The following is a 54,873-nucleotide window of genomic DNA, read 5'->3' on the forward strand; positions in this document are numbered from 1 at the left end:
AGTTCGAAGGGCGCGGTCTTGTGACTCGCGCTGACGCACAGCAGCACATCTTCGATCCTACTCGCCGTTCACGGACGCCTTCCGGAACGGCCGGAGATGCCTCGACGTCGAGACACTCACCCTCCCGGCCGCCCCCGCGCCAGCCCGACCAATTCTCGGCGGGTGGGGCGATGGGACAATGGTGCAATGGCCTCCCCCGACTCGCCCCTGCTGCGCGCGCTGCGCGGCGACCGCCCCGAGCGCCCGCCCGTATGGTTCATGCGCCAGGCCGGACGCTCGCTCCCGGAGTACCGGGAGCTGCGGGTGGGCACACGGATGCTGGACGCCTGCCTCACTCCGGAGCTCGCCGCCGAGATCACGCTGCAGCCGATCCGACGCCACGGGGTCGACGCGGGCATCTTCTTCAGCGACATCGTCGTACCGCTGCGCCTCGCCGGGATCGCCGTCGAGATCGAACCCGGCCGCGGGCCGGTGTTCGCCGACCCGGTGCGCACCGCCGATGACGTCGCCCGGGTGACCGCGATCGACCCCGCCGACGTGGCCGCTGCGGCCACGCCCATTCGCGAGGCCGTGGGTCTTGTCACCGCCGAGCTCGGCGACACCCCGCTCATCGGGTTCGCCGGCGCCCCCTTCACGCTCGCCGCCTACCTCGTCGAGGGCGGCCCGTCGAAGGAGCATCTGCGCGCCCGGGGCATGATGCACGCCGACCCCGAGTCGTGGCACCGCCTCGCCGGCTGGCTCGCCCTCGTCTCGCGCGCGTTCCTCGACGCGCAGATCGCCGGCGGCGCGTCGGCCGTGCAGCTGTTCGACTCCTGGGCGGGTTCGCTGTCGATCGCGGATTACCGCGCGTTCGTCGCCCCGCACTCGGCCCAGGCGCTCGGAGGCATCATCGTGCCCCGCATCCACTTCGGCGTCGGAACGGGCGCCCTGCTGCCGGACATGCGCCTCGGCGGCATCGCCGACGCCGTCGGCGTCGACTGGCGCACGCCGCTCGATGAGGCGGCGTCCGCCCTCGGACCCGACACCACCGTGCAGGGCAACATCGACCCCGCCCTCCTCGGGGCGCCCTGGCCGGTGCTGGCCGCTCACGTCGACGACGTCATCGCGCGCGGTCGCGCAGCGCGCGCGCACATCCTCAACCTGGGTCACGGGGTTCCCCCCGACACCGACCCGGCCGTCCTCACCCGCATCGTCGCCCGCGCCCACGGGGACGTGGAATGACCGAAGACCTCGGCCTGCTCGCCGCCCGCGCCCGCCAGCGCCATGTGGTCGTGGTGGGTGGGGGCGTCAGCGGCCTCGTCGCCGCCCTCGAATTCGCCAAGGTCGGGGTGCAGGTCACCGTGCTCGAAGCGTCCGACCGCCTGGGTGGGGTCATCCGCTCGGCCGAGGTCGCCGGCCTCACTCTCGACGTCGGCGCGGAGAGTTACGCCACCCGGGGGGGAACGGTACGCGCCCTCGTCGACGAACTCGGCCTCGCCGACGCGGTCACCACCCCGAATCCCGCGGGGGCGTGGGTGGCCGGCCTCCCGGGGGGCGGCGCGGCGCCGTTGCCCAGCGGCAGCATCCTCGGCATCCCCGCGAATCCCTGGGCGCCCGACGTCCGTCGCGTCATCGGCTGGAGCGGCGTCTGGCGTGCTTACGTCGACCGCCTGCGGCCCCCGCTCACGATCGGCCACCAGCACAGCCTCGGCGCGCTGGTGCGCTCGCGGATGGGGGCGAAGGTGCTCGACCGCCTCGTCGCACCGGTCACCACCGGCGTGTACTCCGCACGGCCCGACGACATCGACGTGGATCTCGCCGCTCCCGGGCTGAACGCCGCCCTCACGCGCACCGGCTCGCTCTCGGGCGCCGTCACCGACCTCCGTGGCGCCCGCACCGCCGCCCCCGGCAGCGCCGTCGAGGGCATCGCCGGCGGGATGGGCCGGCTCGTCGACGCGCTCGCCGCCCGGCTGCGCGAGCGCGGTGTCGAGGTGCGTACCGGCGCCGAGGTCACCGCACTGCTGCCGAACGCCTCACCCGACGCCCCCGCGTGGACCGTCGTCCTCCCCGACGGCGAGCAGCTGCCGGCCGACGCCGTGCTCGTCGCCCTCCCCGAGGCGCCCGCCCGCGCACTGCTCTCGCCCGTCGCCGACGGGCTGTCCCCCGATGCCGAGCCCGGCCCGGTCGTCGAGGTGATCACGCTGGTGGTCGGCGGCGCCGCCGCCCTCGACGCCCACCCCCGTGGCACCGGTGTGCTGACGGTGCCGGGGAGCGGCGCCGCGAAAGCCCTGACCCACTCCACCGCGAAGTGGCGCTGGCTCGCCGATGCCGGTGAGCCCGGGGTGCACGTCCTCCGAGTCTCCTTCGGGGCGCAGGGGGAGGAACCCGCGACGGCGGGGATGAACGACGCGGATGCTGCGCGCCTCGCCCTCTCGGAGGCATCCGCCCTGCTCGGCGTGCCCCTCGTCTCGACCCAACTGCGCGGAGCGCGGCGGGAGCGGTACGCGCAGGCGCAGCCGGGGACGGCGATCGGGCGGGCGGCGAGCACCGCCACCGCCCGGGCCGCGGTGCGTGCCGTACCCGGACTCGGCGTCAGCGGAGCGTGGGTGGCCGGCACCGGTCTCGCCCAGGTCGTGCCCGACGCTCGTGCCGAGGCCGATCGCCTGCGCAGCGCCGTGTTGTGGACCGATACCCACCCCGCGTGAGGTCGTTTCCGTGCCCTGCATTCTGCGGGATGTCAAGGGCGGATGCCCCGAGCGGAATATCTGACTAGCCTGGGACCACAGACCAGGCTCCATCGAGCGTGAGGAGGCCCGAATGAAGGGCAAAGCAGGACTTCTGATCGGGCTCGCAGCAGGCTACGTCCTCGGCACCCGTGCCGGGCGTGAGCGCTACGAGCAGATCAAGACCGAGGCCGCCAAGGTCTGGGAACTCGACCCCGTGCAGGCGCAGGTCGCCAAGGTGCAGGCTTTCGGCGCGAGCGCCGCGAAGGCCCTCCCGGGTGCGCTGTGGACCGGAGCCAAGCGTGTCACCCACGCCGCCGCCGAGACCGGTACGCCGAAGGAGCGCGCGCAGCGCGCCGGTGCCGCCGCGAAGTCGTCGGCGAAGACCGTCGCCGACGTCGTCGAGGAATCGGTCGACGACGCCAAGAAGGCGACCCCGGCAGATGTCGCCGCCTCGGACGCCAAGCCGTCGTCGAACGGCTCGGCAGCGTCCGGGAGCTGATGTGACCACCCCCCGCGGATTCCGCGATCGCGCGGACGACAGCCTGTTCACCCTGCTCGGCGACATCCCCGAGCTGGTGCGCAACCTCGTCGTCGCCGAGATCAATGCGGGCAAGGCGTGGCTCGCCAAGACCGCCAAGGACGCCGGAATCGGCGCCGGCTGGTTCGTCGGCGCCCTCTTCGTGCTGTTCTGGTCGCTGCCGGTGTTCTTCGCGTTCGTCATCGCCGGGCTCAGCTCGTGGTGGCCGGTGTGGTTGTCGGCGCTCGTCGTGTTCGGCGTGATGCTCGTCATCGTCGCGATCCTCGCGTTGCTGGGGTTGCGCCGTTTCCGCAAGCTGAGCAACCGCGAGAACCCCGGCCAGGCCGTGGCCCAGGACATCCGGATCGTCAAGGAGGCCGGCGATGACCGCTGAGCGCAACCTGCCCGTCCCGCGCACCGGGGTCGCCCTCGGTATCGCCGACCCCGTGCAGTCGGCCCGCGCCGAGCTGAAGGCCGCGCTCGCCGCGATCGAGATCAAGGCCAACTTCCCGAGGCGCATCGAGCACACCACCGACCGGGTCATCGCGCAGGCGCGCGACTTCCGGCGCCAGAACCCGGTGGGTGCGGCAGCCGCCGTTGTGGGCCTCGCCGTCACCGTCGGCGGACTGGTCTGGCTCGGCGTGCGCGCCTACGCCCGCTGACCGCACCTCGCACGTACACCCGCTGAACCCCCTCCGTACGGCGGTGTCTCGAGACTGACCGTTCCGAGGCGCCGCCGTTTGGTCGTGGTGGCCGACGGAGAGAGACTGGAACCATGTCCCCGGACCCCACAGCATCCGCGTTCGCCCTGTGGGCGGTGCTGCGCCGCGACCCCGAGAACCCGGTCGGCGAACCGGACGCCACCGAGCTCGCCGACATCGTGTCCCACATCGAGGACGGCGGCGTCACCGTGCGCGGCTTCTACGACGTCAGCGGCCTGCGCGCCGACGCCGACCTCATGATCTGGCTGCACGGACCCGACGCCCAGGCGCTGCAACGCGACCTTCGGCGCCTGCGCCGTACCGAGTTGCTGCGCCCGCTGCTGCCGACGTGGAACGCGATGGGCGTGCACCGTGACGCCGAGTTCAACCGCTCGCACGTGCCGGGATTCCTGCGCGGCGAGCGGGCTCGCGACTGGCTGTGCGTCTACCCCTTCGTGCGCAGCTACGAGTGGTACCTGCTCGCCGAGGAAGAGCGTCGCGCCATGCTCATCGACCACGGCCGCAAGGGCGCTGCGTTCACCGGGGTCATCGCGAACACCGTCGCCTCGTTCGCCCTGGGCGACTACGAGTGGCTGCTGCCGATGGAGGCCGACGAGCTGACCGACCTCGTCGACATGATGCGTGAGCTCCGCTACACCGAGGCCCGCCGACACGTGCGCGAGGAGGTGCCGTTCTTCACCGGACGCCGCATCGACGTCGCCGAGATCCCCGAGATCCTGCAATGAGCCGCACCCGATGACCGCGGCGCTCCGCCTCGGCACCCGTCGGAGCGCCTTGGCGCTGGCGCAGTCGCAGCAGGTCGCCGACGCGCTCGCCGTGGCCGCGGGGCGCGAGGTGCAGCTGGTGCCGATCGTGTCGGAGGGAGACGTCAACCGCGCTTCGCTCTCGCAGCTGGGCGGGCGCGGCGTCTTCGCGAACGGGCTGCGCGAGGCCCTGTTGGCCGGGGAGTGCGACCTGCTCGTACATTCGCTCAAAGACCTCCCCACCGCCGAGCCGGACGGACTGATCATCGCCGCCACGCCGCCGCGCGCCGATGCCCGCGACGTGGTCATCACGCGGGACGGCACGCCGCTGTCGGACCTGCCGGCCGGCGCCCTGGTCGGTACCGGCTCCCCCCGCCGCGTCGCTCAGGTGCTGCGGCGCAACAGCCGGGTCGAGATGCGCGACCTCCGCGGAAACGTGGATTCACGCCTCCGCCGCGTCCGCGAGGGCGACCTCGACGCCGTCATCCTGGCCGCCGCGGGCCTCGAACGCCTCGGCGGCGACCTCGGGGGCCTCTACGCCGAGGCGCTGGGGCTGGCCGAGTGGCCGACCGCGCCGGGTCAGGGATCCTTGGCCATCGAGACGCGGGTGGATGCAGCATCCGATCTGCTGGACGCCGTCGCCCTGCTCGACGACGAGTCGACCCGCATCGAGATCACCGCCGAGCGGTCGGTGCTTTCGACCTTGGATGCTGGCTGCCACGCCCCGGTCGGCACGCACGCCGAGCTGCTCGACGACGATCTGCGGATCACCGCGGTGGTCTACGCGCTCGACGGCAGCCGACGCATCGGAACGGACCGGACAGTTCGCGTGTCGCGGGGGTATGCTCGGAAGGCAGGCAGCGGCGATGGTGCGGGTGCTGCCGATAGCGCGGACCCGATCGCGCGAGCTGCGCGCACCGGGGAAGATGTCGCACGTCGGCTGCTCGAACGTGGGGCGGCCGATCTTGTCCCACGAGAGTCGACCCCATGAATTCCAGTCACCGGCATACGCCGACGCCCGAGCGGCCCCTCGCGGGCTGGCGGGTCCTCGTGCCGCGAGGCGGCCCGTGGGGCGACGGCGTGGCCGCGAACCTGCGCAGCCAGGGTGCCACCCCCGTGATCGCGCCCCTCATCAACTTCGCGCCGACGAACGATCAGGCCACGCTCGACGAAGCGCTCGCCGACCTCGCCGCCGGCGCCTTCGACTGGCTCACCGTCACCAGCGCGACCACGGTCGACGTGCTCTACGCGTATCGGGCCCTCATCCCGGCAGCGACCAAGGTCGCCGCCGTCGGTGAGACCACCGCGGCGGCGCTGCAGGCGGTGGGGTACCGGGTCGACCTGGTACCCGAACGCGACAACTCCGCGGCCGGCATGGCGGAGCAGATGATCGCGCTCGAACCCGAGCCGCGCCGTGTTCTGGCTCTCCGCAGCGAGATCGCCAAGCCGGTGCTGACGCGGATGCTGATCGAGGCGGGCCACCACGTGCGCAGCGTCGTGGCGTACCGAACGGTCGGTGTGCCCGTGACGGAGAAGATCGCTCTCGACGTGCAGTCCGGTCGCATCAACGCGATCCTCGTGACCAGCGGTTCCGTCGCCGAGCAGGTGCAGGCGCAGTTCCCCGTGATCCCCGAGTCCACCGTCATCGCCGCCATCGGCCCCCGCACCGCCCGCGACGCGCGCCGCGCGGGGCTGTCGGTCGACGTCATCGCCGAACAGCAGACCGTCGACGCGCTGATCGAGGCGGTCGCCCGCTTCCCGCTGCCGCACGCCGCCGACGAGTTGCAGCCGTGAGCTTCCCGCAACACCGCCCGCGCCGTCTTCGTCAGTCGCCCGCCGTACGCCGCCTCGTACGGGAGACCTTCGTGGCCCCGTCGCAGCTCGTGCTGCCGATGTTCGTGCGCGAGGGGCTCACCGAGCCCTCGCCGATCTCGTCGATGCCCGGTGTCGTGCAGCACAGCCTCGATTCGCTGCGCGAAGCGGCGGCGGAGGCTGCAGCCGCCGGCGTCGGAGGAGTGATGCTCTTCGGTGTGCCCGCGGTGCGAGACGCCCGGGGCTCCGGAGCCGATGACCCCCGAGGCATCCTGAACGTGGCCACCGAGGCGCTCGTCGCCGAGGTGGGTGACGCGCTCGTCGTGCAGACCGATCTGTGCCTCGACGAATTCACCGACCACGGCCACTGCGGCGTGCTCGACGCGCGCGGCCGTGTCGACAACGACGCGACGCTCGAGCGCTACGCCGCAATGGGTCTCGCCCAGGCGCAGGCAGGCTCGATGATGCTCGGGCTGTCGGGCATGATGGACGGCCAGACCGCGTACGTGCGCGCTGCACTCGACGCCGAGGGCTTCAGCGACACGATGCTGCTCGCGTACTCGGCGAAGTACGCCGGGGCCTTCTACGGTCCGTTCCGCGAGGCCGTGGATTCGCAGCTCGTCGGCGACCGGCGCACGTACCAACTCGATCCCGCCAACGGCCGCGAAGGCGTGCGCGAAGCGCTGCTCGACGTCGAAGAGGGCGCCGACGTCGTCATGGTCAAGCCCGCGATGCCCTACCTCGACGTGCTCGCCGAGGTGCGCGCTTCGGTCGACGTACCGGTCTGGGCGTACCAGGTCTCGGGCGAGTACGCGATGATCGAGGCCGCGGCCGCGCACGGCTGGATCGACCGCCGTCGCGCGATCGAGGAGAGCCTGGTCGGCATCCGCCGGGCCGGCGCCGACGCGATCCTCACCTACTGGGCCGTCGAGGCCGCCGGCTGGCTCCGCTGACCTGCGCTGTGCTGACCCCCGCGCTGTGCTGACCCGCCCCCGCGGGAGAACGGAAGGGCGAACCCATGACGGATCGCAACGATGAACTGTTCGAGCGGGCGCAGAGCGTCATCCCGGGCGGTGTGAATTCGCCCGTGCGCGCGTACGGGTCGGTGGGGGGAACCCCGCGGTTCCTCGCCTCGGCGCGTGGGGCGACGGTGACGGATGCTTCGGGGCAGGAGTTCGTCGACCTCGTCGCCTCGTGGGGACCGGCCCTGCTGGGCCACGCTCAGCCCGAGGTCGTCGCCGCCGTGCAGGAAGCCGCTACCCGGGGGCTGTCGTTCGGCGCCCCGACCGGGGGCGAGGTCGAACTCGCCGCGCTGATCGCGGACCGGGTGTCCTTCGCCGCCACGCGCCCGATCGAGAAGGTGCGCCTCGTTTCGACCGGCACCGAAGCCACGATGACTGCGATCCGCCTCGCCCGGGGATACACGGGCCGCGACCTGCTCATCAAGTTCGCCGGGCACTACCACGGTCACTCCGACGGCCTGCTGGCCGCGGCGGGTTCGGGCGTCGCGACGCTGGCGCTGCCCGGCTCAGCGGGGGTGCCCGCCCCGATCGCCGCGCAGACCCTCGTACTGCCCTACAACGACCTCGACGCGGTGCGCGAGGCGTTCGCCCTGCATCGCGACCGCATCGCCGCCGTCATCGTCGAAGCCGCGGCAGCGAACATGGGGGTCGTCGCGCCCCTCCCCGGCTACAACGCCGCCCTCGCCGATCTCGTGCACGACAACGGCGCGCTGCTGATCTTCGACGAGGTGCTGACCGGCTTCCGCGTGCACCCCGCGGGGTTCTGGGGGCTGCAGGCCGCCGGCGGCGAACACTACCTCCCCGACCTCTTCACCTTCGGCAAGGTCGTCGGGGGAGGGATGCCGCTCGCCGCCCTCGGTGGGCGTGCCGAGGTGATGGACTACCTCGCCCCCGTCGGGCCGGTGTACCAGGCGGGAACCCTCTCCGGGAACCCGCTGTCGGTCGCGGCCGGGATCGCCACCCTGAGCCTTGCGACGCCCGAGGTGTACGCGCGCGTCGACGCGGCAGCATCCGTCGTCGCCGACGCGCTCGATACCGCGCTCACCGAGGCCGGAGTCGTGCACGCGGTTCCCCGTGCGGGTTCGCTGTTCGGTGTCGCTTTCCTGCCCGAAGCCCCCCGCGATTACGCGACGGCGCTGACGCAGGAGGCGTGGCGCTACGCGCCGTTCTTCCACTCGATGCTCGACGCCGGCGTCTCGCTGCCGCCGAGCGTGTACGAGGCGTGGTTCCTCACCGCCGCGCACGACGAAGACGCGCTCGGGCGCATCGTCGACGCACTCCCGGCCGCTGCCCGCGCGGCAGCATCCGCCCCGATGCCCCCGCTCGGCTCGTGACCCGGGTCGTCGTGCTCGCCGGCGGCGTCGGCGGGTCGAAGTTCACGCTCGGGGTGCGCGAAGCGCTCGCCCGCCGCGGTGATCCCGAGGCCACCGTCGTCGCCAACACGGGCGATGACCTGTGGCTCTCGGGCGTGCGCCTGCAGCCCGACGTCGACTCCCTGCTCTACGCCCTCGGCGGGGTGAATGACACCGAACGCGGCTGGGGGCGGGCCGGCGACACCGAGCGCGTCAACGCAGAACTGCAGGCGTGGGGCGCCGGCTGGCCGTGGTTCACCCTCGGCGACCTCGACCTCGGCACGCATCTGGCCCGCACCGGGTGGCTCCGCGAAGGACGGACCCCGACCGAGGTGCTCGGCCGGTTGTCCGAGCGGTGGCCGCTCGGGGTACGGATGCTGCCGATGACCGACGCCGAGGTCGACACGCACGTGCTCGTCGAGGGCGGCGAGCGGCTGCACTTCCAGGAGTGGTGGACGCGGCATCGCGCCGCGCTCGTGCCGACCCGGTTCGAGAATCCCGGCATCGAGGACGCGCGCCCCGCGCCCGGCGTGGAGCAGGCGATCGCCGACGCCGATGTGGTGCTGATCGCGCCCTCCAACCCGGTGGTCTCGATCGGCCCGATCCTCGCCGTGCCGGGTGTGCGCGAAGCGCTGTCGGCGACGAGTGCGCGCGTCGTGGGCGTCTCGCCGATCATCGGCGGTCGGGTCGTCCGCGGCATGGCCGACGTCTGCCTCACCGCGATCGGGGTCGAGACCTCCGCCGCGGCCGTCGCCGCCCACTACGGAGCGCGCTCGGCCGGCGGGGTGCTGGACGCCTGGCTGGTGGCGGAAGAAGACGCGGCTGCTGCAGCATCCGTCGACCTCCTCGGCATGCGCGCGGTCGTGGCCCCCCTGTGGATGCGCGACACCGCGGCGTCCGCCGCGATCGTCGAGGCCGCGCTCAGCGCCTGACCCCTCTCGCGCCGCCCGGTTTCGCCGAATACGCACGTTCTCGTCGAGCCCGCACGTTACCGTTGCGCGGCAACGCCCGGTTTCGCCGAGTACGTACGTTCTGGGCGACTGCCGCGGGGGCATGCGGGGTGCGGGGGTGGCGCTGCGCGCGGGTGCGGGGTGCGGGCGCGCGGGTGGCGCGGGGCGGTGGCTCGGGGCGCGCGGGTCGCGCGGGGCGGTGGCGCGGGTGGGTGGGCGGCGCGTTGCGGCGGACACAACTCCTCCACTGGGCGGGGCGGTGGCCCCGTCGTCGGCGGAACGACGGCTGCTACCCCGGGTCGCGCGCGGAAATGGAGGAGCTGTGTCCGCCCGGCGGGGGTAACGGGCGGCCCGTCAGCCCGGGGTGATCCCGTCGCCAAGCCGTGCGGTGGCGGGCACCCCGTGCACTCAGCGCGGGGTGGTTCCGCAACGGCGCGACAGCCGGGTTCGCCGAATACGTGCGTTCTCGTCGAACCCGCCCGCCATCGCGCACAACAACGCCCGGGTTCGCCGAGTACGTACGTTCTGGGCGACGGTGGCAGCGCGGCCGGGGGTCAGGCGGCCGCGGAGGCGAGGACGGCGGCGGTGCGCTCGCCGAGTCCGAGAGCGGATGCTTCGTTCAGCTGCTCGCTCGTGTCGACATCGCGGCGAAGGGTCGAATCGACCGGCACGTCGAGCACCGTGCAGCCGAGCAGCTGGTGTCGCGAGAACGAATCGTCGCCGAACGCCGAGATCCAGGTCGCTCCGGCGCGGGCGGTCACGAGGGTCGAGCCGACGCCCTCGGTGTCGGCGACGACACCGCGTTCGACGGTCGAGGCCGCCTCGAGGGCCGCGTCGAGGTCGGCGGGGCGTAGCGACGGCAGGTCGCCGAGCAGGGCCGCGCGCGGTGCATCGGGGCCGGCGACGGCGGCGCCGGTCGCGATCGCGGCGTCCAGACCGCGCGCGTCTCCTTCGCGCACCGCTTCGACGCCGGGCATCCGCTTGATCGCCGAGGCGAGGTCGCTGTCGTCCGTCACCACGATCACGCGTTCGACCTCGAGCGCGGCCGAGGCTGCGGCGATCGTGTCGAGAGCGATCGCGCGGGCAAGCACCGTGCGGTCGGCGACAGCATCCGTCAGCCGTGACTTGCCGAGGCTCGCGGGTTTGACGGGCACGATGACCACCCACCCGCGCGCAGCGGGAGTATCCGAGGGGGAGACCCGAGGGTCGGAGCGCATCACAACAACAATTCTCCTCGAACCGGCGACATCGTCCGACCGGAAACGCCCGATCCCGTTATTCGGCGAAGCGGGCGCGCAGCCGCGGCAGGATCTCCGCCCCGTACATGCGGAGGAACTCCTCCTGGTCATGTCCGGGGTCGTGGAACACGAGGTGGCGGAACCCGAGTTCGATGTACTGCGCGATGCGCTCGACGTGCTCGTCGGGGTCGGTCGACACGATGAACCGCGACGCGACCCGCTCGATGGGCAGCTCCGCGGCACGACGCTGCATCTCGAGCGGATCGTGCAGGTCGCGCTTCTCCTCGGGAGACAGCGCGAGCGGGGCCCAGAAGCGCGTCTTCTCGAGCGCGACATCGCGGTCGGGGTGATAGGAGACCTTGACCTCCATCAGCGTGTCGATCGAGTCCTCCGTGCGTCCGGCCTTCTCCAGGCCTTCCCGTAGAGCCGGCAACAGGGTGTCGGTGTACAGCGCCGGATCCTTGCCGCTCGTCGTGATGTAGCCGTCGGCGATGCGCCCGGCCAGGCGCGTGGCAGCCGGACCCGAGGCGCCGATGTAGATCGGCACCTTCTGATCGACCGGCGGCCGGTCGTAGATCGTCGCGTCCTTCACCGAGTAGTAGGTGCCGTCGTAGGTGACGCGCTCGTCGTCCCACAGCTTCTCGATGAGCGTGATCGCCTCTTTCATCCGCTGGAAGCGCTCGGGCGGTTCGGGCCATTCGAGACCGAGGGTGACCTCGTTCAGCGCCTCGCCGGTGCCGACCCCGAGGATGATCCGCCCGGGGAACATCACGCCCAGCGTCGCGAACGCCTGCGCGACGACACCCGGGTGGTAGCGGAACGTCGGGGTCAGCACCGAGGTTCCCATCACGATCCTCGACGTGCGCGCACCGAGCGCGCCGAGCCACGGCAGCGCGGCGGGAGCATGCCCGCCGTCGTGCATCCACGGCTGCAGGTGGTCGGAGATGAAAACGGAGTCGAAGCCCATCTCCTCGGCGAGCACGGCGAAGTCCAGCAGCTGGGTGGGCCCGAACTGCTCGCTCGACGCCTTGTAACCGAAACGCAGGGGTGGGACAGTCATTTCTCTCCTCTCGAGGGCTCGCGCCGCTCGGGCGCGGGCACGGGTTCGAACTCGGATCCGTCGGCCGCGGCCAGCCGGTCGCGGAAGGCCTGTGCGGTGCCGGGCCACAACAGCGTCAACCGGCCCGAGCGCTCGTCGACGTACCAGTTGCGGCAGCCGCCGGTGAGCCAGGGGCTGGATGCTGCGGCCGCCGCGATCTCGTCGGTGTACGCGCGCTCGGCGGCCGCACGCAGGCGCAGCACGCCGTCGGCTCGACGGCGCTGCTCGGCGAGGGCGCGCACGACATAGGCGGCCTGCTCCTCGGCCATGAGGACGGCGGAGTTGTGACCGAGGCTCGCGTTCGGCCCGTTCAGCACGAAGAAGTTGGGGAATCCGGTGACCACGGTCGAGGCGAACGAGGTCATCCCCTCCGACCAGTGCTCGGCGAGGGTGATGCCGTCCTCGCCTCGGACGAGGTCGGCGTAGGGCTGTTCGGAGGCGGCGAAACCGGTGGCCAGCACCAGCACGTCGGCGTCGTAGGTGCGACCGCTCGCGGCGACGAGCGTCGAGCCGTCGACGGCCGCGAGAGCGGATGCTTCGAGGGTGACGCCTTCGGAGGAGACCGCTGGATAGAAGGTGTCCGAGAGCAGCACGCGTTTGCAGCCGAAGTCGTAGTCGGGGGTGAGGGCTTCTCGCAGAGCGGGATCCGGCACCTGGGCGGCCAGGTGATCGAGGGCCGACTGCCGAGCGGTCGCCGAGGCGGCAGCATCCCCGGATCTCGAGGCGAAACGCGCCTCGCCCTCGGCGTACAGTTCGGCCCGGAGGCGCGCGAGCTCGCCGGGGTGCTCGCTGAAACGGTGTTGCTCGGCGTCGGTGAAGGCGCGTCCGCCCCGCGGCACGATCCACGCCGGCGTTCGCTGGAACAGCGTGACCGTGGCTCCCCGCTGGGCGAGCTCGGGCACGAGCTGCACGGCGCTGGCCCCCGTTCCGACGACCGCGATGCGGGCGCCCGCGAGGTCGACGTCGTGGTCCCACCGAGCGGAGTGGAAGAGCGGACCGGGGAAGGTCTCGAGTCCGTCGATGGCGGGCACGTGGGGTTCGCTCAGGCGACCGCAGGCCAGCACGAGGTCGGCGGCTTCGAACTGCTCGCGGCCGGTGTCGATGCGCCAGAGTTCGGCGTCGGCGTCCCACCGGGCGCCCAGCAGCGGAGTGCGCAGGCGCAGGCGGTCGCCGAGGTTCTCGCGGCTCGCGACGTCTTCGAGGTAGGAGTGGATCTCGCCGCCGGTGGCGAAGGTCTGCGACCACGTCGGGTTCGGCCGCGCCGCGAAACCGTAGAGATGCGAGGGCACGTCGCACGCGACCCCGGGGTAGGTGTTGTCGCGCCAGGTGCCGCCGACGGATGCTGCCCGCTCGAGCACGACGAAGTCGTCGCGTCCCGCGCGGCGCAGCGCCATCGCCATGCCGAGCCCGGCGAAGCCGGCGCCGACGATGACGACCCCGGTGCGTGTCATGCGGTGATTCCCGGTGCCTGCGTGAGGGTGCGGTAGTCGGTGGAGCGCTGCCGGAACGGCCGGAACAACCGGGCGCTCAGCCGCGCCGCCTGCTCGAGCGGCAGTTCCCTACCCTGCTCGACGCCGGCGTCCGGGAGGACGCGGCCGTCCAGCAGCGCGCCGCCGAGGTCGTCGCCGCCCGAGCGCAGCAGCTCCGCGGCGCTGTCGAGACCGACGCGCGTCCACGGGATCTGGATGTGCGGGATGCTGCCGGACAGCAGCAACCGTGACACGGCCACCATGGCGCGGTCCTCGTCGAGCGGGCTTCGGCCGGGCACGAGGGCAGCACGGTGGCCGGGAAGCGGGATGGGCACGAACTCCGTGAAACCCGCGCCGGTCGATGCCGACTGCAGCTGCCGCAGCATCCGCAGGTGTTCGATGCGTTCGACCGCGGTCTCGACGTGCCCGTAGAACAGCACCGAGGTCGAGGAGAGCCCGGCGCGGTGCGCGGCCGTGATGCCCTCGATCCAGCGGTCGATCTCGACGTCGCCGGGCGCGACGAGCGCGCGCACCCGTTCGCTCAGCACCTTCACGCCGGTGCCGGGAACCGTGTCGACGCCCGCGTCGCGGAGGGCCTCGAGCGCGCCCGGGAGTCCGAGCCCGCCGCGGTCGGCCAGGTCCCAGACGTCCTGCGGACGGTAGGCGTGCAGGTGGATGTCGGGCGCCCCGGCCTTCACCGCGCGGGCGATCGCGAGGAAGGCGGCCGGGTCTTCGTCGGCGGGCAGAAGGCCCTGCACGCACAGTTCGGTCGCCCCGAGCGCGGCCGCGTCGGCGGCGATGGCCGAGACGTCGTCGAGTGCGAACGTGCCGGGCTCGCCACGCCCCGCGGCGCGGAAGCCGCTCGAGGTGAGGTTGCGGTTGACGACCAGGCTCACGGTTTCGCCCACGGTGTAGCGGCGGACGGCGTCGGCCGCCGCGGCGAGGGCGTCGAGGTCGGGGCCTGCGGCCTCCAGCAGCCGCACCCACTCGGCGTCGTCCAGTGCGGCGGGGTCGGACGCCGCCCGCTCCGCGAGCCGCCCCACCCCCGCGCGGCCGGTTGCGCCACCCGTCTGTACCGAACGCAGGACCGACGACGCGGGGTCGGTCTCCGTGCCCGGGGAAGACGGGGCGGATGCTGCGCCCCCCGCCGGTTCTCCTGAGTTCGGTACGGCGGGCGACGGCGAGGAGGGCGGGGCGGGGGAGGCGAGCACGGCGGCGGCAAGACCCGTAGCCGGGTCGGCGAGGGCGGCGACCGGGGCGTGCAGGGCGGGGTCGATCCACCGCTCGGCGTCGAGCACGAACTCCGGCTGGGCGGTGAGGCGCTCGCGCAGCTCGAAACCGAGGTCGGCGGTGGCGCGCGCGAGGTCGTCGAGGTGCGGCCACGGGCGCTCGGGGTTCACGTGATCGGCCGTCAGGGGCGAGACGCCGCCCCAGTCATCGGCGCCCGCCTTCACCAGGAGGGCGAACTCGCCGGGGTCCGAGAGGTTCGGCGGTACCTGGATGCGCATCCGCGGCCCGAACACCAGTCGCGCGACGGCGACCGCCGCCACGTACTCGACCAGGTCGGCGTCGGGCGCGTCCTGCATCGCGGTCTTCGGCTTCGCCCGGAAGTTCTGCACGATGATCTCCTGCACATGCCCGTACTGCTCGTGCAGCCCGCGCAGCGCGACGAGCGACTCGGCGCGGTCGCGCAGCGTCTCGCCGATGCCGACCAGGATGCCCGTCGTGAACGGGATGCCGACGCGGCCGGCGTCTTCGATCACCTGCAGCCGAACGGCCGGGTCCTTGTCGGGGGAGCCGTAATGCACCTGACCGGGCTGCTCGAAGAGCGGGCGCGACGTGGTCTCCAGCATCATGCCCATCGACGGTGCGGTGGGGCGCATCATCCGAAGTTCGTCCTCGGTCATCACCCCGGGGTTCGCGTGCGCGAGCAGTCCCGTCTCCGCGGTCACGATGCGCGCGATCTCGGCGACGTACTCGAGCGTGGAGCCGTAGCCGTGCCCGTCGAGCCACGCACGCGCTTCGGGCCAGCGATCCTCCGGCCGGTCGCCGAGGGTGAGGAGCACTTCTTTGCACCCCAGGGCCTGACCCTGGCGGACGACCGAGAGAACCTGCTCCGGCGACATGTACGCCGGCATCCGCTTCTTCAGCAGCTGGCCCGGGGTGTCCACGAACACGCAGTAGTGGCAGCGGTCGCGGCACAGGGTGGTCAGCGGTACGAACACCTTGCGCGAATAGGTGAGGATGCCCGCGCGTCCGGCATGGCGCAGGCCGTCGTCGCGCCACTCGGCGGCGAGGTGCAGCACCGCGTCGAGATCGTCACCGGTGGCCGCGAGCAGGGTTTCGGCGTCGAGAGCCTCCAGCCGTTCTCCGGCCGCGAGAGCGGCGAGGATGTCGGCGACAGGGTGCGCTCCGACCGGGTGTGCGGCCCGGTCGAAAGAGGCGTCGACCTGCGGCGCGGCGCTGCCGAGACTCATGCGTTCAGGCTATCCCGCCTCCCGCTGAGGCGGGCCGGGCAGCCCGCGCGGATTGTTGCCGAGCTGTGAACATCTCGGCCCTCGAGCGCCCCGGGGGCGCTGGCAGACTAGAGACATGGTGACCTTGCTGCTCGACTCCACGCAGCTCGAGGTCGTGCTCTCGGGGGTGGAGCGGAAGCTTTCATTCCGCCGACGGAATGTGCGGGTACCGCGGGAGACGATCGTGCGGGCGCAGCTGACGGACGACGCCTGGACGTGGCTGCGAGGCGTACCGAACCCCGGGATCAACCTCCCGGTCGCCGTCGCGATGGGCACCTGGAAGTCCGCGGGTGGCAACGACTTCGTGCTGATCCGGCGACGTCACCCGAGTGTGGTGATCGACCTCGACGGGCACGACGAATTCGAGCGGCTCATCCTCACCACCCGTCACGGCATCGAACTCGTGCAGGCCCTGCGCCTCGACGTCGACGACGAGCCCGAAGACGTCGCGGTGCTGGCCCAGAAGGCCCCGCGGGCGAGGCGCCCGATCAGTTGACGTCGCGGCGCCAGCTCGTCAGCATCCCCAGCACCAGGAAGACCAGCGCGTAAGCGGCCAGCACGAGGCCTCCCGCCCACCAGGTGAGGGGATCGGCCGCGGCAGGTGTACCGATCGACAACGCGCTCGCGCCGACGAGGGCGTCACCGGCGGAGCCGGGAAGCACGCGCACGATCGGCTCGAGGCCGTCGACGAACGCACCGGCGATCCGGGCGATCGGTTCGACGAACTGCGTGAACGCCAGCACGAGCACCAGGGCGACGACCTGGTTGCGCACCACGGTTCCGACGCCGAGGCCCAGCAGGGTCCACAGCACGAAGGCCAGCAGCATCCGCCCGAGCAGTGCCCAGGTGTCGCTGTCACCGAGGGTGGTGTCGAGACCGGATGCTGCGAGCACGATCGCCGCGGGAACCACCGACGCGATGATCCCGACCACGCCGAAGATCACGCCCATCACGATGCTGGCGGTGACCTTCGCCCCGAGCACCACGCCGCGGCGCGGGGTGGCGAGGAACGTCGGGGTGAGGGTCTGGTGGCGGAACTCGCTCGTCACCATCAGGGTGCCCACCAGCAGCGGAAACACGTAGCCGAACGAGGTCGCCACGCTGTAGAGCACCGGGGCGAGGGTCGCGTCGGGAAGCGGCAGACCGCCGCCGTCGGAGATGGCGCCGGTCGCGAGTGCGGCCAGGACGAGCCCGAGGCCCGCCGAGACGATCGCGATGTAGACGAGCAGCACGAGGGCGAGGATCCACCAGGCGGCGGTGGTGAACTGCTTGGTCAGTTCGGAGCGGGTGGCGGCGGTGAGGCTCATCGGTGCTCACCTTCTTCGATGGCGTCCTCATCGACCTCGGCGGGGGTCACCGTCACGATGTCGATGATCCCGGTGCCGGCCACGGCGAACGACGCGGTCGACGTGGGTGGTTCGTGGGGCGGCTCGGGCTCGGGCTCCGGATCGCGAGCCGGTTGCAGCGCGGGCTCCGGCTCGCGGGCCGGTTCCGGCTCGGGCTCGGGTGCTGATTCCGACGCGTGCTCGGCTTCTGGCGCCGCGTCCGGCTCCGGCGTCTCCGCGGCGGTCGCGGCGGCCGGCGCAGCCGGCGAAGCGCCCGGGTCGGCGCTCGGGTGCACGAGCGAGCCGTCGACGAGGCCGAGGAAGATCTCCTCCAGGCCCGCCCCGCGGCGCGCGAGGGTCGAGAGGGCGATGTCCGCCCCGGCGGCGATGGCACCGACCTCCACCGGCTCGACGCTGCGCACCGTCAGTCCGTTGCGCAACACCGTGAAGTCGAGCCCCGCGGCCTCGAGGGCAGCGCTCAAGCCGGCACGATCGGGCGCGTCCACGACCGTGGCGAAATCGCCGAACTCCGCGAGGTCTTCGACACCGCCCTGGAAGACGAGCCGGCCGTGGGCGATGACGAGGAGGGCGTCGACGGTCTGCTGCACCTCGGCCAGGAGGTGGGAGGAGATGAGCACGGTGCGCCCCTCGTCGGCGAGGGTACGCAGCATCCCCCGCATCCATTTGATGCCCTCGGGATCGAGGCCGTTGGCGGGCTCGTCGAGCACGAGAACGCCCGGGTCGCCGAGCAGGGCGGTCGCCAATCCCAGGCGCTGGCGCATCCCGAGGGAGAAGCCGCCGACCTTGCGGCCGGCGACATCGGCGAGGCCGACCAGACCGAGCACCTCGTCGACGCGAGCAGATCCGATGCCAGCGGCGCGGGCGTAGACGCGCAGGTGGTTGGCCGCGGTGCGACCGGGGTGGAAGCTGGCGGCCTCGAGCGCGGCGCCCACGGTCTGCAGGGGGTGGCGCAACTTCGCGTAGGCGACTCCGCCGATCGTCGCGGTGCCACCGCTCGCGCGGATCAGACCGAGCAGAATGCGCAGCGACGTGGTCTTACCGGCACCGTTGGGGCCGAGGAAACCGGTGACCACGCCGGGTTCGATGCGAGCGCTCAGACCGTTCACCGCGGCCACGGCGCCGAAGTGCTTGGTGACTCCGGAGAACTCCAGCAGCTGTCCGTCGGGCATGCCGCAACCTCTCGTTCATCGATCCGTTGCCCCCATCTTCGCGGAAACCCGCCCCGATCCCGGCATTTCCGCCTCGAGCACGAGTCTGCGGTGGGGCGGTAGCGTGACGAGAGTGGACACGGATGCTGCAGAACCCCGCGTGCTCGCACGCTCCGAGCATCGGCTCGGACACCTCACCCTGAACCGACCGCGAGCGATCAACGCGCTGGATCTCGGCATGGTGCACGACCTCGACGCGGCGTTGGTCGCGTGGGCCGACGCCCCCGACATCGACCTCGTGCTGCTGGACGGTGCGGGCGAACGCGGTTTCTGCGCCGGCGGCGATGTGAGGGGGCTGGCGGAGCAGATCCGCGCGGGTCAGGCGGAGGCGGCGTCCATCTTCTTCCGCGCGGAGTACGCGCTCAACGCGCGCATCGCCGAATACCCCCTTCCCCTCGTCGCCATCGCCGACGGCGTCACGATGGGCGGAGGGATCGGTCTGGCCGGTCACGCCGCGATCCGCGTCGTCACGGAGCGCTCTCGACTCGCCATGCCCGAGACCCGCATCGGGTTCACCCCCGACGTGGGCGGCACCTGGTTGCTCGCTCGAGCGCCGGGGCGCGTGGGCGAGTACCTCGCACTCACCGGTGCCTCGATGACGGCGGCGGACGCGATCTACGCGGGCTTCGCCGACCACCTCGTGCCGAGCGAACGGATCCCGGCGCTCCGCGACGCCCTCGAGACCCGGGCCGATCCCTCCAGCCCGACCGACCTCGTGCTGTTGTTCGACGAGACGGCCGACGCCTCCGCGCTGGAGGCTGCCCGCCCCTGGATCGACGAGGCCTTCTCGGCCGACACGGTGGGGGAGATCATCGCGCGCCTGCGCGAGCGGGCCGAGCCCGCAGCATCCCTCGCCGCCGACACGCTGACCGAAGTGTCGCCGACGGCGCTCGCCGTGACCCTCGAGGCCGTCCGGCGCGCCCGGTCCCTACCGAACCTCCGCGCCGCACTCGCGCAGGAGTACGGACTCGTGCTGTGGTTCGCAGCCACCCAGCCCGACCTGCTCGAAGGCATCCGCGCGCAGCTCGTCGACAAGGATCACTCGCCGACGTGGAACCCCGCGACCCTCGACGCCCTCGGCGCCGACACGGTCGCCCAGGCCTTCGCCTTCGCTCCCGCGACCCCCCTCTGGGACGAGCCGTGACCGCCGCCCGGCGCACGCGGCGGTACTCGCTCGGCGCTTTCGCCGACTGGTTCTTCTTCGTCTTCGCCGGGCTCGCCGCGATCTGGCTCGCCTACCTGAGCTTCACCGAGACCTTCACGATGGGGTGGTGGGGCATCCTCGGGGCGATCGTCTTCTGGGTGCTGCTGGCCTACCTGGTGCTGCCGAGACTGCACCGCATCCTCACCACCATCTACGTGCCCGATTACTTCATCGGGCGCGCCCGCACGAGCGACGGCCTGCTCGGCGACCCGGTGAATCTCGCCTTCAACGGCAGTCGCGAACAGATCGAGGCCGCGCTCGTCGCCGCCGATTGGCAGCCGGCCGACCCCGTCACCCTCCGCTCGTCCTGGCGCATCATCACCTCGACGATCGCTCGGCGAAGCTACGACGAAGCGCCGGTCAGCCCCCTTTTCCTGTTCGGCCGACAACAGGATTTCGCCTACCAGCAGCAGTACGCGGGCAACCCCTCGCAGCGGCATCACGTGCGGTTCTGGCGGTGCCCCGACGGGTGGTTGCTGCCGGGCGGGTACCGCGTCGACTGGGTGGCCGCAGGAACCTTCGACACGTCCGTGGGGCTGTCGCTGTTCACGCTCCAGGTCACGCACCGCATCGACGCCGACACCGACGTGGAACGCGACCACATCGTCGGGTCCCTGACCGCGGCGGAGCCCGCCGTGCGGGTGGACGTGATCCGCGACTTCTCCACCGGCTATCACTCCCGCAATGGCGGGGGCGACAGCATCCGCACCGACGGTGACCTGCCCATCGTCGACGTGAGCAGCGTCGCAACGGGGGTCGCGGCATGACCGCCCCCGAGAAGCGCCCGGCGTTCGAACCGCCCGGCGAGCTGGTCGCCCCGCTCGCCGGCGATGCGTCGATGCAGCGCCCGATCTCGACCGTGGCGGGCGCGGCGCTCGTGCTGCTGCGTGTGGCCGCCGGCGTCGTCTGGATGCTCAGCGTCGCCTTCGGCTGGGGCGATGAGGTCAGCCGATGGGCGGCCCAGATGGCGAACGCCTCGGACGACCCGACCACCGCCGACGCCTCTTTCACCGGAGTCGCGCTGATCGTCTTCCTCACCGTCATGTCGTTCGTCCTGCTGGTGGAGGCTGTCTTCGGCGTGCTGATCCTGCGCGGGCGCAACTTCCCCCGCACCGTCGTCATGGTCTTCTCGGTGCTGTCGATCTCGACGGCGTTCGTGGGGTGGTGGGTGCAGGGGCAGGACATCCGCATCTCGACGACCCTGGTGACCCTGGCGCTCGACATCCTCGTGCTCCTGGCGCTGTCGAGCCGCAGCGCCTCGGCGTACGCACGGCGGCGCCAGCGGCGCTGACAGCGCCCGCACATGCCGGAGGAGTTAGCCTGTCGGATGCTGCCGGAACGCGCGTTTCCGTGCGGCGACCCGGGGAGGGTGCGGTGTTCGACAGTCCGGTGTCCGCGTCGGCGTACGAGGTGCTCGGGGTGAGCGTCGACGTCGATGACGAGTCGCTGCGCCGCGCCTATCGACTGCGGCTGCGCGAGTCGCACCCCGACACCGGCGGCGACGCCGCGCTGTTCGTGCGGGTGCAGCGCGCGTGGGAGCTCATCGGCACCCCCGAAGCGCGGGCCGCGTACGACCGCGGCCGCGGTGTCGAGGCGCCCGAGTGGGCGGGCCCGCCCGCGCACAGCGCCCCCCGCTCCGACACGCGCCCCCGCGCGCGCACCTACGGTCAGCCGGGCGGATGGCGCCGCGAACGCTACCTGACCCTCATCCGCGAGTGGGCGGGTCGCGGCGTGCCGCTCGACGACCCCTACGACGCGGCCCTGGTGCGCTCCGCCCCGCACGAGCTGCGCCGCATGCTCGCCGACGCGCTCGCCGAGGAGGCGAGCGCGCGGATCGTCGCCGAACTCGGCATGGGGTACACGGTGTGGCACGACGTCGACGCTTCGCGCGACGGCGACCCGGAAGACAAGATCGACCACGTCGTGCTCGGCCCCAGCGGGCTGTACGCCGTGCTCTCGGAGGACTTCGGCGGCCCGGTGGGGTTCCGCCGCGGCGAGATCGTCGGCGCCAACGTGGCCGGGGCTCCGGTCACCGAGCTCGTCTCGCGGGCGCGGGTGCTCGCCAAGGCCGCGGGGGTGCGCTTCAGCGGTGCGATCGTCGTGCTCCCCGACGGCGACATGCTCGACGCGATCACCGAGCTCGGCAAAGTGCGCGGCACCGCGGTCGCGGTGGTGTCCCGCTCGGCCCTGTCGACGGTCCTCCGCCAGGGCCTGAGTGGCGCCCGCGACATCGGTGGAACCGAGCTGTTCGACATCCGCACCCGGTTGCAGCAGCGCGTCCGGCACGTCTAAGCGGTCGGTGCGCTCAGCTCGCGAGCCCGAACAGCTCCAGGGGATGCGTGAGCCGCCACCAGGCGTCGGGTGGCTCGATGTCGCCGGTGAGCTGAGCGTCGATCGTCACAGCATCCACCGGGCCGGTGACGGTGAGGCTGCCGACGGTGGAGCCGGCGAGTTCCGCGTCGCCGAGGGAGAAGTCGGTGGATGCTTCCGCCACCCCGTTGTTCCAGAGCACCACGTCGGCGTCGGCGGTCGTGGTGATGTCGATCGGCTCGGCCCAGAGGGTGATGACCTGGCCGACGAGGGTGCCGGCGGCCACGGACGGATGCGGTTGCAGCTCCTGCTCGGCCTCCGCGAAGAGCGCGCGCATCGCGGCGGCCCGGGTATCGCGGTCGGGTTGACCGAGCACAGAACCGAAGAGGCGCACCGTCGTGCCGTCGACGGTGACGTCTTTCGCCGCGAGCAGGTTGTACGAATCCAGCGTTCCCGTCTTGAGCCCGACCACACCGGGCTCCCCGAGCAGCGGGTTGGTGTTCTCCACGCGGCCGGCGCCCGGCAGGTCGACCGTGGGCTTCGCGACGATCTCGGCGATCACGGGGTTCGCGAGCGCCTTCTCGGCGAGGGGGATGAGCGCCTCGGCCGTCGCGGCGTTGCCGGGGAGGATGCCCGAAGGATCAGCGATCGTGATGCCCTCCAGGCCGTGCATCTGCAACCACGAACGGGCGGCGTCGGCGAACACGGCGTCGGAGGGGTAGAACTGCCCCGCCAAGCGGTCGGCGTAGTTGTTGGCCGAGCCGATCAACAGGCCCTCGAGCATCTGGTACTGCGACAGTGAACCGCCGACCGGCACGTCCAGCGCCGACTCGCCCGCCGCCAGATCCTGGCGATAGCGCGCGCGATCGGCCGCGGTGAACGCGAAATCCGGGCCCGCTTCGCCGACGGCGAGCGGCATCCGATCGAGCACCATCAGGGCGGTGACGAGCTTCGTGATGCTCGCGATGGGGATGCTCTCCTCCGACGACGTGACCACCCCGCCGACCCCCGAAACCGACAGGGCGGCGCTCCCCTCAGCGGGCCACGCGGGCGCGGCGGCCGGCGCTGCGACGGGCTGCACCGCGACCGCTTCGACCTGGGGGGCCACGGCGTACAGCGGCCAGAGCAGGGTGGTGGCGACGTAGACGGCGACCACGAAGAAGATCATCAGGACCGGCAGCACGACCCCCGGCCGCAGGATCCGGCGTCGGGGGGCGGTGGCCAGCAGGTCGGCGCCCGCGTCGGGGCGCTCGCCCGCGACCGTGAGGGCGGCGGGTGCGTCGGGGGAGGTCAGCGTGGCGCCGTCGATCCAGACGAGGGCGACGGGGGCGGAGCGCGCCGGGGCTTGCGTCGCTACGGCGGCAGTGGTCGTGGGCTGCGGCGTGCTGGCGGGCTGCGCGCCGGTCGCTGTTTCTTCCGCGCTGGTCGCTGTTTCTTCCGCGTTCGGCGGGACTTCTTCCGCGTTCGGCGGGACGATGATCGGCTGGGAGGCGGTGGCGCGTTCACGCAGCTCGCGCCGTGACGGCGGAGCGGTCGCCTCTGATCCCATCCGCCTAAAGTAGCGCGTCGGTGAGGCTATACTCGCTTCGAAACCACGGGAGTCCGGTGAGCCGGGCTGAGAGGAAGCGAACCACGCTTCGACCGTCGAACCTGATCTGGGTAATGCCAGCGCAGGGAGGAGCATCCATGAATCTTTCTGTTTCCGACCGCGGATCCGTCACGACCGCGTCGCCGCGCAGCACCCGCTGGCGGATCGTCGACATCGTGGTCGCCAGCGTGCTGGGCGTCGCCGCGGGGTTGATCTTCCTGCTCTGGAACCTCGGATCGATCGCGCCGTCCGAGTTCCTGCAGCCGTTGCTCCCGGGCCTCCAGGGTCTGTTGGACGGCCCGTGGCTCTTCGCCGGGGTGCTGGGCGGCCTCATCATCCGCAAGCCCGGCGCGGCGCTCTACACCGAGACACTCGCCGCCGTCGTCTCGGCGCTGGTGGGAAACCAGTGGGGCGGGTTCCTCACGATCGAGGCCGGTCTCGTGCAGGGCCTCGGGGCCGAGCTGATCTTCCTGCTCTTCTTCTACCGCCGCTGGAATCTCGGCGTCGCGATCCTCGCGGGCATCGGCGCGGCGCTCGCAGGCGGCATCAACAACCTCGTGCTCTGGTACGCGGGCTCCGACGCGGCCTTCACGATCATCTACCTCATCAGCACGTCGCTGTCGGGCGCGCTGATCGCCGGAGCCCTGTCGTGGGTGCTGGCGCGCGGTATCGCTGCCACCGGGGCGCTCGACCGGTTCGCCTCCGGCCGCTCGGCCCGCACCCGGGTGTGAACCCGCCCGACGTCCGCCCCGCCGCCGTCGACGCGCGCGGGTGGGGCTGGCGGCACGGCGGACGCCGGGCATGGGCGTTGCGCGACCTCACGCTGCGCATCGAACCGGGCGAGCGGGTGTTGCTGCTCGGTGCGTCCGGTTCGGGAAAATCGACGCTGCTGGCAGCGCTCGCCGGCGTGCTCGGCGGTGACGAGGAGGGCGAATCGGTGGGCGAGTTGCTCATCGACGGCGTCCCCGCCGCGCAGGCGCGCGGTCGGGCGGGTCTCGTGCTGCAGGATCCCGACGCGCAGGTGATCCTGGCGCGCGTCGGCGACGACGTCGCGTTCGGGTGCGAGAACCTCGGCGTGCCCCGCGACCAGATCTGGCCGCGCGTCGGCGCTGCGCTCGAAGACGTCGGACTCGCCCTCCCGCTCGATCACTCCACCAAGGCGCTGTCCGGGGGCCAGAAGCAGCGCCTCGCGCTCGCCGGTGCGATCGCGATGCGTCCGGGCCTGCTGCTCCTCGACGAACCGACGGCGAACCTCGATCCTGCCGGGGTCGCCGAGGTGCGCGAGAGCGTGGCGCGCACGGTGGCGGCCCACGGCTCCACCCTCGTGGTCGTCGAGCACCGCGTTGAGGTGTGGCTTCCCGTGGTGACCCGTGTCATCGTGCTCGGTGACGAGGGGGTGATCGCCGACGGCCCTCCGGCGCTCGTGCTGGAGCGGGAGGGGGAGCGCCTCGCCCGTGGCGGCGTGTGGGTGCCCGGCATCCCGCCGGCCCTGCCCCCGCCACCGCGGAACTCCCCGGGGGAGGTGCTGCTGTCCGCGCGCGATCTGGCCGTGCAGCGGGTGCGCGGCACGACCGTCGCCGCAGGCATCGATCTCGGGGTGCACGCAGCATCCGCTCTCGCCATCACCGGACCCAACGGCGCCGGCAAGTCCACTCTCGGGCTGACCCTCGCGGGATTGCTGCCCCCCGCCGCCGGTCGGGTGATCGCGACCGCGCCCCTCGAGCGCGGCGCCGGCCCCTCGCCGATCCGGTGGCGCGCGCGGGAGCTGCTCACGCGCATCGGCACGGTGTTCCAGGAGCCCGAGCATCAGCTGCTCGCGCGCACCGTGCGCGCCGAGCTCGAAGTCGGACCCCGGGCGCTGGGGATCGACGAGCCGGCGCGCATCGACGAACTGCTCGAGCGACTGCGGCTGTCGCGTCTGGCCGAAGCCAACCCCTTCACGCTCTCCGGTGGCGAGAAGCGGCGGCTCACGGTGGCCGCGGCCCTCGCAACCCGCCCCGACGTGCTGGTGCTCGATGAACCCACGTTCGGGCAGGACGCCCGCACGTGGGCCGAGCTCGTGGGTCTGCTCGCCGAGATCCGCGACGACGGCGTCGCCCTCGTCACGATCACTCACGATGCCGACGTCGTGTCGGCGCTGCACGCCCGCCGTCACGCGCTCGAGGCGACCCCATGACCCTGGTCGAAGCGGTCGCCACCACCGGGCGCGCCGCGCGCATCAACCCGGTGGCCAAACTCGCCGCCAGCGCTGTGCTCGCCATCGCGCTCGTGCTCACCCTCGACCCGGTGTCGGGCGGCGTCGCGCTGCTGCTCGAACTGCTGCTCCTCCCCTTCGCAGGGCTGAGCTGGCGGCAATTCTGGACGCGCACCTGGCCGGTGTGGATCGCGGCCCCGCTGACCGGGCTCACCATCGCCCTCTACGGCGAGACCTCGGGGCGGGTCTACGTCGACTGGCTGCTGGTGCGGGTGAGTGACGGCTCGCTCGACCTCGCCCTCGCGACCGCCCTGCGGGTGCTCGCGATCGCGCTGCCCTCGGTGGTGCTGTTCGCCACGGTCGATCCGACGGATCTGGCCGACGGACTGGGACAGATCGTGCGCCTCCCCGCCCGCTTCGTGCTCGGGGCGCTCGCGGGCGTGCGGATGGTCGGGCTGTTCCTCGACGATTGGCGTGCGCTGGAACTCGCGCGTCGCGCCCGGGGCGTCGCCGATCGCGGACGCGTCCGCCGGTTCCTCGGGATGGCGTTCGCGCTGCTCGTGCTCTCCATCCGCCGGGGTGCGAAGCTCGCGACCGCGATGGAGGCGCGCGGTTTCGGTGCGCCCGGTCCCCGTACCTGGGCGCGGCCGTCGCGCTTCGGTCGGGATGATTGGATGCTGATCGCCCTCGCCGCCGTCATCGCCGCGGCAGCGCTCACCGCGGCGGTTCTCGCGGGAACGTGGAACTTCGTGCTCGGCCCGAGCTGAGCGGCCGTCAGAGCGTGAGTTCGAAGCAGCGCGAGTGCGGCATGGTCGCGACGTAGGGCTCGTACACCGGGATCGGGGTGAACCCCATGGCCCGGTACAGCGCGAGCGACTCGTGCTGCGGATCGCCGGTCTGCAGGATCACCCGGTGCGCCCCGCCGGTACGCGCACGATCGATCACGGCTGCGACGAGGGCCCGGCCGATGCCCCGCCCGCGCGCCTCGGCGCGAACGATGAGCCGCTTGAGCTCCCACTCCTCGCCGAGGCGGCGCAGCATGACCTGCCCGAGCGGGGCGCCGTCGTCGGCGACCGCGACGAGGGTCGCGACGATGTCGGCGGGGTGCACCCGCAGGGCCTCTTCGCGCGCGGCTGTCACCTCGGGCGACTCCGCGCTGCGGCGGACGCCGTACCGTTCGGCGAGCTCGGCGTCGAGCGCATCGCGCAGGGACTGGGCCCGGGAATCGTCGACCTCGACACCGATCAATTCCATCCCTCGAGCCTAAGCGCGGCGGGTGGACAGGTCAGCCGTGGGGTCCAGCATCCGTTCTCCCGGCCCGCGGGTTTTCGAGGGGATGAGGCGGATCGAGGATGCTTTCGCCGGATCTCGTCCTCGATCCGGGCCATCCCCTCGATCCGCAACGCCCGCCCGGGCTTCAGTATCCGTTCTCCCGGCCGAGCCGCCGGAATTCGAGGAGATACCGAGAAATGAGGATGCTTTCGCCGCTTTTCGTCCTCAAACTTCGGTATCTCCTCGAAAATCGGCGGTCGGCCCCGTTCCAGCATCCGTTCTCCCAGCCTCGCCCGTGAGTTTCCGAGGATTTGAGGCGGATCGAGGATGGTTCAGCCGGATCGGGGCCTCGATCCGAGGCATCCCCTCGATCCATTACGCGCGCCCGGGCTCCGGCGTTCTTCTCCAGCAATCTTTTTCCCCGGCCGGGGCTGTGGGTTTTCGAGGAGATGGGGTAGATCGAGGATGTTTTCGTCGGATCTGGTCCTCGATCCGGGCCATCTCCTCGATCCGCACCGCACCGCACCGCCCCGCACCACCCCGGCGGCACCCGGCAACGCCCCGCGACACCCCCGCTTCACCCCCGCGGCCATGCGGGCGCGGGCGCTCCGACGGCGTCCGCAGCGACGGCTAGGGTGGGACGCGGTTCCGATCGACGAAGCGGAGAAACCATGGACATCGCGGGAGCGGGCGCCCTCATCACCGGCGGCGCCAGCGGGCTGGGGCTCGCGACGGCGCGGCGGCTCGCCGCATCCGGGGCCCTCGTCACGATCGTGGATCTGCCCGGCTCCGCCGGGCCGGCAACCGCGGCCGAACTGGGCGGCCGATTCGCCCCCGCCGACGTCACCGATCCCGACCAGGTCGCCGCGGCCGTCGCCATCGCAGCCGAGGCGGCGCCGTTGCGCGTCGTCGTCAACTGCGCCGGCATCGCCCCGCCCGCGAAGGTGCTCGACCGCGACGGTCGGCCGAGTCCGCTCGCCGACTTCGAGCGCGTCGTGCGCATCAACCTGATCGGCACCTACAACGTCGCCGCGCAGGCCGCCGCGGTCATGAGCCGCACCGACCCCTCCTCCGACGGCGACCGCGGCGTGATCGTCAACACCGCGAGCGTGGCCGCCTTCGACGGCCAGATCGGCCAGCCCGCGTATGCGGCGAGCAAGGGCGGCGTGGCGGCGATGACGCTCCCGCTCGCTCGGGAGCTCGCTCGCTACGGCGTCCGCGTGGTCACGATCGCGCCCGGCATCATGGAGACGCCCATGCTGAAGGGCCTGCCGCAGCCGGCGCAGGATTCCCTCGGGCAGCAGGTGCCGTACCCGCAGCGGCTCGGTGCGCCCGACGAGTACGCGCGTCTCGTGCTGTCCATCATCGACAACGGCTACCTCAACGGCGAGACCATCCGACTCGACGGCGCGATCAGGATGGCGCCGAAGTGACCACGACGAATCCGGAGCGACCGTGACCGACAGCATTCTCTTCTCCGTCGACGACGGGCTCGCCCGCGTCACCTTCAACCGCCCCGCCTCGCTCAACGCGATGGACTTCGAGATGGGCGGACGGTGGCGCGACATCGCCCGGGCGATCGCGATGGCTCCTTCGGTCGGAGCGGTGATCCTGGATGCTGCGGGCCCGGCCTTCTGCGCCGGGGGAGACGTCGTCGCCATGGCCACCTCGGGGGCCGACGGTTCGGCTGTGACGGAGGCTGCGCACGTGATCCACGAGGGCATCCGCACGTTCGTGGAGATGCCGGTGCCGATCGTGGCCGCCGTGCAGGGAGCTGTCGCGGGCGGCGGCCTCGGGCTCCTGCTCACGGCCGATTACATCGTCGCGAGCGACACCGCGAAGTTCGTCAGCCGGTACGCCAACATCGGTCTCACCCCCGACCTGGGGGTCTCGACGTTGCTGCCCGCCGCCGTCGGCCAACGCCGGGCGCTGCAGCTGCTGCTGCAGGATCGCACCCTCGACGCGGCCGAGGCCCTGCAGTGGGGCCTCGTCGCCGAGGTCGTCCCCCCGGCCGAACTGGCCGGCCGGGCGGAGCAGGTGGCCCGATTCTGGCTCGACGGCGCAACCGGCGCGTTCGGGCAGGCGAAGCGACTGGTGCGGTCGGGGGCGGGGCGATCGTTCGCCGACAACCTCGACGACGAAGCATCCACCATCGGAGCAGCGTTCGACACGCCTCCGTCCCGCGCGCGGGTCGCGGCGTTCGCCGCCGCTTCGCGCAAGAGCACGAAGGGAAACGCATGAGCGATTCGAACGGAACCCGGCCCTCCCTCGCGGGCAAGACCATCCTGATGTCGGGCGGAAGCCGCGGCATCGGACTCGCGATCGCCCTGCGCGCCGCCCGGGACGGCGCGAACATCGCGTTGCTCGCGAAGACCGACTCCCCGCATCCGAAGCTCGAGGGCACCGTGCACACCGCCGCCGCGGCGATCCGCGAGGCCGGAGGACAGGCGCTGCCGATCGTCGGCGATGTGCGCAACGACGACGACATCACCGAGGCCGTCCTCATGGCACAGGGCGAGTTCGGTGGCATCGACATCGTGCTGAACAACGCCAGCGTGATCGATCTGTCGGGCTCGCTCGATCTCGCGGCGAAGAAGTACGACCTCATGCAGGACGTCAACGTGCGCGGCACGTTCCTGCTCTCGCGGGCGGCGATCCCGGTGCTGAAGGATGCGGAGAACCCCCACATCCTGTCGCTGTCTCCCCCGCTCAACATCAGCGCGAAATGGCTCGGCGCGCACACCGGGTACACGCTGGCGAAGTTCGGCATGACGATGGTGACCCTGGGGGTGGCGGCGGAGTTCGAGGCCGACGGCATCGCTGCCAACACCCTGTGGCCCCGGACGACGATCGCGACGGCCGCCGTGCAGAACGTGCTCGGGGGTGAGCGCATCATGGCCGCCAGCCGCACGCCCGAGATCTACGCCGATGCGGCGTACGAGGTGCTGATCACGCCGGCGAGCGAGCGCACCGGCCAGACGCTCATCGTCGAGGACGTGCTCGAGGCTGCCGGCGTGAGCGACTTCTCGCGCTACGCGGCCGTGCCCGGCACGCCCGACACGGCGCTGTTCCCCGACATCTTCCTCGACTGAGCCCGATGCACAGCCCGCTCATCGGGCGTCCATCAGTCGTCCAGGGTCGCGCTCTTACTCTGTACGGATGTCTTTCTCTGCCCATCGCGACGGCCGCTACGGTTCCGACGGCCGTATCGAGTTCACCGCGAGCGACGACAGCGAGCCGCAGTACGTCGATGAGGTGCGCGAGACCCCCGGACGTTTCGACGATCAGACCGAGCCCGTCGCGACGGTGGCTCCGAGCGCCGAACCCGTGTCGGCGAGCCCGGAACCGGCCGAGCCGGTAGCCGCGAGCGCCGAGCCCGAGCCCGCCGCTCGACGCCGCCCGAAGGCTCGTCGTCGACGCATGTCGTGGGGGCGTCGTCTGGCCGTGCTCGGCGGCGCCGACAGCGCGGTGCTCGACGACGTGCCCGAGGAGACGCCGCGCTTCGTGCAGATGTTCCTCGTGCTCGCCGGCACGGCGCTCGTGTCGGCTCTGTCGATGCTGTTCGCCCTCATGACCGGGGTGCGCATCGCGGTATGGCTGGCCGTGCCGCTCGCGATCGTCTGGGCGCTGATCATCTTCAACCTCGACCGGTTCCTCACCTCCAGCATGCGCTCGACCCGCAATCCCTGGCGGCTGCTCGGTCTCGCCTTCCCCCGCGTCGTGATGGCCGCTCTCATCGGGATCGTGGTCGCCGAGCCGCTCGTGCTGCAGGTCTTCCAGAACGACATCGCGCGCGAGGTCACCTCGACGAACATCTCGCAGGCCCTGTCCGACCAGGATGCGGTGACCTCCGGCCCCGAGAAGCAGGCGCTCGATGCCGCCACCGCGCGGATGACCGCCCTGGAGGATCAGGCGGCGACGGGCATCGTGGCGGGAACGTCGTCGACCTCGGCGGAAGCCGCTGCCGCCCAGGCGAGCGTCGACCAGCTGACCGCACAGCTCGCCGCGCAGCAGGCGGTCATCGATCAGGCGCGAGCTCTGTACCAGTGCGAGTTGACGGGTGCGGGAGCCGGAACCGTGCCCGGGTGCACCGGGGTCACCGGTGACGGTGCCAGCTCGGAGGCCGCCGAGGCCCAGCTCGCCGGGGCGCAGGCGTCGTACGACGGGATCGCCGCGCAGCTGCAGCAGGCCACCGCCACGCTGAGCTCGGCGAACGCCGCCGGTACGGACGCTGCGGCGGCATCGGCCGAGACCAACAAGCAGCAGGCCGAGGGGGAGCTGCCCGCCGCCCGCACGCAGTACGAGGGAGCTTTGGCCGCCTACAACGAGCGCGCGGCCGCGGTGGCCGGAGGCAACGCCGAAGCGCAAGGCATCCTCAGTCAGATCGGTGCGCTCGACCGGCTCTCCCAGCGCGAGCCGGTGCTCGCCTGGGCGCACTGGCTGATCGCCGCGCTGTTCTTCATGATCGAGCTGCTGCCGGTGCTGGTGAAGGTGCTCACCAGCTTCGGCGATCCGTCGGTGTACGAGAAGGCCGAGGCGCTGCGGCGCCAGGTCGCGCTCGACCGCGTGACCGCTCGCACCTGGCGGGCGCGCGCGGCGATCGCGACGGAGCGCGACCTGGCTTAGCGACGGGTCTGAGGAGCAGCGGTCAGATCAGGCCGTGCCGGACGAACGCGGTGAAGACCCCGTCGTCGTCGACGCCCGTCGTGACCTCGTCGGCGTGGGCCTTCACGCTCTCGACGGCGTTGCCCATCGCGATCCCGACGCCGCACACCTGCAGCATCTCGACGTCGTTGTGGCTGTCGCCGATACCGATCGCCTGCTCCGCCGTCATGCCGAGCAGGGCGAGGAGTTCGAGGATCGCGGCCCCCTTGTTGACGCCACGCAAGCTCACCTCGCCGCCCGACCCGCCCAGATAGGGGATCGTGCCGGTGATCACGTGGAAGCGCTCGCCGAGACCGTCACGCACGTTCTCGAACGTCAGCGGGTCGGCGCCGTAGAAGGTGGCCTTGGCGATCGCGTCATCGGGCGCCGGGCCCCGGTAGGCCATGACCCGTTCGAGGCGCTCCAGATCGGCGGATGCTTCGCCCGCGGGCGCGGTGCTGATGAGCTGCTCGATCGAGGGGCGGATGCTGTCGAACATCCCCCGGCTCGGGTAGATCTCGTCGTCCGCCTGCACAATGTAGTCGACGTCGTGCGCCTCGAAGAACGCGACGAGCTCGCTCAGCGACGGCGCGGGCATGGTGTGGCGGATGACCTCCTCGTCGCCGCGGTCGACGAAGCCGCCACCCGCTGAGACGGCGCCGTCGAAGCCGATGTCCAGGACCGGCGTGGGGATCTCCGTGCGCGACCGCCCCGTGCACAAGTAGACGAGATGGCCGTTGGCGCGCGCTCCGCGCACGGCCTCGATCGCCGACGGGGCGAGGCGCTGCCGGTGGTCGATGAGGGTCCCGTCCACGTCGAGGAAGGCGATGCGGCGTGAAGTCATGGGCCAATCCTCGCGGAGGAACCGGACGACCCGGTGCGGCCAGCCTCCCCGCAGGCGCGTCCCGTACCCTGGAAGCATGACCACCCCACCGCCCGTGCGCACCACGAAACCCCGTCAGGTGCGTCCGGCGACGGAGGGCTGGGCGCAAGCGAAAGACGAGACCGGCCGTCCGCTGTTGCAGTTCGCGAGCCCCAAACGGGGTAAGCCCCCCGTGCACCTCGCCGACATGACCCCCGAGCAGCGCGTCGAGAAGGTCGCCGAGCTCGGCCTTCCGGCCTTCCGGGCGAAGCAGCTCGAGAAGCACTACTTCACGCACTACACGAGCGACGCGGCCGAGATGACCGACCTGCCGTCGACCGGACGCGAAGAACTGGTGGCCGGGATGCTGCCGCCTCTGCTCACGGAGGTGCGACGCCTCGAGACCGACCGCGGCGACACGATCAAGTTCCTCTGGAAGCTGCACGACGGCGCGCTGGTCGAGTCCGTGCTCATGCGCTACCCCGGACGCATCACCCTCTGCGTCTCGTCGCAGGCCGGCTGCGGCATGAACTGTCCCTTCTGCGCCACCGGCCAAGCGGGCCTCACCCGCAACATGTCGGCGGCCGAGATCATCGAGCAGATCGTGCGCGCGAATCGTCTCATCGCCGAGGGCGGCCTCGGCGGCAAGAAGAAGGACGACCACTCCGCGGAGCGCGTGTCGAACATCGTCTTCATGGGCATGGGCGAGCCGCTCGCCAACTACGCCCGCGTGATGCAGGCCGTGCGGGTCATGGTCGACAAGGACCACGGCCTCGGCATGAGCGCGCGCGGCATCACGGTGTCCACTGTCGGCCTCGTGCCCGCGATCATCAAGCTCGCGAACGAAGACATCCCCGTGACCTTCGCGCTGTCGCTGCACGCGCCCGACGATCACCTCCGCGACGAGCTCATCCCGGTGAACTCCCGCTGGAAGGTCGATGAGGCCCTCGACGCCGCCCGCAACTACTTCGACAAGACCGGTCGCCGCGTCTCGATCGAGTACGCCCTCATCAAGGACATGAACGACCACGCCTGGCGCGCCGACCTCCTCGCCGAGAAGCTCAATGCCCGCGGTCGCGGCTGGGTGCACGTCAACCCGATTCCGCTGAACCCGACGCCCGGTTCGATCTGGACCGCGTCCGAGGTGCCGGTGCAGAACGAATTCGTCCGCCGTCTGAATGACGCCGGCATCCCCACGACGCTGCGCGACACCCGCGGCAAAGAGATCGACGGCGCGTGCGGGCAGTTGGTCGCGACCGAAGACGACCAGGTCGCCGCCGACGCGACGCCCGTCCTCTGAACGAGGCCCGAGCGGCAGCATCCGCCCTCACAGCGCGATGAGGCAGGCGCCGAGCGCCAGCAGAGCGATGCCCTGGAGGAACGCGCGGAGCACGATGACCCGATCCCACCCGGCCTGGAGGGCGTGGGCGTTCGCCAGCGTCTCGTCAGCGGCGGCCGCGACCGTGAACGTGCGGTTGATCGGTGCGCTGATCCGCACATAGACCACCATCCAGGCCACAAGGAGCACGAACGCGAGACCGGCCAGCGCTGCCGCAGCGGTGTGCCCGGAGAGCGCTGCGACCACGGCAGCGAGAGCTGAGAACAACAGTCCGATGACACCGGGCACGCGCATCCGCGCGTCGGCGTACCGGTGCACGTTGCCCATCACAGAAGTCAGTGCTGCGTCGTTCACGCGCCGAAGTGCCGGGCGTAGCGCGATAGCGCAGAACACGTCGGTGCCGTAGACGACTCCGGTGCCGAGGAGGGCAAGCACGGCGGCCACGTACGCGAAGGTCGTCATGCCGTCACACCGGCGAGCAGGGGAATGACGTGGTGGAGAGAGGGCGAAGCCGGCCGGCGCTGCGCTCGCAGAAATCGGTTCATTGTGACTGCTCCTTTACCTAGCGTTGCTAACACGATCTACGGTAGGTGCCTTGTCCGCCGCCGTCAATAGCAACGCTAGAAGACGTATCGGTGCTAACTTCTATCCATGGCCATCGCCGATCGACGACAGCGGGAACGCACGGCTCAACGCGACCTGATCACGCGGTCGGCCAGGGCGATCGCCGAGAGCGAGGGGTGGGATGCGGTGACGACTCGTCGCCTCTCTGCCGAGATCGAATACAGCCAGCCGGTGATCTACCGGCATTTCGCTTCGATCGATCATCTGGTCGAGGCGGTGGCTCTCGAGGGTTTCGAGGAGCTCGCGGCTGCGCTCGGCCGAGCAAGAGCCGCGGCCACGCCCGATGATGCGGTGCGCTCCATCGCCGACGCTTACGTGCAATGGGCAGCCGTCAATCCCTCCCTGTACGACGCGATGTTCACGCGCGCCACGCGGGTGTCGTTCGGCGCAGAGGACACCCCGGCCCCACTGGCGGAGGGCTACGCCGAACTGCGCTCGGCCGTCGCGGTCCAGGCGGGCAGAGGTGACGTTGACACGCTCACCGAGGTGCTCTGGGCGGGCCTCCACGGTCTGGTCACCCTCCAGCGGGGGCAGCGGTTGCGCCCCGACCACCAGCCCGACCGCGTCGCTGCCCTGGTGGGGGCCATCACCGACGCGACGCCCGTCCTCTGAACGAGGCCCGAGCGGCAGCATCCGCTCCTCACCGGTGTGCGCCTCAGCTGGCGCCGAGCATCTCCGTGATCCGCGTGTAGAACGGCGCGGGGTCGCCGGCGAGGGAGGCCTTGACCATCGCCGTCCAGTCGTCGACGATCACTTCGATCGCCCCGGCTTCCAGGCCGTCGAAAGAGAGGCGCGGCACGTCGCGCGGGTCGATCTTCGGCCCGTCGTAGCCCCCGGTGAGGTCGGTGTCGGCGGCGCCGAGCAGCACACCCTGCACGAACGTCCCCTGGGCTGCCAGTTCGAGACGCACGCCGTTCGTCATGTTCCACTCGGCCGCCTTCGCCACGGCGTACGACGCGCCCGCGGGAGCTGCGAACCACGACAGGGCCGACAGCACGTTGACGATGGCGCCGCCGCCGTTCGCGGCGAGCACGGGCGCGAAGGCGCGGATCACGTCCAGCGTCCCCCAGAAGTGGGTGTCCATCTCGCGGTGGATCTCGGCGAGGTCCCCCGTCACGAGAGAGGCGCCGGTGGAGATGCCGGCGTTGTTGATCAGCAGCGTGACGTCGTGCGCGGTCTCCGCCGCAGCCGCGATGGACTGCTGATCGAGGAGATCGAGGCGCACCGGCACCACGCGTGGGTCGTCGAAGGTCACGGTCTCTGGCCGTCGCGCCGTCGCGTACACCGTGCGGGCGCCGCGGTCGAGCAGTTCGAGCACGAACTGGCGGCCGATGCCGCGGTTGGCTCCGGTGACGAGGGCGATCTGGTCGGTGATTTCCATGGGTGCTGCGCTTCCTGCTGTAGTGACGGCGGGCCGGATTCGGACCACCGTCGGCTACGCTAAACCTTGACATTGACGTCAAGGGCAAGTCGAGGAGGGTCCTCGCTCCCGGAAGGTGGTCGCACATGCGGATCGGTGATGTCGCGCATCGGGCGGGAGTCAGCACTCGGGCCCTGCGCTATTACGAGGAGCAGGGCCTCCTCGATTCGGAGCGCACAGCCACGGGCCAGCGCACCTATGCCGAATCGGCTGTCGAGCGGGTGCGGCTGATCCAGCAGTTCTTCACGGCGGGCGTGCCGAGCCGCACCATTCTGCAATTGCTGCCCTGCGTCGACACCGGGCAGGCGTCCCCCGAGGTGTTCGCGGTGCTCGAGGCCGAACGCCGCCGCATCACCGACGCCATGACCGACCTCGCCGCCGCTCGCGACGCGCTCGACCGCATGATCGACATCGCGCACCACCCCACGCCCGAGCATTGCCCCGCTCTGCGCGAACCCGCCTGGTCGGCTCACGTCGCCTGATCCGGGGTCAACCGGTCGGTGGATGCTGAGCCCACCGCACGACGGGTGGTGCCCGGCATCCTTCCGGGGCATCGTTGAGCTATGACAGACGCCGTCGTGGAGGTGCGGGACCTCACCAAGACCTACCGCGGTGGATTCGAAGCTCTCAAGGGCGTCAGTTTCGAGATCGCGCGAGGAGAGACGTTCGCCCTGCTCGGCCCCAACGGTGCGGGCAAGAGCACGACGATCGAGATCCTCGAGGGCTACCGCACACGGACGGGTGGTGAGGTGTCGGTTTTGGGGACCGACCCTCATCACGCCACCCTCGAATGGAAGGCGCGGCTGGGCATCGTGCTGCAGAACACCGGAGAGGCGCCGGTGGCGAGCGTGCGCGAGCTGCTCGGACATTTCGCCGGCTTCTACCCCTATCCGCGGGACGTCGAAGAAGTCATCGCCGCGGTCGGCCTCTCCGAGAAGGCCGCCACCCCCGTGCGCAAGCTGTCGGGCGGGCAGCGCCGCCGTGTCGACGTCGCGCTGGGCATCATCGGGCGTCCCGAGCTGCTGTTCCTCGACGAGCCGACCACGGGCTTCGACCCGGAGGCCCGCCGACAGTTCTGGGAACTCATCCGCGGGATGCAGCACGAGGGTACGACGATCCTGCTCACCACGCACTATCTCGACGAGGCGGCCGAACTGTCGCAGCGCGCGGCGATCGTGGTCGACGGAGAAATCGCCTCGCTCGGTCCGATCGATCAGCTCGGCGGACCCGAGTCGCGCGTCCCGATCGTGCGTTGGCGCGACGGCGACACCGTGCACGAGGAGCGCACCGACGCTCCCGGCGAGTTCATCGCCCGGCTCGTCGATGCCGGCGAGGGCGAGCCCCAGCACCTCGAGGTCGTGCGCCCCAGCCTCGAAGACGTCTACCTCTCGTTCGTCGAGCACCCCGCCCCCGAGCAGGTTTCGGCATGACCGCTCCGCTCACCGCGCGCTCGGCCGTCGGGGCACCCCCGGCCGCCTCCTTCGGACTGTCCCGCACCGTCCGCCTCGGGATCTCCCGCATCGGGTTCGAGGTGCGTTCGTACTTCCGCCAAGGCGATTCGGTCTTCTTCACCTTCCTCTTCCCGGTGCTGTTCCTGCTGATCTTCGCGGTCGCCTTCAGCTCGGCCTCCTTCGGTCCGCCGGGCGCTGAGATCTCGGCGGCGAACTACTACCTGCCGGGGATGCTGGCAGCCGGCCTCCTGTTGTCGGGAACCCAGAACCTTGCGATCGACATCGCCATGGAGCGCAGCGACGGCTCGCTGAAGCGCCTCGGGGGAACCCCGCTGTCGCCCGCGTCGTACTTCATCGGCAAGCTCGGCTCGGTGCTGGTCACCGGATTCCTGCAGGCCGTGCTGCTGATCGCCGTCGCCGCGATCTTCTTCCGCGTCGCTTTGCCCACCGAACCGGAACGGTGGTTCACCTTCGCGTGGGTGTTCGTGCTCGGGGTGACCACGAGCGCGATCCTCGGCATCGGCCTCAGTGGACTTCCGCGCAGCGGCCGCAGCGCCTCGGCCGTGATCATCCCCATCCTGCTCGTGCTGCAGTTCATCTCCGGCGTCTACATCCAGTTCTCCGCCCTGCCGTCGTGGCTGCAGAACGTCGCGAGCGTCTTCCCGCTCAAGTGGCTGGCGCAGGGGATGCGTTCGGTGTTCCTGCCCGACAGCTTCGCCGTCGCCGAGCCCGGCGGAACCTGGCAGCACGGGCTCACCCTGCTGGTGACACTGATCTGGCTCGTGGTCGGCCTCATCCTCGTTCGGGTCACCTTCCGGTGGATCCGCAAGGATGGCTGAGTGACCGAACCGATGACCGACGGGGCGGCGAGCGGGAGGGGATGGGGGGTCTCGCTCGCCGCCACCGTCTTGGCGTGCCTCGTGGCCGCAGCATCCGCGATCCCCACCGACGGCGAGACGTGGGTTCCCGTCGGCATGACCGTCGTGATCGGCGCGGTCTACGGCGTGCTGTTCGTCACCATCATCCGGAAGGCTCCGAGGGAGTCGGCGGCCGCATGGGGCGCGGTGGTGACCACCATCGTGGTGTCGGGGATCCTGACGGTGGTCTCCCCGAGCAATGCCATCCTGCAGTTCTGGGCATACCCGCTCGTCTGGACCCTCATCCCCCGGGCCAAGCCCGCGCTCGCGGCGACTTTCGCCCTCGCCCTCTCGGTCTTCCTCGGGTTCTGGGCGAGCACGGGGGATGAGGCGGACTGGCTCGTCAATGCGCTCCTGACACAGGGCATCTCGTACGCGTTCAACGTGGTCATGGGGCTATGGATCACCAGCGTGTGGCGCTACGCGCAGACGCGCGAGCGCCTGCTCGACGAACTCACCGCCGCTCAGGACGAACTGGCGTCGCTGCACCGCGACGCCGGCACGACCGCTGAGCGCAGCCGCCTCTCCCGCGAACTGCACGACACGCTCGCGCAGTCGCTCGCCGGCGTCGTCCTGCTCGTGCAACGCTCGCGGCGCGAGCTGGCGGCCGGCACCCTCACCGACGATGCGCTCGAGGTGGTCGAGGATTCCGCCCGCACGGCGCTCGCCGAGACGCGCACCCTGGTGGCGGGAAGCGCGCCCGTCGAACTGCAGGACGGCGGTATCGGCACCGCCCTCGAGACCCTGGCCGAGCGATTCCGTCGCGAGACCGGGCTGGTCATCGACGTCGACGTCGCCGCCCTCGCTCCGCTCGACCGCGAGATCGACGTCGCCCTGCTGCGGTGCGCGCAGGAGGGTCTCGGCAACGTGCGCAAACACTCCGATGCGCGGCGGGTCACGCTCTCGCTCTACGACGACGCGGATGCCGCGGTGTTGCGCATCGGCAACGACGGCCGCGGCTTCGACCCGGGCGGCCGGGCGAGCGGGTTCGGACTCAGCGGGCTGCGCACCCGGCTCGAGCTCATCGGCGGATCCCTCGCCATCGACGGCACGGACGGCGCCGTCACCCTCGTCGCGCGCGTGCCGCGCGGGGGGCGATCGTGATCCGCGTGCTCGTGGTCGATGACCACCCGATCGTGCGCGCCGGGGTCGTCGCCCTCGTCGAGGCCGCCCCCGACCTGGAGGTCGCCGGCACCGCGGCGTCGGGAGAGGAAGCGCTCGAGCGGGCTCTGGCGATCGTTCCCGACCTCGTGCTGATGGACCTGCGCCTGCCGGGTATCGACGGCGACGAGGCGACGGCCCGCATCCTCGCCGTGCTGCCCGCGGTGCGCGTCGTCGTGCTCACTACGTACGAGAACGACGACGCCATCCTGCGCGCGATCGGTGCCGGGGCGAGCGGCTACCTGCTCAAGGCCGCCCCCGAAGACGAACTGCTCGCGGGCATCCGCGCGGTCGCCGCCGGCGAGGTCGCCCTCGCCCCGAGCGTCGCCCGGGTGCTCGTGCAGCAGGCTGCGCGCCCGGCAGCCCCAGCATCCGCTCCCCTCCTGTCCAAACGCGAGATCGACGTACTCAAGCTCGTGGCGGAGGGGCTCAGCAACCGGGCGATCGGGGAGCGGCTGTTCCTGGGTGAGGCGACGGTCAAGACCCATCTGCTGCACGCGTTCACCAAGCTCGACGTGCGCGATCGCACCCGCGCGGTGATGCGCGCGATGGAGCTGGGGCTGTTCTCCCCGCAACCCCCGCCTCCCGTTCACGGAGCCCCGCTAGCGTGAAGACATGGTCAACTATCGCTATCTCGGAAACAGTGGTCTCAAGGTCTCGGAGATCACCTACGGAAACTGGGTCACGCACGCCTCGCAGGTCGAGGACGACGCCGCCGTCAAGACGGTGCACGCGGCCCTCGACGCCGGGATCACCACGTTCGACACCGCCGACGCGTACGCCAACACCGCTGCCGAGGTCATCCTCGGCAAGGCGCTGGAGGGTCAGCGTCGCGAGTCGCTCGAGATCTTCACGAAGGTCTACTTCCCCACCGGCCCCGGCGGCCCCAACGACACCGGCCTGAGCCGCAAGCACATCACCGAGTCGATCCACGGTTCGCTCAAGCGCCTCGGCACCGACTACGTCGACCTGTACCAGGCGCACCGCTTCGACTACGAGACCCCCCTGGAAGAGACCTTCGGCACTTTCGCCGACCTCGTCCACCAGGGCAAGGTGCTCTACATCGGCGTCTCGGAGTGGACCGCGGAGCAGCTGCGCGAAGGTCACTCCCTCGCGAAGGACCTCGGCATCCAGCTCATCTCGAACCAGCCGCAGTACTCGATGCTGTGGCGCGTCATCGAGGAGAAGGTCGTCCCCACCAGCGAAGAGCTCGGGATCTCCCAGATCGTCTGGTCGCCGATGGCGCAGGGCGTGCTGAGCGGCAAGTACCTCCCCGGTCAGCCGGTGCCCGACGGCTCGCGCGCGACCGACGAGAAGAGCGGCGCGAACTTCATCAAGCGCTTCCTCGCGGAAGACACCCTGACGGCCGTCCAGCGACTCAAGCCCATCGCCGAGCAGGCGGGGCTCTCGATGCCGCAGATGGCGATCGCGTGGGTGCTGCAGAACCCGAACGTCGCGGCTGCCCTGGTCGGAGCCTCGCGCCCCGAGCAGCTGGCCGACACGGTCAAGGCGTCAGGCATCACTCTCGATGCCGACACCCTCGCCGCGATCGACACCGCGCTGGGTGACACGGTGGAGAGCGACGGGCAGAAGACGTACGAGACCTCCCCGAAGTCCCGCTTGAGCTGAGCCAGGTCCGACCATGGTGGCGATGAGCGCCGGCATCCTGCTGTACCGGCTGATGGACGGCGGGGTGCAGGTGCTCATCGCCCACATGGGGGGTCCGTACTGGGCGGCGAAGGACACTGCCGCCTGGTCGCTCCCCAAGGGCGAGTTCGATCCCGACGAGGAATCGGCGATGGATGCTGCGCGCCGGGAGTTCCAGGAAGAACTCGGGGTCGCGGCGCCCGACGTCGCCTATGCGGAACTCGGAACCTTCGCGTACTCCTCGGGCAAGCGCATCGTCGTCTTCGTGGCGGACGGGGCCGGGTTCACAGCATCCGACTTCACCTTCGGCGAGTTCGAGCTCGAATGGCCGCCGCGTTCGGGCAAGAAGGCGTCGTTTCCGGAGGTCGACCGCGTCGAATGGTCGACACCCGCCGAGGCGCGCGAGCGGCTCGTGAAGGGCCAGCGCCCCGTGCTCGACGCGCTCGAGAAGCACCTCGCCGAAGCCGGCGCCTAGTTTTTCTCGCCGCCGTCCGTACCCTACGCAGGAGAAAACGCGTCGACGGGTCCCGATTGTGCCGTTGCGACGCGTTCCGGCCCGGTTTTCCTGAGTTCGGTACGCAGGCCGGCGCAGACGGCAGGTCGGCCCCGGGCGTCAGCGGCCGTTCTTCGGCCGCGTGGTCACGTCGATGCGCTCGTGGGTGCCGAGCGATGACCAGGCGCTCGCGATGCCTTTCGCCGCGTGCTCGGAGGCCCGTACCGCGCGTTCGTCGGCCCAGGCGTTGAGCACGTGCCCCGAATGCCCGCGCACGTGCTCGAGCACCACGTCGGGCTGGCCCGCCTCGCGCCGGGCATCGCGCGCGGCGATCAGCTGCTCGAGCAGCTCGATGTTCTTCGCGGGCGCACCGGTGGAGGTCTTCCATCCGCGGCGACGGTGACCGTCCATCCACTTCTCGTAGGTGTCGATCGCGTACTTCGAGTCGGCCTGTACGACGAGGTTCGCAACGTCGCGGTGATCCTCGATCGCTTTGAGCAGCCCCATCAGTTCGCCGATGTTGTTCGTGCCCAGCACGATCGACCCGGCTGCCCAGTGGCCGTCCTCGCCGACCCAGGCCCATCCGGTCGGGCCGGGGTTTCCCTTGCAGGCGCCGTCGGTGGCCACGATGTACGGGGGAGCGTCGGTCACTCGGGCAAGGCTACCGGCGACGGCGAGCGGATGCTGCGGGGTCAGGCCAGCTTGACGGCCGTGCCGTAGGCGACGACCTCCTGATAGTTCTGGCCCACCTCCGAGGCATCGAAGCGCATCGCGAGCACCGCGTCGGCGCCGAGCTCGGTCGCGGCGTCGATGAGGCGCTGCTTCGCCTCATCGCGGCTCTGCATGAGCTGCTTGGTGAGGCCCGAGAGTTCACCGCCCATGAGGGCTTTGAAGTTGGCGCCCAACTGCACGCCGGCGTTGCGCGCGCGAACGGTCAGACCGGTCACCTCGCCCAACACCTCGGTGACCTGGCGGCCGGGGACATCGTTCATCGTCGAGATCAGCATGACGGCAGTCTCCCGCTTCGGCGCGTGGGCGGGGCGCACGACACGACACGGGGGCACCGCGCGTTCGGTCGGTCTGGCCGGGCCCCGCCCTTCCGAGTGCGCAACCGGCTCGACGCGCCGCGGCGGACGCCCTAGCGTTCTTGACACCGCGACGATGAGCGTCGCGTCAGGTTAGGAGCATCCGATGATCGATTCCTCCCGAGGTTTCACCCTCGAGCGTCTGCTCGACGCCACCCCTGAGCAGGTCTGGGCCGCGTGGACCGATGCCGACGAGGTCGCTGAGTGGTGGCACCCGGCCGACGCGACGACCCCGCGCGAATCCGTGAGCGTCGACGCGCGGGTGGACGGGCGTTACGCCTACACGATGGTGAACCAGGCCACCGGGGAGGAGTACCCCACCGGTGGGCAGTATCTCGAGGTCGTGCCGCACGACCGGCTCGTCTTCACGTGGGGCAACCCCGGCGCAGACCCCGAGGACACACCCGTCGCAACGGTCACCATCGCGTCAGCGGGTGACCTGACCCGCCTCACCTTCGACCTCCGCGGGGTCGACGGAATGGCCGGCGACGAGAGCTTCTACGACGGCTGGGCCAGCGCACTCGACAGCCTGGTGGCGCACCTCGGCCAGACCGCCGTGCACGGCTAGTCGCCGGTGGGCGGGGGCCCGGGCAGGCAAGATGTATAGAGAGTGCACCGGAAAGGCCCCCTCATGACGATCTCCCACCACCTTCGCGTCCATCGCAGCGACGAAGATCTCCCGCGCGAAGGCGAGCTGGCGTGGCACCTCGCCGAGGTCGCCGCCGACGAGGTGGCCGTCGACGACGACGTCACCGACATGATCATCAATCGCGTCATCGACAACGCCGCCGTTGCCGCCGCCTCCCTCACGCGCCGACCCGTCAGCGCCGCGCGCCAGCAGGCGCTCGATCACCCCGTGTCGATCAGCGGCGTCGGTTCGACCGTGTTCGGCTGCGCGATCGAGCGCCGGACGAGCCCCGAGTGGGCGGCCTGGGCGAACGGCGTCGCGGTGCGCGAGCTCGATTACCACGACACGTTCCTCGCGGCCGACTACTCGCATCCGGGCGACAACATCCCGCCGATCCTCGCGGTCGCCCAGCACACCGGCCGCGATGGCGCGGCCCTGGTGCGGGGTTTGGCGACCGGGTACGAGATCCAGATCGACCTCGTGCGCGCCATCTCGCTGCACAAGCACAAGATCGACCATGTCGCCCACCTCGGCCCCTCGGCCGCGGCGGGCATCGGCACGCTGCTCGGTCTCGACGTCGAGACCATCCATCAGGCCATCGGCCAGGCGCTTCACACCACCACCGCGACGCGGCAGTCGCGGAAGGGCCAGATCTCCACCTGGAAGGCCTTCGCCCCCGCGTTCGCGGGCAAGCTGGCCGTCGAGGCGGTCGACCGGGCGATGCGCGGCGAGACCTCACCCGCTCCGATCTACGAGGGCGAAGACGGCGTCGTCGCGTGGATGCTGGACGGCGCCGACGCGTCCTACGACGTCCCGCTGCCGGCCGCTGGCGAGTCCAAGCGCAGCATCCTGGACTCGTACACGAAGGAGCACTCGGCCGAATACCAAGCCCAGGCGTGGATCGATCTCGCCCGGCGCCTGGGTGCAGAACGGCCTGAGCTCCGCGACCCCGCCAACATCCAGTCGATCGTGCTGCGCACCAGCCACCACACCCACTACGTCATCGGGTCGGGCGCGAACGATCCGCAGAAGTACGACCCCACGGCCTCCCGCGAGACGCTCGACCACTCCATCCCGTACATCTTCGCCGTCGCCCTGCAGGACGGCGCGTGGCACCACGTCGACTCCTACGCGCCCGAACGCGCCGGCCGGCCCGACACCGTGGAGCTGTGGCACAAGGTCACGACGGCCGAGGACGCGGAATGGACGCGCCGCTACCACTCCGAGGACCCGAACGAGAAGGCCTTCGGCGGGCGCGTCGTCATCACCCTGACGGACGGCTCGACGATCGAGGACGAGATCGCGGTCGCCGATGCGCACCCGCTCGGTGCGCGACCCTTCGCGCGCGAGGACTACATCCGCAAGTTCCGCACGCTCGCCGAGCCGGTGCTGCTGCCCGAGGAGATCGAGCGGTTCCTCGGGCTCGCAGAGCGCCTGCCCGAGCTCACGCCCGCCGAGGTGCTCGCGCTGACCATCGTGGCCAAACACGGGGTGCTCGCCCTCGCGCCCGCGCCGAAGGGCTTGTTCTGATGCTGCGTTTCGTGTCCTCGCTCAACGACCGGGAGGAGCTTCGCCCGTGCTCTCTTCGATGACACCGGCACACGAGAAGAGGCGGATGCTGCGGGAGCGGCTCGCCTCCGGGGAGCTGTTGCGCTTCCCGGGCGCGATGAACCCGCTGTCCGCCCGGTTGATCGAGCGGAAGGGGTTCGAGGGCGTCTACATCTCGGGCGCCGTGCTCGCCGCCGACCTGGGGCTTCCCGACATCGGGCTCACCACGCTCACCGAGGTCGCCGGCCGCGGCCAGCAGATCGCGCGGATGACCGAGCTACCGGCGATCATCGATGCCGACACCGGTTTCGGCGAGCCGATGAACGTCGCGCGCACGATCCAGACGCTCGAGGACGCCGGCCTCGCGGGCGCCCACATCGAAGACCAGGTGAACCCCAAGCGGTGCGGGCACCTCGACGGCAAGAGCGTGGTCGACGGCGACACCGCGGTCAAGCGCATCCGGGCCGCCGTCGATGCCCGCCGTGACCCCAACTTCCTCGTCATGGCGCGCACCGACATCCGGGCGGTCGAGGGCCTTGCCGCGGCGATCGATCGGGCGAAAGCGCTCGTCGACGCGGGCGCCGACGCGATCTTCCCCGAGGCGATGCGCGACCTCGGCGAGTTCGAGGCCATGCGCGCCGCGCTCGACGTGCCGATCCTGGCGAACATGACCGAGTTCGGTAAGAGCGAGCTGTTCTCCGCCGCGCAGCTGCGCGACGTGGGGGTCAACATCGTGATCTGGCCGGTCTCGCTGCTGCGCCTGGCGATGGGCGCCGCTGAGCGCGGGCTCGACGAGCTGCTCGAGCAGGGTCACCTGACGGGGAAGCTCGACGAGATGCAGCACCGCGCCGACCTGTACGACCTCATCGACTACGAGGGGTACACCCGCTTCGACACGAACGTGTTCGACTTCCGAGTCGAGCGCCCGTGATCCTGCCCCGCACCACCCTGCTCCCCGGTCACGAACTGCGGGTCGGACCCGCGATTCGTGACAGGGGAGCAGCCCCGACTGCTCGAAACGCGCGAAGGAGCACGAGATGACCGAGATCAAGAAGGGCCTCGCCGGAGTCGTGGTGGATTACACCGCGATCAGCAAGGTCAATCCCGAGACGAACAGCCTGCTGTACCGGGGGTATCCCGTGCAGGAGCTCGCCGCCACGCAGTCGTTCGAGTCCGTGGCGTACCTCCTGTGGAACGGCGAATTGCCGACGCCCGAGCAGCTCGCCGCGCTCCGCGCCCGCGAGCGGCAGTGCCGGGCGCTGCTGCCGAATGTGCGGGTCGCGATCGACCTCCTGCCGCTGACGGCGCATCCGATGGACGTCGTGCGCACCGCCGTGAGCGTGATCGGCGCGTCGGACCCGAAGGTCGCCGAGGACAGCCCCGAGGCGGATCTGGATCGCAGCATCCGACTCTTCGCCGCCCTTCCGGCCGTGGTCGCCTACGACCAGCGGCGTCGACGCGGCCATGACCTCGTCGAACCGCGCGACGACCTGGATTACGCCGCCAACTTCCTCTGGATGACGTTAGGCGAGGAGGCCGCTCCTCTTGTGGTCGACGCCTTCACCGTGTCGTTGATCCTGTACGCCGAGCACTCCTTCAACGCCTCCACCTTCACCGCGCGCGTGATCACTTCGACCCTCAGCGATCTGTACTCCGCCGTCGTCGGCGCGATCGGTGCGCTCAAGGGCGCCCTGCACGGCGGTGCGAACGAGGCCGTCATGCACATCCTGGACGAGATCGGCAGCGCGGAGAACGTGGTGCCCTGGCTCGATCGGGCGCTCGCCGAGAAGCAGAAGGTGATGGGCTTTGGGCACCGGGTCTACAAGCACGGTGACTCGCGCGTGCCGACGATGCGTGCCGCTCTCGTCGAGCTGGTCGAGCACTACGACCGCCCCGATCTGCTCGCCCTCTATGACGCCCTCGAGACGGAGTTCGTCGCGCGCAAGGGCATCTACCCGAACCTCGATTACCCCTCGGGGCCGGCCTATCACCTGATGGGTTTCGACACCGAGACCTTCACTCCGCTGTTCGTCGCTGCACGGATCGTGGGGTGGACCGCCCACATCAGGGAACAGCGCGCGTCCAACGCCCTCATCCGGCCGCTGTCGGAGTACAACGGCCCGGCCGAGCGTCATGTCGCCGGCTACGAGGCCGACGACGCGAGTGCGACGGCCGAGCGTCCGGAGGAGGCCGGCGACTGATGTCCGCCCGGGAGAAGGTCGTGCTCGTCGCCGGTGCGCGCACCCCGATCGGCAGCTTCGGCGGCTCCCTCTCGAGCGTGCCCGCCCACGAACTCGGTGCTCGGGCGGTGATCGGGGCCCTGGAGCGGGCCGGGATCGGCGGCGGCGACGTCGGCGAGGTGATCATGGGCTGCATCGCGCAGAACGGTCCGGATGCCTACAACGCCCGCCGGGTCGCGCTCGCCGCGGGCCTTCCCGCCCGCGTGCCCGCCTTCACGGTCAACCGCCTCTGCGGCTCGGGTCTGCAGGCGATCTGGTCGGGTGCCCAGGAGCTCTTGTGGGGCGGCGTCGACGTGGTCGTCGCCGGTGGTGACGAGAGCATGTCGCGAACACCGTTCCTCGACTTCGGCGCCCGCAGCGGCGGCTCCCGCCTCGGCGACCGCGCGTTGCTCGACGGCACGCTCGCGATCCTGACCGACCCCTTCAGCGGCCGGCACATGGGAACCACGGCCGAGACGGTCGCCAGCCGCTACGGCGTCTCCCGACGCGAGCAGGACGAGTTCGCCGTCGAGAGCCAGCGAAGGGCGGCGACGGATGCTGCCCGCGCGGCCTTCGCTGGGGAGATCGTGCCCGTGACGACCCCGGGCCGCTCGTCGGTGGAGGTCTCGACCGACGAGCACCCCCGCCCCGGCACGACCGTCGAGGTGCTCGCGGGTCTTCGGGCGGCGTTCGCCGAAGGGGGCACGGTCACGGCCGGCAACTCTTCGGGGATCAACGACGGCGCGGCCGCGACGGTGCTGCTCCGGGAGTCGGATGCCCGGGAGCGCGGCCTCGCAGGCCTCGCGACGCTCGAGGCCGTGACGACCGCGGGCGTCGACCCCGAGATCATGGGGTACGCACCGGTGCTGGCGCTCGAGCGGCTGTGGGCTCAGACGGGATTGAGCCCGGCCGATGTCGACGTGTTCGAGCTCAACGAGGCTTTCGCCGCGCAGGCCGTGGCGGTGATCCGGGACGCCGGGCTCGACCCGGCGAAGACCAATCCCTACGGCGGAGCGATCGCGCTCGGCCACCCAGTCGGTGCGACCGGCGCGATCCTCGCCGTCCGGGCTGCGCTCGACCTGCACCGCCGCGATCTCGAATACGCCGTCGTGACGATGTGCATCGGCGGCGGGCAGGCGCTCGCCGCTCTGCTCCGCCGCTGGGACGGGTAGGGCTGCGCGAGCGGCTCCGCGCCGTGAAACGGTGAGCAATTCGCGCCCGAGCCGGGCTTCGCCCGCACCGTGATGGGGGTGTGGGGCGCAGCATTCGCTCTTCGGTGCGGGGGAGTCGTCGGCGGCCCGCTTCGCCCGCACCGTAGTGCGGGTGGGGGTGCCGGACGCCGCAGTTTGGTGCGGGCGAGTGTGAGTGAAGGGATGCTTCCGCCGGGGCGCCGGGGCGCCGGGGCGCCGGGGCGCCGGCGCCGTAGGCTGCGCTTCGCCCGCACCATGATGCGGGTTGTGGCCCCAGCATCCGCAATTCGGTACGGGGGAGTTCTTGGCAGCCCGCTTCACCCGCACCGTCATGGGGGTGGGAGTGCCAAGCATCGCATTTCGGTGCGGGAGAGCGCGAGTGAGGGGGGTGTGCTTCCGCCCGGGCACTGGGGCTGGGCTTCGCCCGCACCGTGATGCGGGTTGTGGCCGCAGCACGCGCACTTCGGTGCGGGGGAGTCGCCGGCAGGCCGCTTCAGCCGCACCATGATGCGGGTGCGGGGTGAAGCATCCGCACTTCGGTGCGGGGGATGCTGCCGCCGAACCGTGATCAGTCGAGCGCGGCGATGCCCGTCAGCAGGAAGTCAGCGGCGCGGGAGAAGGTCCCGGCCTGCCAGGACACGACCACGAGGGCGATGAGAGCAAATCGGGTGAGCGTGCTCCGCGGGCTGCGCCGAGCGATGCGGTGAGCGAGCAGGCCCGCACCGTGACGATGGCGATCGTGGCCCCGGCGACCTGTGCGAAGGCCATCCGAACGTAGGCGGCGGCGTCCGGGGTCGCGGAGCTGTCGAAGATCACGCTGAGGGCGAGAGGGATCAGCAGCACACCCACCAGCAGGATGACGCCGCCGGAGAATCCGCGAAGACGCGTGCCGGGCTGAGGGCGTACGACGGTGTCGCTCATGCGCCGAAGCCTAAGGGGCCTCTTCGGCCCCGGCAACCGCGGCCGAACCTAGGCTGGCGGTATGCCCGCCGACCCGCGCCTGTGCCCGACCTGTGGCGACGCGCTCACGTTCGAGATCCTCGACGATGAGCGGTTCCTCGTCGCCTGGTCCTGCGTGATGTGCGGCCTGATCCGCACGACCGAGCCGGTGTAGCCGCACAGAGGCCCCCACCCCGAAGGGTGAGGGCCTCTGTCATGCGGGTGTCAGCTGACCAGCTTGCGACGCGACCGGAGCGCGAACGCGAGCCCACCGGTGAGCAGCAGGGCCGCTCCGCCGAGGGCGATGCCCCAGGGCAGCTCCGCGCCGGTCGCGGCGAGGGCGCCGCGGCTGACCACGGTGACTCCTACCGAGATCGGATCCTCACCCGCGGCCGTGATGACGAGCCGGTGCGCGCCCAGGTCGAAGTCGGCCGGGATCGCGATGGCGAACGTCGTCGTGCCCGAGGCGTTCGCCGCCGGGATGGCGCCGACGACGATCGGGTCACTGAACAGCGTCGCGCTGATCTGCTGGCCCGGGTCGAGGTCGGACACCGTCACGCTGAGCGTGCCGCCCTGCTCGATGCGTCCGCCGTTGCTGAGCGCCACGTCGGCCCAGGTTCCGCCCGTCTGCACTCCCGCTGCCGGCGGGGTGCCACCGGGGTTCACGGGCGTCGGGGGAGTGCCCGGACCGGTGTTCGGCAGCGTGGGCTGCGGGCTCGGGGTGCTTGTGCTCACGATCGCGCGGCCCACCGGAGCGGGGTCGACGGTCTCCATTGCCTCGAAGTAGTCGAGGGTCGCCTCGAGGTCGACCTGACCGGTGTCGGTGCGGTCGGTGCCCTCGCTAAAGGTGGTGAAACCGTCGCCCCCGTTCGCGAGGAACGAGTTTGTCACGACCGTGAAGGTGTCGGTCGGCGCGATCGGCTCACCCAGGTACGACATCGACACGATCCGACCGCTGCGCGGGGTGTCCTGCACGTACTCGTACGTGAAGCCCTCCGAAACGCCCAGGTGGAGCTTGGGGCGATCGCCCGTCGCCTGCCACTGCTGCTGGAGGATCTCCTGGATCTGTGCACCCGCCAGGGTGACAGTCACGAGCGTGTTGGCGAACGGCTGGACCACGGCCGCCTCCTTGTAGGTGACGATGCCGTCCTCACCCTTGAGCAGGTCGGCACGGAGGCCACCCGGGTTCATGAGCGCGATCTGCGCCGGCGTACCCGTGTAGGCCTCATTCGACGTGGCCCAGAGGTAGACATCGGCGACCCAGTTGCCCATCGACGATTCCACGCCTCGGTCGGCACCCGGAGGAGTACCGCCGCGGAGGATGTCGCCGCTGATCTGTCCGACGGGCTCTGCTCCGATGACATCCGAATCCGCGACGTAGTCCGCGACCTGCGCGGCGATCTCCTCGTCGATGGGGTAAGCGCCCTTGAGCGGGAAGGTGCTGCCTTCGATCGACAGGAGCTCCTTCGACGCCGAGTCGACCTTCAACTCGAGCTGACCCATTGCCTTGCCATACTCGGAAGCCTGGATCACCGGGCGTGTCTGACCATCCGTGCCGTCGATCGCAACCTCGCACGCGTACGTCTGGTGCGTGTGAGCCGAGACGATCGCGTCGATCTCCTCGGACACGCCGGTCGCCAGCGCGCCGAAGCCCGCCTGATCGGCCGCGAGAGCGGCACAGTCATCGGAAGTCGCGGCTCCGGAGTGCGTGAGCAGGATGATGACGTCGGCCAGTCCGCCCTCGGTCAGCTCTCCCGCGACGCGATCGGCCGCTTCTGCCTGATCGCCGAACTCGATGCCGGCGATTCCGGCCGGGTCGACCATCTTCGCCGTGTCCGCGGTCACGGTGCCGATGAACGCCACGCGCACGCCATCGACGGTCTTGATCGCGTACTCCGGGAGAACCGGTTCACCGGTCTCGGCGTCGTAGACGTTGGCGCCCAGGCCATAGGCCTCGCCCAGTTCGCGCTGCGCTGCGGTGACGTTCTCCGGGTCGGTGTTGCCACCGAAGCGGGGGATCACGCGGTTCAGCAGATCGTCGAATCCACGGTCGAACTCGTGGTTACCGACGGCGCTGACGTCGAGACCCGCGTCGACGAGCGTGTCGATCGTGGGGTTGTCCTGCTGGATGAACGACGTGAACGTCGAGGCGCCGATGTTGTCTCCGGCGGACACGAACAGGGTGTTCGGGTTTTCTGCCTCGATCGCGTTGACGGCGCCGGCGACGCCCGCGGCACCTGCCTCCGTGGCGGTTCCGGTGCCTGCTTCCAGACGACCGTGGAAGTCGTTGATGGTGAGCACGTTGATCTCGGTGATGCCGTCATCGATGGCGAACAACGTCGTCGTGCCCGACACCTCGTTGGCCACCGCCAGCATCGGCTCTCCGGTCGACGAGTCTTCCGCCGAGATGAACTCGAGACCCTCGGCACCGAGGTCACCGGCGTTCGGGAGGTCTTCGTCACCGCTGAATGCGAAGTCGCGGTTGTTCGCGTAGGTCACGTACTCGGCGTTCTCGGGGTCCGTGATGTCGTAGACCATCACGCCACCGACCCGCTCGAGTCCGATGAAGGCGTAGGTGCGGTCGCCGACCTGGCCGATAGCGAGGTTCTCGGGCTCCGGGCCCTTGTCGTCGCTGCGGTTGTCGAAGTTCGACTCGGCGTGGGTCGAGTTGAAGTTGTCGGGAAGAACGTCGGCCGTGATCTGCTCGAAGTCGTCGCCCGAGTTGAAAACGAGCTCGCCATCGGTCGACCAGATGGCGAAGCCGCGCCCGCCGAAGGCGTACAGCTCGTCATAGCACTGCGCGGTCGCGTCGAAGCCCAGGTCAGTGATGACGTTCAGACGTCCGAGGTCGACGTCATCCGTCTGAGCGCTGAGCGGGCTGTCTGCGCAGATCGGACCCTGGCCGTCGTCCGCGAGGTCGGCGACGCGTGCCTCATCGCTGAAGTCGCCGAAGTCTGCGCGGGCGTCACCCTCGTTCGCGGTGACGAGGAAGGTCTCGCCCGCGGTCTGGTACGCGTTGAGGCCGTCAGGCATGTAGACGCCGAAGAGGTCCTCGTAGGTCGCGATGTTGATCGCGTCATCGTCGTTGCTCGCGTCGAGACCGTTGCCCTCGACGCCGCGGTCGATGTAGCCGAGCGGCATGATGTCCGTCACGGTCGCGGTGGTGAGGTCGACGACGGCGACCGAGTTCGCCTCTTGGAGGGCTGCATACGCCGTGGAGCCGTCGATGGCGATGAACTCCGGCTCGAGGTTGCGGCTGACCCGGTTGCTCGAGAGTGGCGCCGCACCCTGGTCGGGGGCGGCGACGTCGGGTCCGAACACGCGCACGCCGTCGGGGAGAGCGTCGCCTTCGAACGCCTCGAAACCGGCGATCTTGACGGCGGCCTGGGCGGGAGAGGTCTTCGTTGTCGGCAGGGTGACGACGCCGATCGAACCCTCGGGGTCGGTCGAGAAGGTGTCAGCGGGCTCGCCTTCGTTGGCGACAACCGCGTACGTTCCGTCTGCCGAGATCGAAACCATGTCGGGCAGAGCGCCGACGACGACGCTGCCCAGGATCGTGGGCGCCGCGGCGTCCGCGTCGAAGAACACGAGGCGTCCGGGCGCCGTCTTGTCTTCGGCCTGGAATGCGATGACACCGAGTCCGTCGGAGCGGACGGCGAGCGAGTTCGCGACACCTTCGGCGGTGATCGCGTAGAGCTCGGTCGGCACGGCGGGGTCGGAGATGTCGAGCACGGTGACGGAGCCTGCCCGTGCGTTCACGACGAACAGGCGGTCCCCGTAAGCGTGAACGATTTCGGCGGCGGACTCGTCGAAGGTGCCCGTCTCGTGAGTGCCGACCGGGGTCAGGGTGAACGGGGCGTCTGCGACCGCGTCGGAAATGGGCGTGGGGACGATCGCGGCGGAAGCCGCGCTGGCGCTCGACAGGGCGAGTGCGCAGACCGCTACTGTCGTCGCGGTGAACGCGACGGCGCGGCGGAAGGGGTGGATAGGCATGCGTGTCCTCGGTTAGGGATGAGCGGGGGTACGCGCCGGGAGCTGAAATCCGGTCTCTGCCAGACTCGCCGCCCGCGGTGTACGGCGGATGAACGGAGAGACACCGTTCGGCAACGCTCGACGGCGCGCGTGGGGGCGGGCAGGATCGAGGGTGACCCCGCAGCATCCGTTCGATGGAGGACGCCATGACCGACGAGACCATCCTCACCGAGACGCGCGGGCGGGTCGGCTGGATCACCCTGAACCGTCCCGAGGCCCTCAACGCCTTGAACTCGACGCTGATGCGGGAGGTGGTGGCCGCGGCCGAGGCGTTCGACGCCGATCCGGGGATCGGCGCGATCGTCGTGACCGGTTCGGCCAAGGCTTTCGCGGCCGGCGCCGACATCAAAGAGATGGCGGACAAGACGGCGGTCGAGATGGCCCTCGACGACCGCTTCGGCGCGTGGGGTCGCTTCGCCGACGTCCGCACCCCGACGATCGCAGCGGTCGCCGGCTATGCCCTCGGCGGCGGGTGCGAGCTGGCGCTCATGTGCGACCTCATCATCGCGGCCGATTCCGCCCGTTTCGGCCAGCCCGAGATCACCCTCGGAGTCATCCCCGGCATGGGTGGATCGCAGCGCCTCGTCCGCGCGATCGGTTCGTACAAGGCGGCCGACCTGATCCTGACGGGACGGATGATGGATGCTGCCGAGGCCGAGCGCAGCGGAATGGTTTCGCGCGTCGTGGCCGCCGACCAGCTGCTCACCGAGGCCGCCGCGGTCGCGGAGACCATCGCCGAACGCTCGCTCCCCGCGCTCTACGCTGCGACGGCGGTGATCGATGCCGCCCTCGAAACCAGCCTCGCCGAGGGGCTGCGGTTCGAGAAGCAGGCCTTCGCCGCCCTCTTCGCGACCGAGGACCAGAAGGAGGGCATGGCCGCCTTCCGTGAGAAGCGCGCTCCGCGCTTCGAGCACCGCTGAGCTCGCACGGGCCCCGGGCTTCCTAGAATCAGAACGTGGTGACGGCAGGAGATGCGGGCCCGCGCGGCCGCGCGCCGGAGCCGAAGCGGTACGGGCGCTTCACCCGTGCGCAGTGGATCTCCGCAGCGCTTCTCGGCGCCGGAGCGCTGGTGGTCGCGGCTGCCGTGGTCGTGCTCATCGCGCGTTCCGTGATCGGGCTCGAGCCGGTGCGCGACTTCGTCGCGACCTACCCCGGGGAGTACGCGCTTCCCGCCGCTGCCCCGATCGGCATCCCGGCGTGGTTGGGCTGGCAGCACTTCTTCAACACCTTCCTGCTCGTGCTGATCCTGCGCTCGGGCTGGACGGCCCGCTACGGGAAGCGGCCCCCCGTGCTGTGGTCCTCGCGCCGCGTCAAACGTCGCAAGATGAGCCTCACTGTGTGGTTCCACCTCGCTCTCGACGCACTGTGGATCGTGAACGGCGTTGTCTACGTGGTGCTGCTCTTCGC

56 protein-coding genes and 1 riboswitch (2 of these 57 only partly in view) are annotated in these 54,873 nt (G+C 70.9%); of the genes, 40 read left to right on the plus strand and 16 right to left on the minus strand.

What is annotated here, in order from left to right:
- On the minus strand, positions 1 to 47 hold the beginning of the coding sequence (locus ACFXP5_RS11250; protein WP_394544667.1) for a glutamyl-tRNA reductase. It extends 1,291 nt beyond the left edge of the window; only the first 47 of its 1,338 coding nucleotides appear in the window; the start codon lies at positions 45 to 47; its stop codon lies beyond the left edge, outside the window.
- A gap of 139 nt (positions 48 to 186) precedes the next feature.
- Here ACFXP5_RS11250 and hemE point away from each other — a divergent pair, with 139 nt between their 5' ends.
- The 11 genes from hemE (at position 187) to cofD (ending at position 9,805) form a co-directional block, all read left to right on the plus strand.
- The gene (hemE, locus tag ACFXP5_RS11255) at positions 187 to 1,221 is read left to right on the plus strand and encodes a uroporphyrinogen decarboxylase (protein ID WP_394544668.1); all 1,035 of its coding nucleotides are present in this window, start codon (positions 187 to 189) and stop codon (positions 1,219 to 1,221) included.
- Positions 1,218 to 2,684 carry a protoporphyrinogen oxidase gene (hemG, locus tag ACFXP5_RS11260; RefSeq protein ID WP_394544669.1) on the plus strand — a complete coding sequence of 489 codons (1,467 nt, stop codon included), beginning with the start codon at positions 1,218 to 1,220 and terminating at the stop codon, positions 2,682 to 2,684. Before hemE ends, hemG begins: the two co-directional genes overlap by 4 nt.
- 112 nt (positions 2,685 to 2,796) lie before the next feature.
- Positions 2,797 to 3,204 (plus strand): hypothetical protein, encoded by a 408-nt coding sequence (locus ACFXP5_RS11265; protein ID WP_394528519.1) that lies wholly within the window; start codon positions 2,797 to 2,799, stop codon positions 3,202 to 3,204.
- A gap of 1 nt (position 3,205) precedes the next feature.
- Positions 3,206 to 3,616, plus strand: a complete 411-nt coding sequence (locus ACFXP5_RS11270) for a phage holin family protein (RefSeq protein WP_394528518.1) — start codon at positions 3,206 to 3,208, stop codon at positions 3,614 to 3,616.
- Positions 3,606 to 3,884 (plus strand): hypothetical protein, encoded by a 279-nt coding sequence (locus tag ACFXP5_RS11275; RefSeq protein ID WP_394544670.1) that lies wholly within the window; start codon positions 3,606 to 3,608, stop codon positions 3,882 to 3,884. The genes ACFXP5_RS11270 and ACFXP5_RS11275 overlap by 11 nt, the downstream gene beginning before the upstream one ends.
- 113 nt (positions 3,885 to 3,997) lie before the next feature.
- A complete protein-coding gene (gene hemQ, locus ACFXP5_RS11280) occupies positions 3,998 to 4,669 on the plus strand; it encodes a hydrogen peroxide-dependent heme synthase (protein WP_394544671.1) in 672 nt (223 codons plus the stop codon).
- Positions 4,670 to 4,679: 10 nt separating this feature from the next.
- Positions 4,680 to 5,678: a hydroxymethylbilane synthase gene (gene hemC, locus ACFXP5_RS11285; protein ID WP_394544672.1), complete on the plus strand. Its 999-nt coding sequence runs from the start codon at positions 4,680 to 4,682 to the stop codon at positions 5,676 to 5,678.
- Positions 5,675 to 6,481 (plus strand): uroporphyrinogen-III synthase, encoded by an 807-nt coding sequence (locus ACFXP5_RS11290; RefSeq protein WP_394528514.1) that lies wholly within the window; start codon positions 5,675 to 5,677, stop codon positions 6,479 to 6,481. The genes hemC and ACFXP5_RS11290 overlap by 4 nt, the downstream gene beginning before the upstream one ends.
- The gene (gene hemB / locus ACFXP5_RS11295; RefSeq protein ID WP_394544673.1) at positions 6,478 to 7,452 is read left to right on the plus strand and encodes a porphobilinogen synthase; all 975 of its coding nucleotides are present in this window, start codon (positions 6,478 to 6,480) and stop codon (positions 7,450 to 7,452) included. Before ACFXP5_RS11290 ends, hemB begins: the two co-directional genes overlap by 4 nt.
- Positions 7,453 to 7,517: 65 nt before the next feature.
- Positions 7,518 to 8,855: a glutamate-1-semialdehyde 2,1-aminomutase gene (hemL, locus tag ACFXP5_RS11300; protein WP_394544674.1), complete on the plus strand. Its 1,338-nt coding sequence runs from the start codon at positions 7,518 to 7,520 to the stop codon at positions 8,853 to 8,855.
- Complete coding sequence (gene cofD / locus ACFXP5_RS11305; RefSeq protein WP_394544675.1) at positions 8,852 to 9,805, plus strand: 2-phospho-L-lactate transferase; 954 nt, start codon at positions 8,852 to 8,854, stop codon at positions 9,803 to 9,805. The genes hemL and cofD overlap by 4 nt, the downstream gene beginning before the upstream one ends.
- A gap of 572 nt (positions 9,806 to 10,377) precedes the next feature.
- On the opposite strand, the gene cofC is transcribed toward cofD, so the two are convergent.
- The 4 genes from cofC to cofG are packed head-to-tail and all read right to left on the minus strand — an operon-like array spanning position 10,378 to position 16,106.
- Positions 10,378 to 11,040 (minus strand): 2-phospho-L-lactate guanylyltransferase, encoded by a 663-nt coding sequence (cofC, locus tag ACFXP5_RS11310; RefSeq protein ID WP_394544676.1) that lies wholly within the window; start codon positions 11,038 to 11,040, stop codon positions 10,378 to 10,380.
- A 58-nt stretch (positions 11,041 to 11,098) separates the two neighbouring features.
- Positions 11,099 to 12,121: a glucose-6-phosphate dehydrogenase (coenzyme-F420) gene (gene fgd / locus ACFXP5_RS11315; RefSeq protein ID WP_394544677.1), complete on the minus strand. Its 1,023-nt coding sequence runs from the start codon at positions 12,119 to 12,121 to the stop codon at positions 11,099 to 11,101.
- Positions 12,118 to 13,611 (minus strand): flavin-containing monooxygenase, encoded by a 1,494-nt coding sequence (locus tag ACFXP5_RS11320; protein WP_394544678.1) that lies wholly within the window; start codon positions 13,609 to 13,611, stop codon positions 12,118 to 12,120. Before ACFXP5_RS11320 ends, fgd begins: the two co-directional genes overlap by 4 nt.
- Entirely contained in the window at positions 13,608 to 16,106 is a 2,499-nt protein-coding gene (cofG, locus tag ACFXP5_RS11325; protein WP_394544679.1) for a 7,8-didemethyl-8-hydroxy-5-deazariboflavin synthase CofG, read from the minus strand. The genes ACFXP5_RS11320 and cofG overlap by 4 nt, the downstream gene beginning before the upstream one ends.
- A gap of 115 nt (positions 16,107 to 16,221) precedes the next feature.
- On the opposite strand from cofG, the gene ACFXP5_RS11330 reads away from it, so the two are divergent.
- On the plus strand, positions 16,222 to 16,641 hold the full coding sequence (locus ACFXP5_RS11330; protein ID WP_394528506.1) for a hypothetical protein: 420 nt from the start codon (positions 16,222 to 16,224) through the stop codon (positions 16,639 to 16,641).
- Here ACFXP5_RS11330 and ACFXP5_RS11335 read toward each other — a convergent pair.
- Complete coding sequence (locus ACFXP5_RS11335) at positions 16,634 to 17,452, minus strand: ABC transporter permease (RefSeq protein WP_394544680.1); 819 nt, start codon at positions 17,450 to 17,452, stop codon at positions 16,634 to 16,636. The two genes, ACFXP5_RS11330 and ACFXP5_RS11335, sit on opposite strands and share 8 nt — an antisense overlap.
- Positions 17,449 to 18,660, minus strand: a complete 1,212-nt coding sequence (locus tag ACFXP5_RS11340) for an ATP-binding cassette domain-containing protein (protein ID WP_394544681.1) — start codon at positions 18,658 to 18,660, stop codon at positions 17,449 to 17,451. The genes ACFXP5_RS11335 and ACFXP5_RS11340 overlap by 4 nt, the downstream gene beginning before the upstream one ends.
- Positions 18,661 to 18,772: 112 nt before the next feature.
- Here ACFXP5_RS11340 and ACFXP5_RS11345 point away from each other — a divergent pair, with 112 nt between their 5' ends.
- The 4 genes from ACFXP5_RS11345 to ACFXP5_RS11360 all read left to right on the plus strand — a co-directional run bounded on the left by ACFXP5_RS11345 (position 18,773) and on the right by ACFXP5_RS11360 (position 22,195).
- Positions 18,773 to 19,843: an enoyl-CoA hydratase/isomerase family protein gene (locus tag ACFXP5_RS11345; RefSeq protein ID WP_394544825.1), complete on the plus strand. Its 1,071-nt coding sequence runs from the start codon at positions 18,773 to 18,775 to the stop codon at positions 19,841 to 19,843.
- Positions 19,840 to 20,670, plus strand: a complete 831-nt coding sequence (locus tag ACFXP5_RS11350) for an LssY C-terminal domain-containing protein (RefSeq protein ID WP_394544682.1) — start codon at positions 19,840 to 19,842, stop codon at positions 20,668 to 20,670. The genes ACFXP5_RS11345 and ACFXP5_RS11350 overlap by 4 nt, the downstream gene beginning before the upstream one ends.
- Positions 20,667 to 21,194, plus strand: coding sequence for a hypothetical protein (locus tag ACFXP5_RS11355; protein WP_394544683.1), 528 nt, complete (start codon positions 20,667 to 20,669; stop codon positions 21,192 to 21,194). Before ACFXP5_RS11350 ends, ACFXP5_RS11355 begins: the two co-directional genes overlap by 4 nt.
- Positions 21,195 to 21,277: 83 nt before the next feature.
- Positions 21,278 to 22,195, plus strand: a complete 918-nt coding sequence (locus tag ACFXP5_RS11360) for a DnaJ domain-containing protein (protein WP_394528501.1) — start codon at positions 21,278 to 21,280, stop codon at positions 22,193 to 22,195.
- A gap of 13 nt (positions 22,196 to 22,208) precedes the next feature.
- On the opposite strand, the gene ACFXP5_RS11365 is transcribed toward ACFXP5_RS11360, so the two are convergent.
- Positions 22,209 to 23,762 (minus strand): D-alanyl-D-alanine carboxypeptidase family protein, encoded by a 1,554-nt coding sequence (locus ACFXP5_RS11365; RefSeq protein WP_394544684.1) that lies wholly within the window; start codon positions 23,760 to 23,762, stop codon positions 22,209 to 22,211.
- 35 nt (positions 23,763 to 23,797) lie between these two features.
- Positions 23,798 to 23,907: riboswitch (TPP riboswitch) on the plus strand.
- On the opposite strand from ACFXP5_RS11365, the gene ACFXP5_RS11370 reads away from it, so the two are divergent.
- The 3 genes from ACFXP5_RS11370 to ACFXP5_RS11380 all read left to right on the plus strand — a co-directional run bounded on the left by ACFXP5_RS11370 (position 23,900) and on the right by ACFXP5_RS11380 (position 26,762).
- On the plus strand, positions 23,900 to 24,532 hold the full coding sequence (locus ACFXP5_RS11370) for an ECF transporter S component (protein ID WP_394544685.1): 633 nt from the start codon (positions 23,900 to 23,902) through the stop codon (positions 24,530 to 24,532). (Overlaps the previous riboswitch by 8 nt.)
- A 77-nt stretch (positions 24,533 to 24,609) precedes the next feature.
- Positions 24,610 to 25,977, plus strand: coding sequence for an ABC transporter ATP-binding protein (locus ACFXP5_RS11375; protein ID WP_394544826.1), 1,368 nt, complete (start codon positions 24,610 to 24,612; stop codon positions 25,975 to 25,977).
- Positions 25,974 to 26,762, plus strand: a complete 789-nt coding sequence (locus ACFXP5_RS11380) for an energy-coupling factor transporter transmembrane component T family protein (RefSeq protein WP_394544686.1) — start codon at positions 25,974 to 25,976, stop codon at positions 26,760 to 26,762. The genes ACFXP5_RS11375 and ACFXP5_RS11380 overlap by 4 nt, the downstream gene beginning before the upstream one ends.
- A 7-nt stretch (positions 26,763 to 26,769) precedes the next feature.
- On the opposite strand, the gene ACFXP5_RS11385 is transcribed toward ACFXP5_RS11380, so the two are convergent.
- Complete coding sequence (locus tag ACFXP5_RS11385; protein ID WP_394544687.1) at positions 26,770 to 27,249, minus strand: GNAT family N-acetyltransferase; 480 nt, start codon at positions 27,247 to 27,249, stop codon at positions 26,770 to 26,772.
- 689 nt (positions 27,250 to 27,938) lie between these two features.
- Between ACFXP5_RS11385 and ACFXP5_RS11390 the strand changes: the two genes are divergently transcribed.
- The 4 genes from ACFXP5_RS11390 to ACFXP5_RS11405 all read left to right on the plus strand — a co-directional run bounded on the left by ACFXP5_RS11390 (position 27,939) and on the right by ACFXP5_RS11405 (position 31,893).
- The gene (locus ACFXP5_RS11390; RefSeq protein ID WP_394544688.1) at positions 27,939 to 28,700 is read left to right on the plus strand and encodes an SDR family NAD(P)-dependent oxidoreductase; all 762 of its coding nucleotides are present in this window, start codon (positions 27,939 to 27,941) and stop codon (positions 28,698 to 28,700) included.
- A gap of 22 nt (positions 28,701 to 28,722) precedes the next feature.
- Positions 28,723 to 29,508 (plus strand): enoyl-CoA hydratase/isomerase family protein, encoded by a 786-nt coding sequence (locus tag ACFXP5_RS11395; RefSeq protein WP_394544689.1) that lies wholly within the window; start codon positions 28,723 to 28,725, stop codon positions 29,506 to 29,508.
- Positions 29,505 to 30,359 (plus strand): SDR family oxidoreductase, encoded by an 855-nt coding sequence (locus ACFXP5_RS11400; RefSeq protein ID WP_394544690.1) that lies wholly within the window; start codon positions 29,505 to 29,507, stop codon positions 30,357 to 30,359. The genes ACFXP5_RS11395 and ACFXP5_RS11400 overlap by 4 nt, the downstream gene beginning before the upstream one ends.
- Positions 30,360 to 30,426: 67 nt before the next feature.
- Complete coding sequence (locus tag ACFXP5_RS11405) at positions 30,427 to 31,893, plus strand: DUF4407 domain-containing protein (protein ID WP_394544691.1); 1,467 nt, start codon at positions 30,427 to 30,429, stop codon at positions 31,891 to 31,893.
- 22 nt (positions 31,894 to 31,915) lie between these two features.
- Here ACFXP5_RS11405 and ACFXP5_RS11410 read toward each other — a convergent pair whose 3' ends face one another.
- On the minus strand, positions 31,916 to 32,755 hold the full coding sequence (locus tag ACFXP5_RS11410; protein WP_394544692.1) for a Cof-type HAD-IIB family hydrolase: 840 nt from the start codon (positions 32,753 to 32,755) through the stop codon (positions 31,916 to 31,918).
- 76 nt (positions 32,756 to 32,831) lie between these two features.
- On the opposite strand from ACFXP5_RS11410, the gene rlmN reads away from it, so the two are divergent.
- Positions 32,832 to 34,073, plus strand: a complete 1,242-nt coding sequence (gene rlmN / locus ACFXP5_RS11415) for a dual-specificity RNA methyltransferase RlmN (protein WP_394528491.1) — start codon at positions 32,832 to 32,834, stop codon at positions 34,071 to 34,073.
- Positions 34,074 to 34,100: 27 nt separating this feature from the next.
- On the opposite strand, the gene ACFXP5_RS11420 is transcribed toward rlmN, so the two are convergent.
- The gene (locus ACFXP5_RS11420; protein ID WP_394544693.1) at positions 34,101 to 34,574 is read right to left on the minus strand and encodes a DUF1772 domain-containing protein; all 474 of its coding nucleotides are present in this window, start codon (positions 34,572 to 34,574) and stop codon (positions 34,101 to 34,103) included.
- A gap of 189 nt (positions 34,575 to 34,763) precedes the next feature.
- Here ACFXP5_RS11420 and ACFXP5_RS11425 point away from each other — a divergent pair, with 189 nt between their 5' ends.
- On the plus strand, positions 34,764 to 35,348 hold the full coding sequence (locus ACFXP5_RS11425) for a TetR/AcrR family transcriptional regulator (RefSeq protein ID WP_394544694.1): 585 nt from the start codon (positions 34,764 to 34,766) through the stop codon (positions 35,346 to 35,348).
- A 43-nt stretch (positions 35,349 to 35,391) separates the two neighbouring features.
- Here ACFXP5_RS11425 and ACFXP5_RS11430 read toward each other — a convergent pair whose 3' ends face one another.
- A complete protein-coding gene (locus tag ACFXP5_RS11430; RefSeq protein WP_394544695.1) occupies positions 35,392 to 36,117 on the minus strand; it encodes an SDR family oxidoreductase in 726 nt (241 codons plus the stop codon).
- A gap of 125 nt (positions 36,118 to 36,242) precedes the next feature.
- On the opposite strand from ACFXP5_RS11430, the gene ACFXP5_RS11435 reads away from it, so the two are divergent.
- The 7 genes from ACFXP5_RS11435 to ACFXP5_RS11465 all read left to right on the plus strand — a co-directional run bounded on the left by ACFXP5_RS11435 (position 36,243) and on the right by ACFXP5_RS11465 (position 41,807).
- Entirely contained in the window at positions 36,243 to 36,638 is a 396-nt protein-coding gene (locus ACFXP5_RS11435; RefSeq protein WP_394544696.1) for a MerR family transcriptional regulator, read from the plus strand.
- 81 nt (positions 36,639 to 36,719) lie between these two features.
- Positions 36,720 to 37,586, plus strand: coding sequence for an ABC transporter ATP-binding protein (locus ACFXP5_RS11440; protein ID WP_394528488.1), 867 nt, complete (start codon positions 36,720 to 36,722; stop codon positions 37,584 to 37,586).
- Positions 37,583 to 38,446 carry an ABC transporter permease gene (locus ACFXP5_RS11445; RefSeq protein ID WP_394528487.1) on the plus strand — a complete coding sequence of 288 codons (864 nt, stop codon included), beginning with the start codon at positions 37,583 to 37,585 and terminating at the stop codon, positions 38,444 to 38,446. The genes ACFXP5_RS11440 and ACFXP5_RS11445 overlap by 4 nt, the downstream gene beginning before the upstream one ends.
- Positions 38,447 to 39,628, plus strand: a complete 1,182-nt coding sequence (locus ACFXP5_RS11450; protein ID WP_394544697.1) for a sensor histidine kinase — start codon at positions 38,447 to 38,449, stop codon at positions 39,626 to 39,628.
- Positions 39,625 to 40,296, plus strand: a complete 672-nt coding sequence (locus tag ACFXP5_RS11455) for a response regulator (protein WP_394528485.1) — start codon at positions 39,625 to 39,627, stop codon at positions 40,294 to 40,296. Before ACFXP5_RS11450 ends, ACFXP5_RS11455 begins: the two co-directional genes overlap by 4 nt.
- 4 nt (positions 40,297 to 40,300) lie before the next feature.
- Positions 40,301 to 41,314 carry an aldo/keto reductase family protein gene (locus tag ACFXP5_RS11460; protein ID WP_394544698.1) on the plus strand — a complete coding sequence of 338 codons (1,014 nt, stop codon included), beginning with the start codon at positions 40,301 to 40,303 and terminating at the stop codon, positions 41,312 to 41,314.
- 13 nt (positions 41,315 to 41,327) lie between these two features.
- The gene (locus ACFXP5_RS11465; RefSeq protein WP_394544699.1) at positions 41,328 to 41,807 is read left to right on the plus strand and encodes an NUDIX hydrolase; all 480 of its coding nucleotides are present in this window, start codon (positions 41,328 to 41,330) and stop codon (positions 41,805 to 41,807) included.
- Positions 41,808 to 41,945: 138 nt separating this feature from the next.
- Here ACFXP5_RS11465 and ACFXP5_RS11470 read toward each other — a convergent pair whose 3' ends face one another.
- Both ACFXP5_RS11470 and ACFXP5_RS11475 read right to left on the minus strand, forming a co-directional pair.
- A complete protein-coding gene (locus ACFXP5_RS11470; RefSeq protein WP_394528482.1) occupies positions 41,946 to 42,476 on the minus strand; it encodes a ribonuclease H family protein in 531 nt (176 codons plus the stop codon).
- Between the two features lie 41 nt (positions 42,477 to 42,517).
- Positions 42,518 to 42,832, minus strand: a complete 315-nt coding sequence (locus ACFXP5_RS11475) for a YbjQ family protein (RefSeq protein WP_394528481.1) — start codon at positions 42,830 to 42,832, stop codon at positions 42,518 to 42,520.
- A gap of 184 nt (positions 42,833 to 43,016) precedes the next feature.
- On the opposite strand from ACFXP5_RS11475, the gene ACFXP5_RS11480 reads away from it, so the two are divergent.
- The 5 genes from ACFXP5_RS11480 (at position 43,017) to ACFXP5_RS11500 (ending at position 48,477) form a co-directional block, all read left to right on the plus strand.
- Positions 43,017 to 43,478, plus strand: coding sequence for an SRPBCC family protein (locus tag ACFXP5_RS11480; protein WP_394544700.1), 462 nt, complete (start codon positions 43,017 to 43,019; stop codon positions 43,476 to 43,478).
- 63 nt (positions 43,479 to 43,541) lie between these two features.
- Positions 43,542 to 45,068 carry an MmgE/PrpD family protein gene (locus ACFXP5_RS11485; RefSeq protein ID WP_394544701.1) on the plus strand — a complete coding sequence of 509 codons (1,527 nt, stop codon included), beginning with the start codon at positions 43,542 to 43,544 and terminating at the stop codon, positions 45,066 to 45,068.
- Between the two features lie 46 nt (positions 45,069 to 45,114).
- A complete protein-coding gene (gene prpB / locus ACFXP5_RS11490) occupies positions 45,115 to 46,017 on the plus strand; it encodes a methylisocitrate lyase (RefSeq protein WP_394544702.1) in 903 nt (300 codons plus the stop codon).
- Between the two features lie 106 nt (positions 46,018 to 46,123).
- Positions 46,124 to 47,287, plus strand: a complete 1,164-nt coding sequence (locus tag ACFXP5_RS11495) for a bifunctional 2-methylcitrate synthase/citrate synthase (protein ID WP_394544703.1) — start codon at positions 46,124 to 46,126, stop codon at positions 47,285 to 47,287.
- Complete coding sequence (locus ACFXP5_RS11500) at positions 47,287 to 48,477, plus strand: thiolase family protein (protein WP_394544704.1); 1,191 nt, start codon at positions 47,287 to 47,289, stop codon at positions 48,475 to 48,477. The genes ACFXP5_RS11495 and ACFXP5_RS11500 overlap by 1 nt, the downstream gene beginning before the upstream one ends.
- A 609-nt stretch (positions 48,478 to 49,086) precedes the next feature.
- Here ACFXP5_RS11500 and ACFXP5_RS11505 read toward each other — a convergent pair.
- Positions 49,087 to 49,416 (minus strand): hypothetical protein, encoded by a 330-nt coding sequence (locus ACFXP5_RS11505; protein ID WP_394544705.1) that lies wholly within the window; start codon positions 49,414 to 49,416, stop codon positions 49,087 to 49,089.
- A gap of 61 nt (positions 49,417 to 49,477) precedes the next feature.
- Here ACFXP5_RS11505 and ACFXP5_RS11510 point away from each other — a divergent pair, with 61 nt between their 5' ends.
- Positions 49,478 to 49,609, plus strand: coding sequence for a hypothetical protein (locus ACFXP5_RS11510; protein ID WP_394528474.1), 132 nt, complete (start codon positions 49,478 to 49,480; stop codon positions 49,607 to 49,609).
- 50 nt (positions 49,610 to 49,659) lie between these two features.
- On the opposite strand, the gene ACFXP5_RS11515 is transcribed toward ACFXP5_RS11510, so the two are convergent.
- Positions 49,660 to 53,427, minus strand: a complete 3,768-nt coding sequence (locus ACFXP5_RS11515) for a choice-of-anchor I family protein (protein WP_394544706.1) — start codon at positions 53,425 to 53,427, stop codon at positions 49,660 to 49,662.
- Between the two features lie 185 nt (positions 53,428 to 53,612).
- On the opposite strand from ACFXP5_RS11515, the gene ACFXP5_RS11520 reads away from it, so the two are divergent.
- Together ACFXP5_RS11520 and ACFXP5_RS11525 are read left to right on the plus strand one after the other, a co-directional pair.
- Positions 53,613 to 54,386 (plus strand): enoyl-CoA hydratase, encoded by a 774-nt coding sequence (locus ACFXP5_RS11520; protein WP_394544707.1) that lies wholly within the window; start codon positions 53,613 to 53,615, stop codon positions 54,384 to 54,386.
- A 35-nt stretch (positions 54,387 to 54,421) separates the two neighbouring features.
- Positions 54,422 to 54,873: the 5' portion of a cytochrome b/b6 domain-containing protein gene (locus ACFXP5_RS11525; RefSeq protein WP_394544708.1), read on the plus strand. Its footprint extends 502 nt past the window's final position; only the first 452 of its 954 coding nucleotides appear in the window; the start codon lies at positions 54,422 to 54,424; its stop codon lies beyond the right edge, outside the window.

This window comes from Microbacterium hanjuni (assembly GCF_043556395.1).
Classification (GTDB): Bacteria; Actinomycetota; Actinomycetes; order Actinomycetales; family Microbacteriaceae; genus Microbacterium.

Coding starts and splice junctions, on each gene's coding strand:
- ACFXP5_RS11380 (WP_394544686.1), top strand. CDS start 25,974: ATGACCCTGGTCGAAGCGGTCGCCACCACCGGGCGCGCCGCGCGCATC.
- hemC (WP_394544672.1), top strand. CDS start 4,680: ATGACCGCGGCGCTCCGCCTCGGCACCCGTCGGAGCGCCTTGGCGCTG.
- ACFXP5_RS11445 (WP_394528487.1), top strand. CDS start 37,583: ATGACCGCTCCGCTCACCGCGCGCTCGGCCGTCGGGGCACCCCCGGCC.
- ACFXP5_RS11370 (WP_394544685.1), top strand. CDS start 23,900: ATGAATCTTTCTGTTTCCGACCGCGGATCCGTCACGACCGCGTCGCCG.
- ACFXP5_RS11410 (WP_394544692.1), bottom strand. CDS start 32,755: ATGACTTCACGCCGCATCGCCTTCCTCGACGTGGACGGGACCCTCATC.
- ACFXP5_RS11275 (WP_394544670.1), top strand. CDS start 3,606: ATGACCGCTGAGCGCAACCTGCCCGTCCCGCGCACCGGGGTCGCCCTC.
- ACFXP5_RS11520 (WP_394544707.1), top strand. CDS start 53,613: ATGACCGACGAGACCATCCTCACCGAGACGCGCGGGCGGGTCGGCTGG.
- ACFXP5_RS11405 (WP_394544691.1), top strand. CDS start 30,427: ATGTCTTTCTCTGCCCATCGCGACGGCCGCTACGGTTCCGACGGCCGT.
- ACFXP5_RS11400 (WP_394544690.1), top strand. CDS start 29,505: ATGAGCGATTCGAACGGAACCCGGCCCTCCCTCGCGGGCAAGACCATC.
- ACFXP5_RS11330 (WP_394528506.1), top strand. CDS start 16,222: ATGGTGACCTTGCTGCTCGACTCCACGCAGCTCGAGGTCGTGCTCTCG.
- cofG (WP_394544679.1), bottom strand. CDS start 16,106: ATGAGTCTCGGCAGCGCCGCGCCGCAGGTCGACGCCTCTTTCGACCGG.
- ACFXP5_RS11420 (WP_394544693.1), bottom strand. CDS start 34,574: ATGACGACCTTCGCGTACGTGGCCGCCGTGCTTGCCCTCCTCGGCACC.
- ACFXP5_RS11265 (WP_394528519.1), top strand. CDS start 2,797: ATGAAGGGCAAAGCAGGACTTCTGATCGGGCTCGCAGCAGGCTACGTC.
- hemL (WP_394544674.1), top strand. CDS start 7,518: ATGACGGATCGCAACGATGAACTGTTCGAGCGGGCGCAGAGCGTCATC.
- ACFXP5_RS11425 (WP_394544694.1), top strand. CDS start 34,764: ATGGCCATCGCCGATCGACGACAGCGGGAACGCACGGCTCAACGCGAC.
- hemE (WP_394544668.1), top strand. CDS start 187: ATGGCCTCCCCCGACTCGCCCCTGCTGCGCGCGCTGCGCGGCGACCGC.
- ACFXP5_RS11340 (WP_394544681.1), bottom strand. CDS start 18,660: ATGCCCGACGGACAGCTGCTGGAGTTCTCCGGAGTCACCAAGCACTTC.
- ACFXP5_RS11390 (WP_394544688.1), top strand. CDS start 27,939: ATGGACATCGCGGGAGCGGGCGCCCTCATCACCGGCGGCGCCAGCGGG.
- hemG (WP_394544669.1), top strand. CDS start 1,218: ATGACCGAAGACCTCGGCCTGCTCGCCGCCCGCGCCCGCCAGCGCCAT.
- ACFXP5_RS11510 (WP_394528474.1), top strand. CDS start 49,478: ATGCCCGCCGACCCGCGCCTGTGCCCGACCTGTGGCGACGCGCTCACG.
- fgd (WP_394544677.1), bottom strand. CDS start 12,121: ATGACTGTCCCACCCCTGCGTTTCGGTTACAAGGCGTCGAGCGAGCAG.
- hemQ (WP_394544671.1), top strand. CDS start 3,998: ATGTCCCCGGACCCCACAGCATCCGCGTTCGCCCTGTGGGCGGTGCTG.
- ACFXP5_RS11355 (WP_394544683.1), top strand. CDS start 20,667: ATGACCGCCCCCGAGAAGCGCCCGGCGTTCGAACCGCCCGGCGAGCTG.
- ACFXP5_RS11460 (WP_394544698.1), top strand. CDS start 40,301: ATGGTCAACTATCGCTATCTCGGAAACAGTGGTCTCAAGGTCTCGGAG.
- rlmN (WP_394528491.1), top strand. CDS start 32,832: ATGACCACCCCACCGCCCGTGCGCACCACGAAACCCCGTCAGGTGCGT.
- ACFXP5_RS11515 (WP_394544706.1), bottom strand. CDS start 53,427: ATGCCTATCCACCCCTTCCGCCGCGCCGTCGCGTTCACCGCGACGACA.
- ACFXP5_RS11335 (WP_394544680.1), bottom strand. CDS start 17,452: ATGAGCCTCACCGCCGCCACCCGCTCCGAACTGACCAAGCAGTTCACC.
- ACFXP5_RS11440 (WP_394528488.1), top strand. CDS start 36,720: ATGACAGACGCCGTCGTGGAGGTGCGGGACCTCACCAAGACCTACCGC.
- ACFXP5_RS11290 (WP_394528514.1), top strand. CDS start 5,675: ATGAATTCCAGTCACCGGCATACGCCGACGCCCGAGCGGCCCCTCGCG.
- ACFXP5_RS11500 (WP_394544704.1), top strand. CDS start 47,287: ATGTCCGCCCGGGAGAAGGTCGTGCTCGTCGCCGGTGCGCGCACCCCG.
- ACFXP5_RS11480 (WP_394544700.1), top strand. CDS start 43,017: ATGATCGATTCCTCCCGAGGTTTCACCCTCGAGCGTCTGCTCGACGCC.
- ACFXP5_RS11365 (WP_394544684.1), bottom strand. CDS start 23,762: ATGGGATCAGAGGCGACCGCTCCGCCGTCACGGCGCGAGCTGCGTGAA.
- ACFXP5_RS11320 (WP_394544678.1), bottom strand. CDS start 13,611: ATGACACGCACCGGGGTCGTCATCGTCGGCGCCGGCTTCGCCGGGCTC.
- ACFXP5_RS11475 (WP_394528481.1), bottom strand. CDS start 42,832: ATGCTGATCTCGACGATGAACGATGTCCCCGGCCGCCAGGTCACCGAG.
- ACFXP5_RS11435 (WP_394544696.1), top strand. CDS start 36,243: ATGCGGATCGGTGATGTCGCGCATCGGGCGGGAGTCAGCACTCGGGCC.
- ACFXP5_RS11385 (WP_394544687.1), bottom strand. CDS start 27,249: ATGGAATTGATCGGTGTCGAGGTCGACGATTCCCGGGCCCAGTCCCTG.
- ACFXP5_RS11505 (WP_394544705.1), bottom strand. CDS start 49,416: ATGAGCGACACCGTCGTACGCCCTCAGCCCGGCACGCGTCTTCGCGGA.
- ACFXP5_RS11430 (WP_394544695.1), bottom strand. CDS start 36,117: ATGGAAATCACCGACCAGATCGCCCTCGTCACCGGAGCCAACCGCGGC.
- ACFXP5_RS11465 (WP_394544699.1), top strand. CDS start 41,328: ATGGTGGCGATGAGCGCCGGCATCCTGCTGTACCGGCTGATGGACGGC.
- ACFXP5_RS11495 (WP_394544703.1), top strand. CDS start 46,124: ATGACCGAGATCAAGAAGGGCCTCGCCGGAGTCGTGGTGGATTACACC.
- cofC (WP_394544676.1), bottom strand. CDS start 11,040: ATGCGCTCCGACCCTCGGGTCTCCCCCTCGGATACTCCCGCTGCGCGC.
- ACFXP5_RS11485 (WP_394544701.1), top strand. CDS start 43,542: ATGACGATCTCCCACCACCTTCGCGTCCATCGCAGCGACGAAGATCTC.